The sequence below is a fragment of the Streptomyces sp. NPDC015661 genome, from assembly GCF_043077765.1.
GTDB lineage: Bacteria > Actinomycetota > Actinomycetes > Streptomycetales > Streptomycetaceae > Streptomyces.
The window spans coordinates 218,166-273,334 of the sequence record NZ_JBIBST010000002.1 but is presented as its reverse complement, the minus strand read 5'-3'; the positions used below and the strand labels follow the sequence as shown (position 1 = coordinate 273,334).

The window sequence follows — 55,169 nt, the reverse complement described above, 5'->3', positions numbered from 1 at the left end:
CGACACCTCGGCCTGCACCCGGCCGTCGGACAGCTGCTAGTAGCGGGCGTTCGCCGTGCGCTTCCCGGTCAGTTCCGCGATGCGCTTGGGCTTTTGCCGCGGCTTTACCCTTCGACAGGTTCTCCCGGCTCGGCAGGGCCGGAGTCCCTCCGGTCGACGGCTCGACCGGTTTCGCCGGCTCGACGTCATCGTCCGAGAACCAACTCGAGAGGGCCTCGGCAATACCCCTGTCCCGTCGTCTTCTTTCGAAACCGGTGCCGCATAAGCGACTTGTGGGAGCGTGGTCCCGGCTATCGCCGAGACCGCGAGGCAGGCTATCGCCCGCCCGTATCCCACTTTCACGCCATTCTCTTCATCGGAACCCCTCCCGCGCTTGGCGAATGGGCGCGCCGACGCGCCGGCGCGGGTGCTCCGTCGACGGTCACGGCGGATCTGGCCTCCACCGGAGCGCCTCAAGGCATGCCAAACCAGGCCAACTTCCGTTCGAGGAAAGGCCTCGCCAGAGGTGAGTGATCGTGGCGGGTGGATTCTCCACACAGAGTTGAGGGTCCGTCAACTGTGCACGCATATAGGGTATTTTCCTTGCCCGGGCGATGGTGATCAGGGTCGTCATGTCCGACTTTTCCGCTGCCTGGCATTCGTTGAATCCGATGATGTATAACCCGGGTGATTTTCCATCGACAGAGAGCACCGCCATGCCAACGGCCGAGCTGCCGGGAAGACCAGATGAATCCGAAACCCCGGATGTCACAAGGGTTTCCGGGTGCCTCAACGCCGCGTTCACTCAAGGGGTGGCTACGAGGCGCTCGGTGAGGCGCGCCCGACATCTCGTACCGCAGGACCGAACGCGCCATCGCCACCGGGGCCTTCGGCCGGACCACGTGCGGCAGTGAACTCCCCATCCTCGAATCATCCCCAGCCCCTGAAGGAGCCCAGTGACCCCGCACCCCTTCCGTTTCCGCCGTACGGCCAGGATCGTGGCGGCCACCGCCGTCACCCTTGCGACCCTCGGTCTCACCTCCCCGGTGGCGCCGGCGGCGCAGATTCCGGCCGGAGTGCGGAGCATCGCGCTGCACGGTGCCGACCCCGCCCAGCGCGCGCTGTCCGCTCGGACGACCACGCCGTTCAGCATGCTCGGCGTCACCTGGGCCGACCCGCGCGCTGAGCTCGGCGGAACGGCTCAGGTCCGTACCCGCGACAGCGTCACCGGTGTCTGGTCCGGCTGGCATGAGCTCGAACTCGACGTGCGTACGCCCGAGGTGGGGACCGCCGCCGAAACCGGCAGGGTGCGTGCCGGAACCCAGCCGCTGTGGACCGGGCCGTCCGACGGTGTCCAGGTCCGGGTGACCGGGCAACACGGAAAGCTGTCGAAGCTGCCCGACGGGCTGCGGGTGGAGCTGGTGGACCCGGAGGCGGCCGCGGCCTCGGCCACGCCGTACGCCGCCACAACCGCTACGACGACGGCCACGGCCACAGCGAGCACGGCTCCGCAGCCCGCTGTTGTCCCGCGTTCCGGCTGGAATGCCGACGAGTCGCTGGTGAAGGACCCGCCGACGTACACCACAGACACCAAGGTGGTGTTCGCCCACCACACTGCGGGCACCAACGACTACACCTGCGACCAGTCCCCGGACATCATCCGCGCGATCTTCCTGTACCACGTGCAGAGCCAGGGCTGGAACGACATCGGCTACCAGTTCCTCGTCGACAAGTGCGGCACCGTCTTCGAGGGGCGCGCGGGCGGCATCGACAAGCCGGTCCTTGGCGCGCAGACCTATGGCTTCAACACGGACACCACCGGTGTTGCCGTCCTCGGCAACTACAACGACGCGATCTCCTCGCAGCCCGTGCTCGACGCGGTGGCTGGGGTCGCTGCCTGGAAGCTCGGCCTGTACGGCTACGACGCCGCCGGCACCGTCGTCCTCGCCGCGGCCGCCGACAACGGCAAGTACACCAAGGGTCAGAGGGTCACCCTGAACCGGATCTCGGGCCACCGCGACGGGTACCCGACCGAGTGCCCCGGCAACCATCTGTATGCCGATCTGTCCGTCATCCGCACACTCGCCTCGGCGGCGCAGACGGGCTGACCTCGCCCGCTGCCGGTATCGGGCTGCTGGTCACCGCCACACCGGCTCAGGCCGCCGAATACACGGTCAGCAGCAACTGCGATGTTCCGTGGATCACCTGTTCCGAAGGCGACCTCTGGCTGCTGGACGCTTGACCCGCCTTCTGGCCCGGAAATGCTCCGGACAGCTGGTCAGGGCTGGGGTGCCAGTGGGACCGATCGGGAGTGAGAGTGCATTTCGACGGGTGATCCAGGGGCATGCCGAGAGGGGCGCCTGACGCAGGTTTCACCTGGTCAGGCGCCCCATGCCCTGCCCTGCCTCTAGAGTGGCTCGATCACTGTTTGCAAACGGGCTCCGGGCCTCTCAGGGGCGAGCCTGGAGCGGATCACGGGCTGATCGAGGAGGAAGGCGACCAGGGCCTGCCCGATGGACCGGGCGCTGCGGTTCGTCCCTGCTGACACAGTCGGGGGCGGTACGGGTCGTGTGGGTCCTGCGCGCGGTCCGGAAGCAGACGCCTGCGCCATCCGGGGTAGGAGCGGACGAACAAGGCGTCGCCGTCGCGCACGACCCAGACGGACCGGGCCGCGCGGGGTGTGCCGTCGCCGTCGAGCGATGCCGTCGCCGGCTCCCTGTTCCGTTCGATGCGGCCGAGTTCGTCGGTGGTCGAGTCGGGCAGGGCCTGCTTCCTTCGGGGTGGGGTCGGGCAGGGCCTGCTTCCTTCGGGGCGGGGTCGGGCAGGGCCTGCTTCCTTCGGGGCGGGGTCGGGCGAGTCGGTCTGTCACCAGGCGTATGCCTCGGGGGCTTCGCCGCCGGGGCCGGGCCAGATCTCGTCCAGCTTGGCGAGGGTGTCTTCGCCCAGGGTGACGTCGAGGGCGCCCAGATTCCTGGTGAGCTGGTCGACGGTGCGGGGGCCGACGATCGTGGCGCTGAGCACGGGGTTGTGCAGGAGCCAGGCCAGGGCCACGTTGGCGGGCTGCTCGCCGATGTCGGCGCACAGCTTCTCGTACGCCTCCAGCTGCGGCCGGTACTTCTCGACGGTCTGCTGCATGTGCGGGGAGGTGCGCCGGCCGCCCTCGATCTTCTGCAGGACGCCACCGAGCAGGCCGCCGCCCAGCGGGCTCCACGGCATGAGGCCCATGCCGTAGTACCGCAGCGCCGGGATCACCTCCAGCTCTATCGTGCGGGCCGTCAGGTTGTAGAGGCTCTGCTCGGAGACCAGGCCCATGAAATGGCGGGCGGTGGCGGCGTTCTGGGCGGTGGCGATCTGCCAGCCGGCGAAGTTGCTGCTGCCCATGTAGGTGACCTTGCCCTCGCGGACCAGCTGTTCCGTCGCCTGCCAGATCTCCTCCCACGGAGTCGACCGGTCGATGTGGTGCATCTGGTAGAGGTCGATGTGGTCCGTGCCGAGTCGGCCCAGGCTGGCCTCGGCGGCGCGGCGGATCTTGTACGCGGAGAGGTACTTGTCGTTCGGGCCGGGGCCCATCGGCTGGTACAGCTTGGTCGCCAGGACGATCTTGTCGCGCCGGCCGCCGCCCTGGGCGAGCCAGCGGCCGATGATCTCCTCGGAGACGCCGAAGCCCTGCTCCATGTCGGGGGTCTGCGGGCCGCCGTAGACGTCGGCGGTGTCGAACAGGTTCACGCCCGCGTGGACCGCCGCGTCCATGATCCTGAAGCTCTCGGCTTCATCGGTCGCGTCGCCGAAGTTCATCGTGCCGAGCGCGACACGGCCGACCCGCAGACCGCTCCGGCCGAGATGTGCGTATTTCACGTCTGCTTGTTCCTTCTTCAAGTGCACCGAGTTCGCTTCGCTCGGATGGCGAGGCACGGGTGGTTCAAGCGCCCGTCGCCACGCGGTCGCGCGGCGAGTCCGGAGCGGCGGCCCGTGCCACGATCCGGGTGCCGGGGCGGATCGTGACGGCGTAGACGACCCCCGCGAGGCCGGCCGCGGCGACCGCGACCATGCCGAGGGGGACGGCTGTGCCGGCGCCTCCGAGGCCGACGAGCGGGGCGGCGATGCCGCCGAAGGCGAACTGGGCGAGGCCGAGGAGGGACGACGCCGTACCGGCGATGTCGGGATAGCCCGCCAGGGCGAGGGCGGTGGCCGGCGGCGTCGTCGTGGCCGCACCGCTCACCAGGACGAACAGGGACGCCAGCATGGCGGGCAGCGGAAGCTGGGCGAGCGCGGTGAGGAGCACGCCTGCCGCACCGGCCAGGGACAGGGTGAGTCCGATCGCCAGGGTGCCCTTCTCCGACCAGCGGCTGGAGAGGCGGCCGGCGGCGAAGCCGAAGGCCATGAAGCCGAGGGAGTTGAGGCCGAACGCGAACGAGTAGCCCTGCGGGGAGAGCCCGTAGATGCCCTGGAGGACGTACGTGGCGCCGCTGAGGTAGGCGAAGAGCGCGGCGTACACGAAGCCGATGACGAGGACGGAGCCGAGGAAGACCCGGTCGGAAAGCAGTCGGCGGAAGTCGCGCCGGGTCTGCCGGACGTCTCCGGAGGTGCGGTCCCGCCGGGGCAGCGTCTCGCGGAAGACGACCAGGACGGCGAGGAGGATGGCCGCGCCGGCGGCGGCGAGGAAGAGGAAGAGGCCGCGCCAGTCGGTGACGGCGGCGAGCTGCCCGCCGAGCACGGGACCGATGATCGCGGCGAGCCCGCCGATCACGGTCAGCCGGCTGTAGTAGCGCACGAGCTTGGCGCCGGAGTGGAGGTCGCGGCCCGCGGCCTGGGCGATCACGATGCCGACCGCGCCGGCGAGCCCCTGGAGGAACCGGGCGGCGATCAGCGTCTCGACGCTGGGGCTGAGGGCGCACAGCACCGCGGTGACGATGTACGCGGCGACACCGACCAGCAGCGGGCGGCGACGGCCGAGCCGGTCCGACAGTGGCCCAGCCACGACCTGACCGAGAGCGAGACCCAGCAGACAGGCGGTGACGGTCAGCTGCGCGGTCGAGGTCGCCGCGCCCAGGTCACCGGTCAGCGCGGGCAGGACCGGGAGGTACAGGTCCATCGAGATCGGCCCGAACACGGTCAGCAGCGCGAGGACGACGGCCAGGGCGCGTCCGACCGGCCGCTCGCGCGACGCGTCCGGGATCACAGGGGTGCTCACAGGACTCCCATCCGAGAGAACGATCCAGGGGAAGGCGGGGCACTGCGGTGCCCCGACACGGCGGGCGATCCGCCCGCACTCAAGAAGACCGCATTCCGTTCGGGGTAGGGAGTTTCCGTCGAGGGGTGTACCGGCAGTGCACCGGTCAGAGGGCGGTGCCGGTTTCCTCGGCCAGGGCGTCGAGGAGTCGGTCCTGGAACTGCTCGTCGTGGACGGCGGGATGAGGTTCCGTCAGCTGACGGTGGTACCAGTAGCCGCCGGTGGTCAGTGCCTCCGGATCGTCGGCGACGGCGAGCCACTCCTGCGTGCGGTGCCCGAGTTCGAGGTCGTCAGGGGCATGCGGTCCACCCATGCGAGTCGGGACCCAGCCCGGATCCACGGCGTTGCTCGGCACGCCTGGTCGCAGCCGCGCCACCGCGGCGGCCAGAGCCGTCACGTACAGCTTGCTGTCGGCGTACGACCCCGGGCTCGTGCCCTGCCAGTCGACTCCGGTGAGCCGGGGGCGCCCGTCGTAATGGGAGCCGCTGCTCAGGTACACCAGTCGGCGGGGGTCGGGCAGCAGGGCCGTGAGCAGGTAGGGGGCGATGACGTTGACCGGCATGACGGCCGGTCCGCGCCACACCCCGGCGTTGTGGATGACGGCGTCGAGCCGCCCGAAGCTGATCACTTCGCCCGCGATGCGGCGGACGGCGTCGCGGTCGGTGAAGTCTCCGACGACCAGCTCCGCGCCCTGGTCGAGAAGCGGCTGGAGGACACGTGCACGACGTGCGTCGCGGGAGTGGACGACGACGGTGTGCCCTTGGGCCGAGAGCGTCTCGGCCGCGGCCCGGCCGAGTCCGTCCGTGGACCCGGTGATCAGGATCCGGCTCATGCCCGAAGGCCATTCCCGCGCGCGCTCGGCTCGGTCTGCTCGCTCTGCTCGGTGGCGGCCCAGGAGGCGAGCAGCCGCACGCCCTCTTCGGAGGGGGAGCCGGGCTCAGCGGTGTAGATGGTGAGGGTCAGGCCCGGATCGGCGGCCATCTCCAGGCCCTCGAAAGCGAGGGTGAGCTCCCCGACTACCGGATGGTGGAACCGCTTCGTCCCGGTGCCGTGGTGACGCACGTTGTGGGCGCCCCAGCGGGTGCGGAACTCCTCACTGCGGGTGGACAGCTCGCCCACCAGGTCGTGCAAGCCCTTGTCGTACGGATTCCGGCCTGCCTCCGTACGCAGGATCGCCACCGCCACATCGGCGGCGGCGTCCCAGGCGGGGTAGAACCGCCGGGAGGCGGAGTCGAGGAAGTTGAAGCGGGCGAGGTTCGCCTGATTGTCGGGCGAGGCGTAGATGTCGCTGTAGAAGGCGCGAGCGAGCCTGTTGGCCGCGAGGAGGTCCATGCGGCCGTTGCGTACGAAAGCGGGCCCTGCAGTGATCGCGTCCAGAGTCCACTGAAGGCTGCGATGCGGCTTCCACGAGCGAGCCGCCTTGCGTCGTGGCCGGGTGAGGGCGTCGGAGCCGTCGGCGGCCTGGGCCAGGTGGAGGAGGTGGGCGCGTTCGGCGTCGTCGAGCTGGAGGGCACGGGCGACGGCTTCGAGGACGGCCGGGGAGACGCCCGCGAGGTTGCCGCGTTCGAGCTTCGCGTAGTACTCGACGCTCATGTCGGCCAGGGCGGCGACCTCGCTGCGCCGCAGCCCGGGGACGCGGCGCCGGGAGCCGCCGGGCAGTCCGGTCTGCTCGGGGGTGATCTTCGCGCGGCGCGAGGTGAGGAACTCGCGGACCTCTTCACGATTGTCCATGTCTTCGACGGTACGGCCTCGCCGCCGCCAAAGGGGTGTACGGCCGGTACACCCCTCACTGGTGACTCGCTGCCCGTGTGAAACAGCGGTTTCCTGAACGGCGTGGCGCTGTGCGCTCGCCCGCTCGAACAGGGGCGCGACACGGCGCCTCCCCCCCGGCTTTGCAGGGCAGCGGTCCCCGCACGGGCCGGGGCGAACCATCCGCCCTCGCTGCCGGTGGACCCGACCACCGGCGCCCTCGCACCCCAAGGGAACCCCTCATGCGCGGAGCAGTGATCCACGCCCCCGGCGACGTCCGTTTCGAGACCCTGGACGACCCGAAGATCGTCCAGCCGACCGACGCCGTCATCCGGACGGCCGTCACCTGTGTGTGCGGCTCCGACCTGTGGCCCTGGCGCGGCCTGGACGAGACCGGCGACCCCCACCCCATGGGCCACGAGTACGTCGGATTCGTCGAGGAGACCGGCGGCGAGGTCACCGGCCTCACCCCCGGCCAGTTCGTCGTGGGCTCCTTCGCCACCTCCGACAACACGTGCGCCAACTGCGCCAACGGCTTCCAGTCGAACTGCTTGAACCGTGAGTTCATGGGGACCTGTCAGGCCGAGTACGTCCGCATCCCGAACGCCCAGGGCACCCTCGTCCCTCTCGACGAGACGCCGGACGAGTCGCTGTGGCCGAGCCTGCTGGCCCTGTCGGACGTCATGGGCACCGGCTGGTGGGCCGCCGACGCCGCCGAGGTCCGGCCGGGCTCCACGGCCGTGGTTGTCGGCGACGGCGCCGTCGGCCTCAGCGGCGTGATCGCGGCCAAGGAGATGGGTGCCGAGCGCATCATCGCCATGAGCCGCCACGACTCGCGGCAGAAGCTGGCCCTCGCCTTCGGTGCCACCGACATCGTCACTGAGCGCGGCGAGGAGGGCGTCGCCCGGATCAAGGAGATGACCGGCGGCATCGGCGCCGACTCCGTACTGGAGTGCGTCGGTACGGCCCAGGCCATGAGCCAGGCCCTCCGCTCGGCCCGCCCCGGCGGCAACGTCGGCTTCGTCGGTGTCCCGCACGACGTCTCCGTCGACGGCGAGGAGCTGTTCTACTCCCACGTCGGCCTGCGTGGCGGCCCCGCCCCCGTCCGCCGCTACCTCCCCGACCTCATCGACCGCGTCCTCACCGGCCGCATCGACCCCGGCAGGGTTTTCGACCTCACCCTGCCCCTCGCCCAGGTCGCCGACGGCTACCGGGCCATGGACGAGCGCCGCGCCATCAAGGCCCTGCTCAAGCCCTGAACCCGGCCCATGCCGACACTGCCGTGGCCGGCCCCTCAAAGGGACCGGCCACGGCACCCCGTCGCGCGCATCCTTTCGCGAAGGACCCACCGTGACCACGTTCGCCCTCGTCGGAGCGGGCCCCGGCCTCGGCCTGGCCACCGCCCGCCGCTTCGGCACCGCCGGCCACCGCGTCGCCCTCATCTCACGCAAGGCCCAGCACCAGGACAACCTGGTCGCCGAGCCGGCCAGGGACGGGATCCACGCCCGTGGCTTCACCGCCGACGCCCTCGACCCGGCCTCCCTCACCGAGGCGCTGAAGGAGGCCGCCGACACCCTGGGGCCCATTGAGGTCCTCCAGTACAGCCCGGTGCCCCGCTCCGACTTCATGAGGCCGGTACTCGACACCGGCGCCCACGACCTGGACGCGGCTCTCGCCTTCTCGGTCAAGGGCCCCGTCACCTGCGTGCAGGGCGTCCTGCCAGGCATGCGCGCCCTGGGCCGCGGCACCGTACCTTTCGTCAACGGTGCCAGCGCTGTACGGCCCCAACCCGAGCGCGCGGGCACCTCCATGGCCTGCGCCGCCGAAGGCGCGTACGCACAGATGCTCCACGATGTTCTCGTCCCCGAGAACATCCACGTCGCCCAGCTCGTCGTCCCCGGAGCGGTCCAGCCCGACTCCGAGCGCAGCAGCCCCGCCATCCTGGCGGAACGCCTATATCCCTCCACACCGAACGCAGCGGCTTCCGGCACTACGCCGCGCCCCTGACCGACCGAACCGGGTCTCCGCCATGCCCCGTGCCACTGCCCTCCGCACCACTGCCCGTGCCCTGCCCGCCGCCGCACTGCTCGTAGCCCTGACGGCCTGCACCACTTCTTCTCCGGACAGGCCCGCGGCCGGCGCATCTCCTGATCAGCCGACGGCGTCGAGCAGCGCGCCTCCCACCGATCCGTCCGACGGGAACACCACCATGAACATCCGCCTGACCATCGACGGCCACGCCGTCGACGCCACCCTGAACGACAGCACCACCGCACGCGACCTCGTGTCCCTGCTGCCGCTCACCCTGGACGTGGAGGACTTCCACCAGACCGAGCGGATCGGATACCCGCCCCGCAAGCTGGACACCACCGGAGCGCCGGACGCCTCCCACCCCAAGGCCGGCGACCTCGCCTACTACGCGCCCTGGGGAAACCTCGCCCTGTTCCACCGCGACGGCGAGCACTCCCCGAACCTGGTCATTCTCGGCCGCCTCAGCGACCCCAGCGACACCGACCGGCTCGCCACCGCCGAACGCATCCGCATAGAGGCTCGCTCCTGACCGGACACCAGCCATCAGTGCTCTCGTCAGGTTCGGCCCGCAGGCGCGAGCGCGTTGCGGCGGGCCCAGCTTCGTGCGACCCACGCCTCAACCGCAGCCAATCCCTCGACCTGGCCTTCCTCGTCGCCCGGATGTACCGGAACCAGTAGGCGGCCGGCCGTTGACGTCGGCGCGTCCTCGCCCGTTCCCCCTGTCAGCGGGAGCGGGCGAGGACTTCGTGCTCAGCCCTGGCGGAGGCGCCGGTCGGCCAGCTCGGCGAACAGCGCCGTCCCGACGGGAAGCGCGCCGTCGTCGAAGACCGCGTGCGGGGAGTGGTTGTAGGGCGCGTCGGCAGCGGAGGCCAGTGGCTGGGCGCCCACCAGGAACTGGGCGCCCGGCACGCGGGCGAGGATCCGTGAGAAGTCCTCCGATCCCATGGCCGGCGTGGGCAGGTGCAGGAAAGAGCCGGGGCCGTGGATCGCGTCCGCCACCTCCTCGCCGAGGTCGACGGCCTCCGGTGTGCAGACCACTGCCGGGTACACGGTGTCGACGAGCACGTCGGCGGTGAGCCCGTGCGCCGAGGCCATGCCCGCGCACAGTTTCCGGGCCCGGTCCAGGATGGCCGCCATTCCCGCCTCGGAGGTCGCGCGCACCGTGGCGCCGAAGGTCGCCTCGGCCGGGATCACGTTGGTGCGGGTTCCCGCGTGGAAGGTGCCGACCGTGACCACGACCGGGTCGAACACGTTCGCAGTCCGGGTGACGAGGGTCTGGAGGGTGGTGACCATCTCGGCCGCGACCGGCACGGGATCCGCGGCCTGGTGCGGGGCGGAGCCGTGACCACCCCTGCCCCGGACGGTGACGTGCAGGTCGGCGCTCCCGGCCATGGTGGTGCCGGCCCGGCCCCCGATCGCGCCCACCGGGGCCCCGCTCGACACGACGTGGAGGGAGTAGGCGGCGACCGGCGGCGTATCGCCGGCTTCCAGGACGCCTTCCTCGATCATCAGGCGGGCACCGTCCTCGCCCTCCTCCCCGGGCTGGAACATGAAGACCACGGTCCCGGGCAGTTCGTCCTGGCGGGCGGAGAGCAGTCGTGCCGCGCCGGCGAGCATCGCGGTGTGCTGGTCGTGGCCGCAGGCGTGCATGACCCCGTCGATCCGCGACGCGTAGGGGACGTCCGCCAGTTCACGCACGGGAAGGGCGTCCATGTCGCCGCGGAGCAGAACCACGGGGCCGGGCCGCCCGCCGCGCAGGACGGCCACGACGGACGTCAGCCGCTTGCCTGTCGTGAGCTCCAGGGGGAGTCCGTCGAGGGCCGTGAGGACCTTGGCCTGGGTGAGGGGGAGGTGCAGGCCGAGTTCAGGTTCGCGGTGCAGTGAGTGCCGCAGCTCGACGAGCTCGGTGGACATCGACTCGGCCTGCTGCAGGTAGCTCGGCATGTGTCTCCTCTTCGGGGGTCGTGGGTTCTGGCGGCGGACAAGGGATCCGCCGCCAGCGGGGCGGGCGCTACTGGTGCGCGGTCAGCGCGGCACTGGCCAGCAGCGTTCGGGTGTACGGGTGCGAAGGACGCTCGTAGATGTCGCGTGTCGGGCCCTGCTCGATCACGCTGCCGTGCCGGAGCACCACGACCTCGTCGCAGACGTGGCGGACGACGGCGAGGTCGTGCGAGATGAAGAGCATCGTCAGGCCCAGCCGGTCACGCAGAGCGGCGAGCAGGTTGAGGACCTCGGCCTGGACCGAGGCGTCCAGGGCAGAGGTGATCTCGTCTGCGATCACCATCGCCGGCTCCGCCGCCAGTGCCCGCGCGATGGCGATGCGCTGCCGCTGTCCGCCGGAGAACTCGTGCGGCAGACGCCCGGCCGCGGATGGGTCCAGCGCCACCGTCTCCAGCCAGCGGGCCACGGCACTGGAGTGCTTGCGTACATCAGCACGGACCGGGTCGATGGCCTCGGCGATCGAACGACCGATGGTCAGCCGTGGGTCGAGCGAGGCGTACGGATCCTGCGAGATGAGCTGGACGGAGCGTCGGACCGCCGCGGCGTGGCCCCTGCGCAGTGCGGCGAGGTCGCGGCCGTCGAGCCGCACGGTCCCGCCGGTCGCCCGGACCAGGCCGAGGGCGGCCTTGGCGAGCGTCGACTTGCCCGATCCGGACTCGCCGACCAGGCCGACGGTACGCCGTTCCGGTACGCCCACGCTGACCGCGTCCAGCACGGTCCTGGTTGCGGCCCCGTGGCCGAACGATACCGTCAGGTTGTCGAACTCCATTTTCATGAGGCGTCCTTCCTCACCACGGCGTGGCACGCGACGCCGTCCAGCAGCCGGGGCCGGTCCGTGTGGCAGATGTCGAGCGCCTCCGCGCAGCGCGGGGCGAAGGAACACCCGGCGGGTCTCGCGTGTGGCACGGGCGGCCGACCGGGGATGGTGGCGAGCGGCCCGGACCCGTCCGCGCCCATCGGCTTCGGCGTCGCCGCCAGGAGGGCCCTGCTGTAGGGGTGCCGTGCGCGCCCGGCGGTCAGGGCCGCGGCGGAAAGTTCCTCCACCACGCGGCCGGAGTACATGACCAGTACGCGCGTGCACAGTGCGCCGACCACACCGATGTCGTGCGAGATGAACAGCGTCGCCAGACCGCGTTCGATGGTGACCTCGTTGAGCAGGCTCACCACCTCGGCCTGCACCGTGACGTCCAGGGCGGTCGTCGGCTCGTCGGCGATCAGCAGGTGCGGTTCGGTGAGCAGCGCGGCGGCGATCATGGCGCGCTGCCGCATGCCGCCGGACAGCTGGTGCGGATACTGCCGGACCACCGTTTCCGGAGCCCTGATGTGGACGCGTTCCAGGGCCGCCACCGCCCTGCTCCGGGCCGCGGTGGCCGGTACCTTCCCGTGGACCCGGATCGTCTCCGTCAGCTGACCTCCCATCCGCAGGGCCGGGTTGAAGGACGAGGAAGTGTCCTGGAAGACCACGCCGATCCCGGTGGCTAGCAGGGTGGCCGGAACGTCGGCGCCGATCAGGTCCACCGCGGGGCCGCCGGACTCCGGGGACAGGTCGAGCCGTGACGCCTCGGCGTGCAGTGTGGTGGGCAGCAGCCGTGCGACGGCCATGGCGGTGAGGCTCTTTCCGGAGCCGGACTCGCCGACCAGCCCGAGCCGTTCGCCGCGGCCGATCGTGAAGCTCACTCCGTCGACGAGCATCGTGCCGTCCTCGCTCTGGACGGTCAGTCCGTCCACGTGGAGCACCGCGTCGTCGGCGTCCGGTGCTGCTGTCGCCTCCGTGCGGGAGAGCTCGCGCGACGCCACCGTGTGCGCATGGCCGTCCGCAGGCGTCGCGACGGGGTGCGGCCGCTTCGAGCGTGCCTTTCGCGAACGGCTCCCCGCGCTGGAGTGCGGATCGACGAGGGCCGCCAGCCCGTCGCCGACCAGCCCGGCCAGCACCCCGGTCAGCGTGATCGCCGCGGCTGGTCCCAGGGCCTCGACGGGGTTGGTGTAGACCGACTTCAGCCCCGTGCCCAGCAGCGCGCCCCAGTCGTAGTCGGGGGGCTGCACGCCGAGTCCCAGGAAGGAGAGTGCCGACAGAGCGGTCAAGGACTGCGCGAATGCCACGGACAGCAGGACCAGGAGCGGTCCGGAGATGTTCGGCAGCAGATGCCGCGTCAGCACCCGCCATGGTGGGACGCCCAGCAGCCGCGCCGTGGCGACGTAGTCCCGCCCCGCGACCGACGCCGCGAGGTTGGCGGTCAGCCGTGCGAAGGACGGCGAGCCACCGATGCCGATGGCGCACACGGCGCCGACCGGGCCGGCGTCGGCCACGGCGGCCACCACGAGGGCGAGGATCAGGGCGGGGTAGGACACCGCGACGTCGATCACCCGCAGGCCGGCCCGGCGCAGCCCCGGCCCGGAGACCCACACGGCACTGCCCAGCAGCACCCCGAGGAGAGAGGCCAGGGCGGCCGCGGCCAGCGACATCTCCAGCGTCAGCCGGGTCGCCACCATCGTCCGCGCGAAGAGGTCGCGGCCCAGCGCGTCCGTACCCAGCCAGTGCGCGGAGCTCATGGCTGCCCGCGAGGGGCCGGCGCCCAGTTCCTCGGCTTCACCGTCCCACACGAGCGGGGCGACGGCCGCCAGGAGCGCGATCGCGGCCATGCCGCCGACGCCGATCCGCAGTGAGGTGTTCCAGCGCTTCACGACTCACCTCCACCGGTGATCAGGGTTCGGGGGTCCAGCACTCCCAGCAGTACGTCCACGAGCAGGTTGAGGACGGCGGCGAGGAGGCCGAGGGTCAGCACGCATCCCTGGACCACCGGGTAGTCGCGGGCGAGGATCGCGTCCACGACGCGGCTCCCGATCCCGGGCCAGGCGAACACGGACTCGACCACGACGGTTCCGCCGAGCAGCCCGGCCAGGATCAGCCCGCCGAGGGTCAGCGTCGAGGTCAGGAGGTTCGGCAGCGCGTGTCGCGCGTACATCCGAAGTGGCGGCAGACGACGGGCACGCGCGGTCCGCATGTAGTCCTGGGCCAGTACCGTGGCCGTCTCACGGTGCACGATCCGGGCGATGGCGCAGGTCCCGGGTACGGCCAGGGCCGCGATGGGCATGACCAGCGAGCCCGGCGTCGCCGCCCCGGCTGCCGGGAGCCATCCGAGCCCGATGCCGAAGAGCACCACGAGCAGCGTGCCGAGCACGTACTCCGGCACGGCCCCGCCGAGTCCGGTCAGCATGCTGAACCCGGTGTCGGCGCGCCCGCTGGAACGCACGGCGGTGATCATCCCGAGCGGAACCGCGATCAGCAGGGAAAGAAGGACGGCGCCGACGGCGAGCTCGGCGGTGAACGGAAGCCGCGTCGCGACGATGTCGAGCACGCTCTCCTTGGTCTGGAACGACGTCCCCAGGTCGCCGCGCAGCAGGCCTGTGACGTAGTCGACGAGTTGTCCGAGCAGCGGCTGGTCCAGGCCGAGCTGATGCCGGGTGGCGACGAGCGCCTCGGGACTGGCATCCGGGCCCGCGACGACGCGGGCCGGGTCGCCCGGGATCAGCTGGACCATCGCGAAGGTGGCGGTCACCAGTACCGCGGCCACGACGAGCAGCCCGCCGAGCCGCCGCAGGAGGAACACTCCCCACGGGCCGGGCGCGGTCAACACCCGGGCGAGCCGACGTCTTCCCGGGGCGGGGGCCGGGACCGGCGCGGGTGCGGGGATGGACGGTTGGGTGGCCATCAGCCGTCGATCCGGAGGGAGCCGGCGTCCATCATGCCGTCGGGCGCGGCGACGGCGATGCCCTTGCGTGAGACGTAGGAGACGTTGACCGTCGACAGCGGCACGATGTCGTGCGCCGCGAGCAGGGCGCGCTGCGCGTCGGTCCACGCGGCGCACTTGGCCTTCGGGTCGACCGTTTCCAGTGCCTCGGCGAAGCCGCTCAGGAACGCGGGGTTGTCCACCGCGCCGAAGTTGCGTCCGGCCGGGGGCTCCGCGCCGGTGAAGTAGGCCGCCCCGTAGGTGAGGCTGCCGGAGATGTAGGCGAACACGTTGACGTCCCACTCGCCCTTGTTCCCCAGCGTGTTGGTGGCCCACGTGGCGTTGTCCAGGTTGCTCAGGGTGACGTCGGCGCCCGCCGCCTTCAGCGCGGCCTGCACGTAGTCGTTGCCAGCGCCGCCCGCCACGGCGTTGGGACCGGTCACCTTGATCCGTACGCCGGTGAGCGCCGCCTCGGCGGCAGCGGGATCGGGTGCGGTGAGCACCGAGGCGTCGGTGTTCGCGCACGGTGCCGACGGGTCCACGTAGCTCGCCATCAGCCGGCCCTTGCCGCCGAAGACCTTGTCGAACGCGGCGGGGTCGAGGGCCTGGGCGATCGCCTTGCGAACGGCCGGATCCGAACCCGGGTGTCCGGGCCGCTCGTTGAACGTGACGAAAAAGCGGATCAGCGGCACGGCCAGGGTCGTGTACTTCGCCTGGTCCGTGAAGCGCGCGGCGTCGGGGCCGGTGAGCGGGGCGAAGTCCAGCTGGCCGGTCTGGAGCTGGTTGGCGATCGTGGACTCGTTGTTCACGACGGAGAAGCGCAGGGTACGGGCCGGGGCGCCGGGCGGCTGCTGGGCGTAGGTGGGGAAGGACTTGAAGTCCGGGCGAAGGTCGAGGCCGTAGGCCGCCCCGCGCTGTACGTCGGCGAGCGTGTAGGCGCCGGTGCCCGCGCCGGGCACGTCACCGGCCGCGAGGGCCTTGAGGTCGGCAAGCCCGGGAGAGCAGACGATGCCGGTCTGGACGCTGGACAGCGCCGGCAGCAGGTCGGACCACGGCTGGGCGACGGTGACCGTGATCGTGCGCGCGGCGTCGTCGGCGGCGAACGTCGGCTTGCCCTCGGGCCCGAACACGATCGCGGAAGCCGTCGAGCCGGTGGCCGGATCGGCGTAGCGCCTCAGTGACGCGGCCGCCTGGGACGCGGTCAGGGACTTGCCGTCCGAGCAGGTCGCGTCGGCGCGCAGGGTCAGCGTGACCACGGTCGGTGCCTGGGTCCAGCTCTCGGCCAGCGCCGGCAGGACCTTGCCGTCGGAGTCGCGGGCGACCAGGGTCTGGTACCGCAATTGCGCCAGGATGTCGTCCGAGGCGCCGGTGGCCTTCGCGGGGTCGAAGGTGGTGACGTCCGAGGTGAGAGCGGCGCGGATGGTGCCGCTTCCGGGCGCGTCCCCGGCCGGGGAGCCCGTCGCGGAACCTGTGGAGGTGGTACATGCGGAGGCAGTCGCGGCGACCGCGGCGGCCACCAGGAAAGTCCATTTCTTGGGCATTGCTCGGCTCCTGGGTAGAAAGTTGCAGGTCGGGGGTGCGTGTGGGGACCGCACTGGAGAGCGGTGGGGGGCACCGACTTGCGGCACAGACTGGGAGGGCGACCGGCTAGGCTCCCCGAAATGCACGAAACCGCAGTTTGGGAGGTTCGGGATGCGCGAAACTGACGCACTCGATGAACTGGATCTGGAGCTGATCACGGCGCTTCAGCTGTCCCCACGAGCTCCTTGGGCCCAGCTGGCCGGGCCGCTCGGGGTCGATGCGGCCACACTGTCCAGGCGCTGGGCCCGGCTGCGTGACGGCGGCCACGCCTGGATCTCCTGCTACCTCGGACCTTCGCAGATCGACTTCGTCTCGGTCGCCCTGATCGAGCTCGACTGCGTTCCGGCGCTGCGCGAGGAACTGGCCGCACGCATCGCGCGGCACCCGTTCGCGTTCAGCGTCGAGATCATCGCGGGCGGATGCGATCTGCTGCTGACGGTGTGCGTCCACAGCCCGGTCGCGCTGGCGGAGTACGTGTTGCTGCTCGACCGGCTGCCGGGGATCGTCGCGAGCCGGGTGCACCCGGTGCAGCGGATGTACCGGGAGGGAAGCCAGTGGCAGTTCGACGCGCTCAGTCGCGAGCAGCGCCGCGGTCTGTCCGGCCCGAGCGGGACGGGCGACGGCACGGAGCTCGACCCCGGTGAGCGGCGGCTGATGCTGGCCCTGGGCGAGGACGGTCGCGCGTCGTACAGGGACCTGGCCGCCATGACCGGCCAGGGCGAGCGGACGGTGCGCCGCATGCTCTCCGCGATGCTGGCCGGAGGCCGGGCGGTGCTGCGGTGCGACGTCGCTCTTCCCGCGGCTGGCTGGCAGGACGGCGCGTCGGTCCTGATGTCGGTGCCGCCGGCGCAGCTGGCCGCCGCCGCGGAGGTGGTGGCCGCGCACCGGATGACACGACTCTCCGCGACCGTGGCCTCAGAGGCGAACCTGGCCGCCGCCGTGTGGTTCCACCGGTTGTCGGACCTGACCGGGTACGAGGCGGACCTGGCCGCACGCATCCCGGGACTCCGGGTCCTGCGGCGAGCGGTGACCCTCCGCACCGTCAAGCGGACGGGCCGGCTCATCAGCGCGCGGGGAAGTGCCCGCGGACACGTCGCCATGGACGTGTGGGCCGTCGTCGAGCCGGAAGAGGCCGACGGCTCCGCCACGGCCTGACGGATTCGTGCGTCAGCCGGGCCGGAAGCGCCGGTTTCATGCGGAGTGCAGGGAGTGCGGCTGCCCTGTACGTACGGTCGGGGCCCTGACCCGGGTGGATCCCGCCCCAGAGCCGATCAGACCTGGTCGGGCCCCCGAACACCCGACACCGCCAACCCCCGTGCAAGGAAGGCCACCGACTGTGGCAAGCATGCGTACCCGCACCCAGGAACCGAGCGATCAGCCGGACGCGGATCTGATCCTCCTCGGCTGCGTGATCACGATGAACCGGGCACAGCCCGAAGCCGAGGCGCTGGCCGTACGATCCGGCCGGATCACCGCCGTCGGTTCACGCGACGAGGTCCTCGGCACCCAGGCCGGGCCGGACACCCGGATCGTCGATTACGGTGACGCCGCGGTGCTGCCGGGATTCGTAGAGGCGCACGGGCACTTCGTACAGGATGCCGTCATGAGCGCGCCCCCCTTCGTCGGCATCCGGCCCAGCGAGGCGCCGGACGCGGAGGCAGTCATCGAGATCATCACTCGGACCGTCGCCGAACGCGGCGCTCAGGGAGCGGTGTTCGTCGGATGGGACCGGATGTCCCGGCCTGGACTGCCCGAACCGACCCTGGCGTGGATGGACGGGATGTCCCCCGACCACCCGATGGCCCTTCTGCACACCAGCTCACACACCGTGTGGTTCAACTCCGCTGCCGCCGCCCTGGCAGGGATCGGCGACGACACCCCCGACCCGGTCGGCGGCCACTTCGGGCGTACAGCCGACGGCCGTCTCGACGGCTCGGCGGAGGAGGAGCCCGCCGTCCTGGCGATCGTCGCACCGATCTTCCTGCCGCTTCTGCCCGAGCACCTTCCCGCCGCGCTCAGGGCAGGCGCGGGGCGCGCCAACCGCGCCGGGGTGACCGCCATGAGCGAAATGGGCATGTTCCCCTTCCTGCTGCAGCCGTTGATGGACGTAGCCGACGCGGGAGCACTCAGCCTGCGCGTGCGCTGCTACGAGCCCGCACGTCCCGACACGCACTCCACCGTGAGCCCGTTCCACGGCAACGACATGGTGCGACAGATCGGGATCAAGCTGTGGGCTGACGGCAGCGCGCTCGTGGGCACCATCGCCACCACCTTCGCCTACTGCGACACGCACGAGCTGCACGAACTCGGACTTCCCGCAGGTCGGACCGTGCCGCCGACCTACGACGCCGAGCAGATCCGGGAGATCACCGAGGGCTACTTGGACCAGGGCTGGCAGATCGCCTGCCACGCCATCGGCGACGCGGCGATCGACGTGGTCCTCGATGCCTGGGACCAGGCGCTCCGGCGCCCCGGTGTGCGCGCAGACCACCGCCTCAGAATCGAGCACGCCTCCAGCATGCGCCCGGATCAGTTCCGCCGGGCGGCGGCCCTCGGCGTCACCGTGTCACTCTTCCCGACGTCGCTCCACTTCTGGGGCGACTCCATGGCCGACCACCTGTTCGGCCGCGACGTGGTCGACCGGTGGATGGCGGCCCGCACCGCCGTGGACGCGGGGATACGCATCTCCCTGCACAACGACACACCGGTGACACCGCTCGAACCGCTGCGCAGCGTCGGAATGGCCGTCACCCGCCGCACCGCCGAGAGCGGCCGGACCTTGGGCGCCGACCTGGCCCTCACCCCCGACGAGGCGCTGCGCGCGGTCACGATCGACGCCGCCTGGCAACTGTTCGCCGAGGACGTCATCGGCTCGCTCGAGGTCGGCAAGTACGCCGATGTGGCGGTACTTCAGGCAGACCCGCGCACGGTCGACCCGGAGAAGATCGCCGACCTGGCGGTCCTGGCCACCTACCTGGAGGGCCGGCGCGTCCACGCGGTCTCGGACGCAGCCTCCCGGCCACAGTCGTAGCCCGGGGCGGACACCCGGTCCGCCCGCCGGGCGACCGGTGCCCGCCCCCACCGACGACACGACATCCGTTGGACCCGACACGAGGACGTTCACGTGCATCTGACCGCCATGCTGGAACGAGCCGCACGACTCGCGCCCGACAAGGAGGCGCTCGTCACCGACGACCAGGCGATCGCCTATGGGCGCCTGCTGGACCTGTCACGTCGCGCGGCACAGGTCTTCATCGACGCCGGCCTGCGCCCGGGCGACCGCGTGGCGGTGATGACGTTCAACACGCCCGGTTTCGTCATCGCCGCCTTCGGGGCCTGGTTCGCGGGAGGCGTGCTGGTACCGGTCAATCACAAGTTCACGACGACCGAGACCCGCTACGCGATGGAGCACAGCGGCGCCGTCCTCGGTGTCGTGGCCGCCGACCTGGCCGCCACGGCCACCGCGGCGAGCCCCGCGGCGACCTGGCTGACCACCGAGCGGGCCGTCGCCGGACTGGCCGACTTCGACGCGCTCACCGCCGCGACCGACCCGGTGCCGGCCCCGGTGACCCAGGACGACGCGACGCCGGCCGAGATCCTTTACACCTCGGGCACGACCAGCTCCCCCAAGGGCTGCGTGCACACCCACCGCACGCTCTCCGCCATCGGCCCGCTGATCACCAGTGCCCTCGGGTTCACCAGTGAGGAGCGGTTCCTGCTCTCCATGCCGATCTGGCACGCCGCCCCGTTGAACGACTGGCTGCTGACCATGGTCTTCCTCGGCGCCACCACGGTTCTACAACGCAGCCACGACGCCGTCGGTTTCCTGCACGCGGCCGCACGCCACCGGGCCACAGCCTTCTTCGGCGCCCCGATCGCCTACCTCGCCCCGATCCAACTCGAACGCGCCGGCAAGCTGTCCCTTGCCGACTTCGACCTCTCCACCGTCACCAAGTGGCTGTACGGTGGCGCGCCGATGGGCCGCGAGGCAGCGCAGGCTGTCATCCGCTCCTACCGCACCGACCAGTTCTTCCAGGTCTACGGCATGAGCGAGATGGGACCCATCGGAACGGCACTGCACCCGCACGAACAGCTCCGCAAAGCAGGCTCCGTCGGCCGTGGCGGAATCCCCGGTGTCGACCTGAGGGTAGTCAAGTCCGACGGCCAGGACGCCGAATCGGGCGAGACGGGCGAGATCTGGCTGCGCGCGGAGACGCGCATGACGGAGTATCTCGACAACCCCACGGCAACCTCCGAGGCCTTCTCCGGGCCCTGGTTCCGCACCGGCGATCTCGCCCGCGTCGACGAGGACGGCTACCTCTTCATCGTGGACCGACTCAAGGACGTGATCATCGTGGGCGGGGAGAACGTGCACTCCCAGGAGGTCGAAGAAGCACTGCGCGGTCACCCCCGCATTGCCGACGTCGCCATCGTCGGCCGACCCCATCCCGAGTGGGGCGAGACCGTCGTCGCCGTCTGTGTGAGCACCGATCGAACGGACATCCCGGTTGAGGAACTCAGGGAGTACCTGAGCGAAAAGCTAGCCCGCTACAAGCTCCCCCGCATGGCAGTCACCGTTCCAGCCCTCCCCCGCAACCCCTCCGGCAAGCTGACCAAACACGACATCCGCACGTGGCTCACGGAGTCAGGACCCACCACCGTCAGCTGAGCATCTTCAGCGTTGCCTCTCCAGGGTGAGGACGGCCTTGGCGATGACGCTCATGCGGTTGGGGCTGATGTGGGATCTGCCGGAAATCTGCCAGGGCTTCAGTCGCGCCATGGCGCGTTCGACTGGGGCTCTGGCCTGGGCCAGGGCGCGGTTCACGGTGCGCTGGGTGGGGGTGACGGCCGCGGGGTGCTTGGCGTACGAGGGGCAGTGCGGGTGCAGGCCGCGCTGCCTGCGCAGCGGCGGGTCCGGCCGGCCGTCCCGTCGGTTGTCGCCTGCCCCACCCCGGGCGGGAGTCTAGTCCGTGAATGGTCCGCGAGGCGCGACTGAGTGGCACCCTTCCGCACCTAACGTGATGAATCTGTCGGTGGGTGACTCTTCGGGACTGGCTTCGGGAAAATAGTCCCCTTCGGGGAGCTCGACTTGGCGGTCGGTCTAGAAGAACCCAATCGCTTTCGGGGAATAGCTGCAAAAGAGGTTCTTCGTCTGCTGGTAGTGGTCCAGCATCATCTTGTGCGTCTCACGGCCCACGCCCGACTGCTTGCAGGCGCCGAAGGCCGCGTGTGCGGAGTTTGACGTAACTCCGTAGGGGTGACAGGAGGCCGACCAGGCATGATGACGAAAACGCAATGGCTCGAACACTGGCTGCAACAAGCCCCTGTGCTTGACGTGGCGGTCCTGGAGCGGATCGCAGACCACGTCCTGTCAGGCAGCGGAGGCCGCGCGTGATGACCGGTCGCCCTGTCTGCCGAAGATGCGCCTCGGCAGAGAAGGCTGGGCCTCGCGCGGGTTACCGCTCCAGAGCACGATGGCGGACGCGATGGTCTGCCGGGGCGGGCTGCAGGGCTACCTCCAGACCGGCCGGCGCGGCCTCTTCCCGACCTACGAGACCTTCGCCTCCATCGTCGACAGCATGGTCAACCAGTACGCGAAGTGACTGAAGATGTCCGCGGAGGTGCCGTAGAGGTCACCGGCCAGGAGTTTGACGTACCTGCTCACCGGCGAGGGCTGGCGCCAAGAGCGCGATGGCTACAGCCGCCGAGGCCCCGGCTTCATCGACAACCTGCTGACCAAGCACCCGTCGGTGACCGGTGTTCACCTTCCGCCCGACGCCAACACCTTGCTCGCCGTCATGGACCGGCTCCTCGACGAGACCTGCAAGGTCAACGTGGTGGTGTCCGGGAAACACGAGGCCGCCCAATGGCGTGGTGTTCGGGAAACACGAGGCCGCCCAATGGCTCGACCTGGCCGAAGCCCGTGCCCATTGCACTGTCGGCGCCTCCGGGTGGCCCTGGGCCTCCCGCACCGCGGCACCGAACCCGAACTCGTCCTCACCTGCGTCGGCGGCATCCCCACGGTGGATACCCTGGCTGCCGCCCAGCTCCTGAACCGCGACCTGCCCGACGCGGCGATCCGTGTCGTCAACATCGTCGACCTGTGCGCGCTCACCCCGCGAGAGCGCCACCCGCACGGCATACCCGACGATCGTCCCCTGTCGGCACCTTCCGTGTGCCAGACCACCTGCCCCCGACCGGACTTCTATGCCTGGCCACCTCGCTCCAGGCCATAGCACCCGCCCGGCCCCCGGATAGTCGTGCCTCCAGGGCCCTGAGGCCGGGGCCCACCCGCCGGGTTTGTGCCCGATGAGCGGGGGCACGCGCCCATCGTGCGGGTTCGAGGACTCGCAGTCCGGTCAGGGACCTTTCGCCCTGAGCGGCGCCGTGAGCGGCGCGAGGTACGGGGATGAGGCTTCGCGCACGGCGCGCGAGTCCGTGTCGGCAGCGGAAACCCGAGCGATCGGGAATGGCCATGAAGTCCCGACTCCCCAGCACAGAACCCTGTACTCAGCCCTCCACGGAGCGGCTGCGCCTCTTGGCGGGGTCTATCTCAACGACCATCTCGCAGCCGCCGGACGCGGAGAGCCTTGTATCACGAGAAGTGCGAGGAGGCGCTCTATGAAAGGCATGGAGCACAAGCGTCAGAAGCCCGGCACGGGACGGGAGGAACAGGTGCGGGACTACCCGGGTCCTGACCACCCAGAAACCCCTGAGGCCGACCCCTCCTCAGGCAGGTCTGCCGAGGAAACACGGAGGCTGAAGGGGGCCGAGGCCCACGAGCAAGACGACGGGCGGTGAATGCCTCAGCCGGACGGTCACGGCTGTCATTTCGTTCACTGCGACGCCAGACCGGCGTGAGAGGGCAGAGCGCCGTCCTTTCCGGGCGGGCCTCTGCCGACCGCGGGCTCCTGCCGGCCCGGGGGCCCGCGCAAGGCCGAGCGCTCCTTGCTCCACTCGCCGCGGATGTGCGCGGCGAGCCGGTCTTCCAGGAGGACGGTGGCGGCGCAGCCGAACGCGACGTCCGCCACTCCGGTTCGTCGGCGAGGAGCCCGCCGATGACCTCGCGCTGTACGACCTGTGCGTGGACGGCGTCGGCTTCTACTTCTACGTGCTCGGCGTAGAAGTGCTCGGCTGCCGGGTGCACCGCACCTGCGCATGGCCCTCGCCGGCCGCCGCGATCCGGGCGACGAGGTGACCTCCACGCACGCGAAGTCTCCGACCAGTACCCGCGGAGGGCGCGGTGGAGACCCAGGAGGGACATCGGGTTGACGGCGGCGAGCAGGGGCGCCGGGGCATGGTCCAGGCAGCGGACGTACGTGGTGTCGAGGCCGGGGGCGCGCATGAGGTCGGCGAAGAGGCGGGCGTGGCCGGATCTGAATTCGTCGTATTCCATGGCGACCATCGCGGCCTTGGCCCGGCCGCTGAGCCGGGGGATCACCCAGGCAGGCGTGCGGGTCGGCTTCCTTCAAGGAGCGCAGGGCCGCGTACTCGCGCAGCTGCCACAGCTCGCGGCAGGTAGGGGGGCGAGCTGGAGGTCCTCGCCCGACGGCTCCGCAGGGCGCCCGTCAGGCCCGCGACAGCGGCTCGCGTCCCTCGACCAGCGCGGGAGCGGTCGGGGCCACGGGGGCCGGGTGGGCGGATACGGTCATGGCTCGTTCCTGTCCTCGGGTGCCGGGGTCGTGCGTGCGCGGGGGCGGTGGCTGGTGTCGCACCAGGGGTACGTACGGCTGCGGCGGCAGGTGCAGACGGCGACCATGAAGCGGTCCGACCGTGTGGTCGTGCCGTCGTCCAGGGCGGTCTCTACCGGGCCTTCGACCAGGACCGGCCGGAGCGTTCTACGGCCACACACGGGGTGCGGGTTCAGGCGCGAAAGCCTCGGGCGCCGGCAAGGGCGCCGTCCGTCGTGCCCACCCGTTCCGCCCCAGCGGAACGACTGCCCACAACGGGGGGTGCTCTAGCCCTCCGCGCCGGCAGGTGCGCCGGGAGCGGGGGGTCCGTCCGACCGGCTCCTGCGGAGCGCCGCCCCGCTCAGCTGTACCGGGCACGGACGATCACCAGTTCCTCCTGCTCGTCGCCGTCCTCAGCCAGGCCTTGCTCCTGAAGCCAGGTCCTGCGTGAGCGCAGGACCGGCCCCCAGGGCACCGAGACTCGTTCGGTGACCTGCGCAGACATTCCGTTCCGGGACAGCCGCTCAAGGGTCTCCTGCGCCCCGCACATCCCTGAGTGGACCATCAGGAGGACGCCTCCAGGCCGCAGCAGGTTCGGGGCGGCCGCGCAGATCCGATCGATGACGGCTCGCCCGTTCCTCCCGGCGTCCCAGGCGCGTCGGCACCCCCGGGTGGGGAGCCGGGCGTCGGGGCAGGGGACGTAGGGCGGGTTGGCCAGGATCAGGTCGAAGCGGTGCCCCCGGGTCCGGGTGGCGAAATCGCCGTGAAGGATGCGCAGCCGCAGGCGATGGCGCCATCCGTTCAGCCGGGCGGCCAGCACGGCGGGCCACGCGATGTCGACCGCTGTGACCACGGCGCCTCTGGCCGCCGCTCGCAGCGCGAGCGCGCCGGTACCGGTTCCGATCTCGACGACCTCGCAACCTGGGCGCAGGGGCTCGCGGGCCAGGGCACCGGCGAGCAGCAGGGTGTCGGCCTGGGGCCGGTACACGCCCGGAAGGGCGATCAGGCGCGGCATGGGGCCGGTGTGTATCAGGGCAGTGTTCGGCACGGGCTGCCTCCCGGTCTGTCGTGAAGGGTCGTGGGCGCTTCCGGGGGTCTGCGTCGTCGGGCGTCTGCCATGACGCGCGTCGGGCCCGGGCGGCGGGGCCCTGATCGGACGGTCGGGCGCCGGGGTCATTGCGGGCCGCCGCGCGTCCGGTGCCGTACCAGAACGCGGCGACGAGCAGCATCACGACGACCACGCCGACGAGGATCAGGAAGAAGGGCGGGAAAGCGGAGGCCGCGATGCGGCCTGAGGCGATCATGCGCTGCGCCTACCCGCGATCCCGTAGTTTGCACATTCGCCCCGGACGCCACCGTTTTCCGTCCCGGGCCCAGTCCGCCAGGCGAGTTCATCCCGAAGCAGTGGGTAGGCGCGGCATGCAGATGCCCTGAGTCCTGCGGGTGGGGACCACCCGGGCTCCGTTCCCGGCCGAGGAGGAGAGACGATGACCACCAGCCACGCCGACGGGAACCCGGAACGGGGCGCAGGCCAGGTGGGAAGGGCTCGGCCGCTGACCGAGATCCCGGCCGAGCCGGCGCAGCCGCTTCCGCCCAAGGCTGACCAGAGCGGTCCGGAAACCGTGGGTCCGACCGGGCAGGACACCGGGGCGGACCCGGCACGCAGGCCCCAGGGCGTTGCGTACCTGACGACGGCGCAGGGGGTGCGGCCGTGCGACACCGACCTCTCCCCGAAGGCCTGAGCGCGCGGTCCCGTCCTGATTCAGGACCACCACCTGCGCGAGAAGATCACGCACTTCGATCACGAGCGGATCCCGGAGAGGGTGGTGCACGCCCGGGGCGCCGCCGCCCACGGCGTCTTCCAGGGATACGGAACCGCCCGCGAGGTCTGCAGGGCCGCGTTCCTGGCCACGGACGTGGAGACACCCGTCTTCGTCCGCTTCTCCACGGTGCTCGGCTCCGGCGGTTCGGCGGACACGGTGCGCGACACCCGCGGGTTCGCGACCAGGTTCCACACGGGCGAACGCGCTACGACCTGGTCGGGAACAACATCCCGGTCTTCTTCATCCAGGACGCCGTCAGGTTCCCCGACGTCGTCCACGCCGCCAAACCGCACCCGGACCAGGAAATCCCCCAGGAACAGAGTGCCCACGACACCTTCTGGGACTTCGTCTCCCTGCACACCGAGGCCACCCACCATGCGCTGTGGACCATGTCCGACCGCGGCATCCCCCGTTCCTACCGGATGACGGAGGGCTCCGGCGTCCACATCTTCCGCCTGGTCAACGCCGCCGGCGAGACCATGCTGGTGACGTTCCACCGGAAGCCGAAGCTGGGCGTGCACTCGCTGGTCTGGGAGGAGGCCCAGCTCTTCTGTGGCATGGACCCCGACTTCCACCGGCGTGACCTCTACGACGCCATCGAGGCGGGCGCCTACCCGCATGGGGAACTGGGCATCCAGGTCTTCCCCGACACCCCGGACCAGACGTTCGAGGGGATCGACCTCCTCGACCCCACCAAGATCGTGCCCGAGGAGCGCTCCCCTGTTCACCCCATCGGCCTCATGTCCCTGAACGCCAACACCGACAACCACTTCGCGGAGACCGAGCAGGTCGCCTTCCACCCCGGCCACCTCGTGCCGGGCATCGACGTCACCGACGCCCCGCTGCTCGCCTGCCGCGTCTTCTCCTACCTCGACACGCAGATCAGCCGACTCGGCGGCCCGAACTTCGGGCAGCTCCCGGTCAACAGGCCGCACGCCCCCGTCCACGACATGCTCCGCGACGGCATGCACCAGACCGCCGTGCACACGGGCTTGGCGCCGTACCGCCTCAACAGCATCGACCCGCAGCTGTGCGCGCAGGTCGCCGCCGGCCTCGGCCTGCCGGCTCCCGAAGCCTCGCCGGAGCCTCCGCACCGGGCGACGACGCGCACGGCGCCCGCGACGCGAAGGCCGTCGCGGCCACGGAGGGGCCCGACCCACGGGTACTTCTGCCGCTCACCGAGGCGTACCGGCACGGCAAGGCCGTCGGCGGCTGGAACGACGCCCCGGAGCTCTTGGCAGCAGCCGGCATCGCCCCGGAAGGACCCGGTCTCCTCGCGAGTGAGGAGGCCGCGACGGCGGTGGAAGCGACGGTGGCAGCCCTGGCCGTCCACCGTGCCCGGCACCGGCTCCCGTCCACTCTGAACCGCCGACACACGAATACACGACCGAGGAGGCGTGATGAAAGCAGTGACCTGGCAGGGCCGCCGCAAGATCGAAGTGGCGACTGTCCCGGATCCACAGATCGTCGATCCCACGGACGCCGTGATCGAAGTGACGACGACGGGCCTGTGCGGATCGGACCTCCATCTGTACGAGGTGCTGGGACCGTTCCTGGACGCGGGGGACATCCTGGGACACGAGCCGATGGGCGTCGTCGCCGAAGTGGGCCCCGAGGTCCGGGAGCTGAAGGTCGGCGACCGGGTCGTCGTACCGTTCAACGTGTCCTGCGGGACCTGCTTCATGTGCGAACGGGGACTGCACTCGCAGTGCGAGACGACCCAGGTCCACGAGCACGGCAGCGGCGCCAGCCTGTTCGGATACACCAAGCTCTACGGGCAAGTCCCCGGTGGGCAGGCCGAGTACCTCCGCGTCCCGTTCGCGGACACCCTTCCGATACCCGTCCCCGACGGTCCGCCTGACGAACGCTTCGTATACCTGTCGGACGTCCTGCCGACCGCCTGGCAGGCCGTCGTCTACGCCGACGTCCCGCCCGGCGGCAGCGTCGCGGTGCTGGGCCTCGGACCCGTCGGCGACATGTGCACCCGCATCGCCGCCCATCGCGGGCCCGGCAAGGTGATCGGCATCGATCTGGTGCCCGAACGGCTCGCCCGCGCCGCGGGCCATGGCGTCCAGGTCTTCGACCTCGATGAGTACGGAGATCAGCTCGTCGACGCGGTCCGCAGCACGACCGGCGGCCGCGGCCCGGACGCCGTCATCGACGCCGTCGGCATGGAGGCCCACGGCAGCATCGGGGTCCGGGCCGCACAGACCGCGACCGGCCTGCTCCCGGATACCCTGGCCTCCACACTGATGAAGAAGGCCGGCGTCGATAGCCTGAGCGCCCTGAAGCTCGCCATCGAGCTCGTACGCCGCGGCGGGACCATCTCCCTGTCCGGCGTCTACGGCGGAGCCGCCGACCCGCTCCCGCTGCTCACGATGTTCGACAAGCAGATCCAGCTGCGCATGGGCCAGGCAAACGTCCACCGATGGGTCGATGACCTGCTTCCCCTGCTGACCGACGAAGACCCACTCGGTGTCGAAGGATTCGCCACCCACCGCCTGCCGCTGGACGACGCTCCACAGGCGTACGCGGACTTCCAGAAGAAGCGGGACAACATGGTGAAGGTCCTGTTCCGCCCTTGACGGCTGAACAGGTCACGGCGCGTCTCCGCCTTCCGCCCTGCTGCGCCGGCCGGCGGTGACACGGAGGACGCACACATCGGCCCGTCGTTCGCCCGGCGCTGCGAGGGTGGTCACCAGGCCGTCCAGGTCGAGGTGCGTCGCGGGATCGGCAGTGACCGCGAGGGCGAGGCGCGAGAGGCTCTCGCCGAGGTCCTCGCCCGGCCTTTCGATCAGGCCGTCCGTATAGAGGAAGAGCGCGTCGCCCTCGCGCAGGGTGATGGCGGCTTCGGCGTACCGGGCGTCGTGGGTGGCGCCCAGGAGGACGCCCTCTGGCGGATCCAGGTAGCGGGCTCGGCCGTCACGGGCGAGGAGCGGCGGGAGGTGGCCGGCCCCGGCCCAGGTGAGAGTGCGGGTGCCGGGTTGGTAGCGGGCCATGATCACGGTGGCGGTGGTTGCCGTGACGCTGTCGCCGGAGTGCAGGAGCAGGATGTTCAGCCGGGCGAGGATTTCGATCAGCGGGGTACCGGTGACGGCCATGCCCTTGGCGGTGAACCGTAGCTGTGCCATGGTGCCGACGGAATTCATGCCGTGGCCGGCGACGTCCCCGACCACCAGGAAGAGACTCCCGTCGGGGAGCTCGATGGCGCTGTACCAGTCGCCCCCGACGTTCAGGCCTTGCTGGGCGGGCTGGTAGACGACGTCGATCAGCAGGTCGGTGACGCGCAGTGACTGCTCCGGCAGGGGCAGCAGAGCGTGTCTCAGCCGGGTCGCGAAGTCGCGTTCCGCGTTGAGCTGGGTGCGGTGTGCTGCGGCGGCGAGCTGACGCTCGAGGAGTTCTTGTTCGATGTTCCTCGTGGCGGTGAGGTCCTGGAAGAAGCCGTGGACCTCGACCGTGTTGCCTTCCGCGTCGCGCTCGGCCTCCGCGACGATCCTCAAGTGCCGCACGCCGGCCTCGGTGAGGATGCGGAAGGCATGGTCGATGGGCCGGCCGTCACCGAGGAGTCTCTGTACGCTCGCGCCCAGAGCCGGAAGGTCGTCGGCGGGCACGTGCTGCGGGAGTTCTTCCAGCGTCATCGGGCCCTTGTCCGGGGCGCGGTCGAAGATCGTGTAGACCTGTTCGGACCAGGTGATCGTGTTGGTGACCAGGTCCCAGTCGGCCCAGCCCAAGTTGGCCAGTCGCTGCACGATCCTGTTGCGACGCTGTTCTCGTTCCCCAGGGCCGAGCCGCTGCCACGTCACGACCAGCCGTCCGCCCGAGGGCGCCGCACGCACCTGGAAGCGGGACAGGTGGGGTATCCCGGCGACGATCTCTTCGTACTCGAAGGGAGCGCCGGTCCACACGGTGCCCGTCTCCAGCGCGCTGCGGTAGCCGTCCCACAGTTCTGTGCCCAGCACCGTCGGGTACGCCTCGAGCACGCGCAGTCCGACCAGTTCCTTGCTCGTACGTCCCGCGATGTCGACGGCCTCAGGAGAAGCGGCGTCGATGCGATAGTCCTCCACTTTCCCGTCGCGCCCGCGTATGGGAGTGAGCACCGTGACCGACCCGGAAAGTGCCTCCAGGAACTCCTGCGCCATCGGCAGCTTCGGCCGACGTCGCCGCGCCGGAGCGCGCCGCTTCGTCCGCCGCTGCAGTGGTTCGACGTCGCCCAATGGAGACGGCGGCGCGGAGGAGGAGCGCCCGTTGAGGTACCGGGCGGAGGAGAATTCTTCCGCGCCATCCCGCTCCGAAGCGTGGCGTGGGGCAAGATCGTCCAGGAGCGCTGCCGAAAGGCGATCGAGCGTGAGCCGGGCTTCGTCGGGGAGAGATCGGCGGCCCGCTCGGGCGCGTCTGGCCAGCTCCTCCCCGGCTTCTTCGGCGCTCGACCGGTGGGTGATCATGAGCACGCCTTTGGCCTGCTCGATCACCGCTGAGGCCGCGACGGTGTCCTGCATACGGGTGAGCTCAGCGCTCAGCCGAGCCACGACCTTCGCCAGCGTACGCAGCTCATCACCTGATGTGGAATCCTGCGGTTCCTGCACCACATAAGGAGCATGGCACGATCTCCGTGCCGAAAGCATGTACTCGGGCACTGCCGTGAACCGGGTACCAGTCCGAGGGTTTCAGGCCACAGCATTCGTGCCTGCCAGGATTCCGGTCTGGCGAAACCGGAATTATAGATCGCACAATTCACATGTGGAGCCGGTTGAGCCTCGGACCAGCTGGACCTTCGTCACGAACCACGCCCGGATCCTCGCCATGCTTCTTGGACATCCGGAGTCGCGGCCGCGGGACGTGGCTGCGAACTGTCGGATCACCGAACGCGCCGCCCAGGCCATCGTCGCGGACCTGGAAGCTGGCTGGGTACCCCACTCGGGTACGCAACGGCCGCCGCAATCACTACGAGGTCATGCCTGGCACGCTCTTCCGTCCTCCGGCCGAGCGGCAGTACAGGGTTGCGGATCTCCTGCAGCTGCTGGTCGATCTGGAACCACGTGCCGAGGCGGCGGACCGCCACCCCCCTGCGGATGGTGATCGTCATGAGAGCGAACAGCACGGCTGATCCGCAAACCGCGGATGGGCCCTTGGCTCGGCCATCTACCACAGCGGTCGGCACGTTGGATGCGAAGGAGGATGCGATCAGCATCCGCCCGTCGCTGAGCCGCTTGGCCCGCAGGTGCGTACTTCCCGGGATGGACGCCGCAGCCACGCAAGGGCGAGGCCCGGGTCGCGGGATTGCAGCATGGCCGGCCGGGCAGGCGCCGCATAGTCGGCGGGAAGCCGACGGGTACCGACATGGCGACAGGGCGGAACCGTCGTGAGCATGGTGAAGGAAACCATCGACATCGACGTTCCTGTGAGCAGCGTTTACAACCACTGGACGCAGTGGAGTTCCCGCGCTTCATGGAAGGCGTGGAGGAAGTGCGGCAGACAGACAACGGGCATGGTCACTGGAAGACCAAGGCGGCAGGTGCCGAGCTTGAGTTCGACACGGAGATCGTGAACCAGGCGCCAGACGAGCGGATCGCGTGGCGGTTGGTGACCGGGGACGTGGACCGGAAGGGCGTCGTCACCTTCCAGCAACTGGACGACCTGCACGTCCGGGTCAGCCTGGCCAACAGGGACGATGATGCAGCGGTTGCCCGCGCCCGCGCCCGCGACCCGTTCCGGCGGCCGCTGGGCGGGCGGTGGGTCAACAGTGAACCTCCCCGCCCCGCAGGCTTCGCAGCACACACGGCCCGACGAGGTGGCCGAGGCCATCCCTTCCCTTGCGGCGACGACGTGGACTGAAGAGAAACTCCTCCCCGCGCTCCGGCACCTGTGACGCGAGCGGGGACCGAATGCTCAGGACCTGGCCCGGACAGACACGGCCGGCCCTTGGTCATGGCAGGGCGAACGGGCTCTGGTCGAGGTGTGCCAGGAGCTCGGCCGGGTCCCGGTAGACAGCCCGCGCGCCGGCCCGTTCCAGGTCGGGGCGCGGGATGCCGCCGCAGAGCAGGCCTACACAGGTGACGCCTGCGCGAACGCCCGCCTTCATGTCCCAGACCGTGTCGCCGACGAAGACGGCGCCGGACGCAGGGGCGTCGGCGAGGCCGAGGGCGTGGTGGACCGGGTCGGGTGCGGGCTTGCCCTCGCTCATGTCGTCGGAGCTGGCCGTGGCGGTGATGGCGTCGTCGGCGTCGATGGCCCGGCGGAGCGCATCCAGCTCGTGGTCCTGCGCGGATGTCACGAGCACCACCCGCCAGTCCCGTCGTAGCAGCTCGCGCAACAGCTCGGCTGCCGAGTCCAGCGGTGCCAGCCGGTCGAACCAGGTGCCGTAGAGGGTGTCGTGCGCCGCGCTCAAGGAGTCGTCCTCGTCCTTGTCGCGGCCGCCGCCCAGGAGGTGCTCGAGCAGGTCTTCGCCGGGCAGGCCGATCGCGCGGTGGATGTCGTGCATCGTCACGTTGTGGCCGGCCTGTCGCAGGGCCTCCCACCAGCAGGTGATATGGAGGTGATTGGTGTCGGCGAGGGTGCCGTCCACGTCGAAGAGCGCGGCCCGGTTCATGCCTGCCCCGACCGGGATCCGTGGCCGATTGCACGCTTGGGTTCGGCCTCGTCCATCGAAGAACGACCGTGCAGGTTACGGCGCTTGGCCTCCGCGTACAGCTGCTCGTAGGTCGGGCCCTGCGATCCGCTGTGGGAGCGCTGCCCGCCGCGCTTGGACGAAGAGGCGTCTTGCGTCGAGCTCCTGCTCGCCGTCTTGGACTCGCCCGATCGGGCCCCCGTGTTCACGGTGCGCGCCGCGGTCTCCTTCGCACGCATGGTGCTTCCGCCACGCTGCTCCGCGCTCTCCTTGATGTGTTCGTACCGGCGTTCACGCTTCGGGCTGGATCCGCGGGGCATGATCACTCCTCGGTCGGAGATGCTGGGCAGCCGGCCGACTCCACGATCAGACCGTGCGAGGGCCCGGTGGGGCCGTGGGGCCATCCGGACGATCGTGCGGTCCGTGAGAGCGGCCTTGCCCAGCGCCTACCCGTGACGTCTGCGGACACTCCTCGCGGCGGGACGTGCGTTGGGGGTGCCATACACGTCATGGCGCCGACCGCTGCTTCCTGCCGGTCGGTTCGACTCGGCTCCTCGCGGCTGGGCCGTCGCATGCCCGCTGCTGGGAGCGCGTCATGCAGATCGGGTCAGCGGCGGCCGGTTCGTAGGAGGTCCAACACGGCGCGTTCGACGGCCCCGTGGGTGGCTGGCTCGCCGAACAGGCTGCCTGCACCCAGTTCGCCGAGGGCGGGAGCGATGGTGCGGCCGTCCTCGTACAGCTCCATGACGCGAGGGTCGATGTACGACGCCCGGCACACGGCGGGCGTGTTCCCCAGGTAGCCGCTCACCTCGCGGACGGCGCGTGCCACCACCCGGCCGCGCCGGGCGCGGGAGGCGCCGGACGTCCCCTCGGAGACGGCCAGGGCGACCGCCGTCAGCACGGTGGCGTACCAGGTCCTGAAGTCCTTCGCGGTCACCTCGACCCCCGCGAGTTCGCGCAGGTAGTCGTTCAGGTCCTCGGCGCGCACCTCGTGCCACGCCCTGTGCTCCCAGTACGCGAACAGTCTCCGCCCGGGATCCTTGCGCCGGAGCAGTGCCCTGACCACTGCGTGTGCCCCTTCGTCCACGAGGGTGCGGCTGAAGGTCTTCCCGGACTTGGCGGGGAAGTGGAGGTGGATCTCGCCGCTGCGGCATTCGGCGTGCTCCCGCAGCAGCGTGGTAAGGCCGAAGCTCCCGTTGTCGCGGGCGTAGCGTTCTCCTCCGATCCGCAGGAAGCCCAGGTCCAGGAGCCGGGTAAGGCAGGCCAGGACGCGGACGCGGGTCAGCCCGCGTCCGGTGAGGTCGTGGGTGACCCGCTCGCGCAGCCGCGGTAGGGCCCGGGCCACGTCCCGGACGTGCTCGTGCTTGGCGGCGTCCTGCCGTTCGCGGAAAGCCGGGTGGTAGAGGTACTGGCGCCGCCCGGCGTCGTCCGTTCCCACCGCCTGGATGTGCCCGTTCGGCCACGGGCAGAGCCAGACGTCCCGCCAGGCCGGGGGGACCACCAGGGCGCGGATCCGTTCCCGGTCTTCGTCGGGCAGCGGGGTGCCGTCCGCGTCGAGGTAGCGGAACCCTCGGCCGTGGGGCACCCGGCGCCAGCCCGGCGCGTGGAGGTCGCTCGTACGCAGCCGCACGGCGGCCGTCAGTCCGTATCAGGGTGGGCTTGCGTACGCAGCGCCCACGCCTGTCCCGAACAGTCGTATGGCAGGGGAGGGAACCGGTGTCCGCGGACATCGGTGCTCTTGCTCCAGAGGTGTTCCTTGCCGCAGTCGCAGGCGTAGATGCCGCTCTGCGGCACGACCTCGCCAGGCTTCCAGTGCGTTGTCTCATTCATGCCGGGCGGCTACCCGGCTCGCCCGGGCACACGCCCCGACGCCTTCACTTGGCTGTGCGATGCGCGCACCCCGCCGGGAGGGCCGGATGCGGCCCCCGGCGCAGAATGAGGGCCAGGACCGCACCCCGCACCGAACTCCAACCCGGCGCGGGAGAGGCGAGACGGTCGCAGCCATGGCGTCGGGCTCCGGGACGGCTGTGGGACCTCGCTGCACGACGCGGGCGTTCCGAGCCATGGCCCGCCCCAGCCCGCATCAGGTCGGAGCGGCCGATCCGGCGGGCGGGGTCGCACCCGCCGGGGCGGGCAGGTGCCCGGCACGGCGGGAGGCGACGACATGGGTCGGACGGCACTCATCGTGATCGACATGCTCGACACCTACGAGCACGGAGACGCCGAGGTGCTGGTGCGGTCCGTCCGTAGAGTCTCCCGGGCGTGGAGGCGCTACTCGAACGGGCGCGGGCATCCCGTGCACCGATCGTCTACGTGAACGACAACTTCGGCCCGAGCGGCGAGATCGCCCTCGAAGACGCTCACTCAGGATGACCGTGGCCCGGACGGTGTCAGCCGGCCGGGGGAGCGGCTCGTTCGACGAGGGTGAGGGCGGCTGCGGCGGTCTTGAACTGCGGCTGTTTGGAGACGGGATCCCAGAGGGTGGCGATCACTTCGTTCGCGGCACGCCCAGGTGACCCCGGGGCGGGGGCCTTAAGGGCCGGAGTGTCCCAGTAGCCGTAGTGGAAGGGGACGAACAGGACGCCCGGGCGTACGGAGCCGATGCGCAGGCGGCCGCGCAGGGCCCCACACCGGGTGGTGACGTCGACGAGGTCGCCCTCCGCCAGTGCGAGGCGAGCGGCGTCGGCGTCCGCGATCTCCACCCATACGCCCGGGGCCGCGTCCGCGAGCTCGGGCACCCGGCCCGTCTTCGTGCGGGTGTGGAAGTGGTAGAGGGTGCGCCCCGTGGTCAGCTGGAAGGGGTGGTCCTCGTCCGGCCACTCCTTTGGCGGGACGTAGGGGGCGGGCCTGACGAGCGCCTTCCCGTCCGGGTTCATCGACCGGTACGCCTTCTCGCCCAGCGGTTCGCCGGTCACCAGGTCCTTGCCGTACGTCTCGCACAGGTCCGGGTGCGCCCAGTCCACGCCGTCCGGGTAGAGGCGGTCCGTGCCGTCGGGGGCGTCCGCGGTGCACGGCCACTGGATGCCGCTCGGGCCGCGGAGCCTGTCGTAGCTGAGGCCGGTGTAGTCGCAGGGGCGTCCGGCGCTGCACCGCTTCCACGCCTCGAACGCCTCCTCCGGGCCGCTCCACTGGACCAGCGGACGGCCGTCCTTGTCCTCGAAGCCCATGCGGGCCGCGTAGTCGAGGAAGATGTCGAGGTCCGGGCGGGCTTCGCCGGGCGGATCGACGGCCTTCTCCGACAGGTGGACGGTGCGGTCGGCATTGGTGAAGGTGCCCGTCTTCTCACCCCAGGTCGCCGCGGGCAGCACCACGTCGGCGAACTGTGCCGTCTCGGTCAGGAACAGGTCCTGGACGACCGTGAACAAGTCTTCCCGGGAGAGGATGGAGCGGATCCGTGCCAGCTCCGGCAGGGACACGGCCGGGTTGGTCGCGCTGATCCACAGCATCCTTAGCGCGCCCTCCTCCGCCAGTTTGAAGATCTTCATGGCGTGCGTGGGCGGGGCGTCATGGGGGATGGCCGACGGCTCCACGTTCCACACGCGCGCGAGGTCGGCGACGTGGGACTCGTTCTGCCAGTTCCGGAAGCCCGGCAGGTCCCCGTTGGCACCGCATTCGCGGGTGTTCTCGGCGGTGGGCTGGCCGTTCATCTGGAGCACGCCCGCCCCGGGGCGGCCGAGCATGCCGCGGATCAAATGCAGGTTGTTGACCTGGAACGGCCGCGGCGGTCGCCTGGTTTGCCTGGTAGAACCCCTGCAGCACGGTGGACAGCAGCCGGTCGGCGGTGCCGAGCAGCTCGGCGGCCTCCTCGATCGAGGCCGCCGGCACGTCGCAGATGGCGGCGGCCCATTGAGGCGTGCACGGTTCGACTTGCTTGCGCAGGGACTCGAATCCGACCGTGCGCCGGGTGATGTAGCCGGTGTCGGTCCATCCGTGCCGGATGACCTCGTGCAGCAGGGAGTTGAGCAGGGCTACGTTGGTGCCGAGGCGGGGTGCCAGGTGCACTGTCGCCCGGCGCGCCACCGGGGTGAGCCGCGGGTCGACGCACAGGAGACGGGGCGGGTCGTCCCCTTCCAGCCGATCCAGGATCCGCATCCACTGGACCACCTGTGTCTCGGCGATGTTGTGTCCGAACAGGGCGATCGCATCCGCGTGGTCGATGTCCTCGTACGAGCCGGGCTGGCCGTCGCTGCCGAAGGACTCCTTGAGGGCCTCGGCCGCCGTCGCCGTGCACAGGCGGGTGTTGCCGTCCAGGTGAGGGGTGCCGATCCCGGCCCGGGCGAGAACCGTGAGCGTGTAGTACTCCTCCAGGAAGAGCTGCCCGGAGGTATAGAACGCGAGCGCCTCCGGCCCACAGGAACCGATGAGCTCCCGCGACCGGGCGACGATGCGCTCCATCGCCGTGGACCAGTCGCTCTCGACGAGACGTCCGCCCTCGCGGACGAGGGGCCGGGTCAGCCGGTCCTCGGAGCCGTTCGCCTGCCACGCGTACAGGTCCTTCGGCTCCAGCCGGCCCCGGTTGACGCGGTCACCGGCCCTGCCCCGGACCCCGACGATCCGCCCGTTTCGGACGGCGATGTCCATCGCGTCCCCGTCGGAATGCAGGAGCGACGCCGCCCGCACCCACGTTTCGACGTCACCCTCTGCCACCCCCTCTGCCAGACAGGTGTCTGTGCGTACGGGCCACTGCCCTCCTCGCCCATAAGGGGTGCGGAGTCCCCACGGATGGGCGATCCGTTCGCCGGACAAGCGCATCAGATTTCGCTTCACAGCCGCTCCTCTGTGCCCGCGCCTTGCCACCGAACGCCTGACGCCTGATGAGAGGCGCCTACCCGGAGCGCACCATCTGACACGGCTGGCGCCGAGCAGGCGTGCCCCGGGCCGAACGGGGCAGGCGCTACAAGTGGGAGCCTCAACGCGCCCCAACGCACCTTCCCGCGCCCGTCGCCGTTCGGGAGGAGAACCACGAGGGCCGCGTCCACACCGCCGCGTAGCGACCCCGTGACCGTCGTGCGGCCGCTCGGCACGCCCGTACCGCTGGGCTTCCTGGCGCCGGCGGGGGGAGCCTTCGTCGCCGCCGGCCACGACCATGGCCGTCCTGGCCTGCAGCTGGCTGGTCCAGGGAGTCCTGCTGAGCACCGGGCCCGTACCTGGTACGCGGCACGTCCTCGGCCTATTCCTTCTGGTCACTGCCGCGAGCCTGCTCGTACCCGTCACCGCTGTCGGTACCGGAAAAATCGTGGCCACCGCTGTCATCGCCTGCGCGGCGCTGCGGCTGGGCACGGCCGGGCTGCGCGAGCTGACGGGGGCGCCGGGCTGGGAGGATGCGGCCGGTGTCATCGGGCTCGACCTGACAGCGGCCGCCCTGTACGCGGCCGCCGCCTTCGCCCTGGAGGACACCCGGCACCGCCCCGTCCTCCCAGTGGGACGTCCCGGGAACCGTTCGGAGGCGGTCCGCCGGGGAACCGAGCCAGGGGAACGTCCAGAATTGTGATCGACGCCGGCCCATGCCGGAGGCACCGATGCGGTGCCAGCCGTTCGGCGGCGCGGATGCGGGGCGGCCGGGCGATCGCCATGCACCCGTTCGCTGACAACACCCTCGCCCTCCTGACCCGCGGCTATGCCTGGGCTCGCGAACTTCGCCGGCGGCACGACGACGGCAGCGCCGGCCCGACCCGGCTGATGGGTCGGCTGGCCTTGCTGCTGCACGGCCCGGACGCGGTCGACTTCTTCTACGACGAACGCCACGTCCCGCGGCACAGCGCGCTGCCCGGCCCGGTCCTGGACACACTCTTCGGCAGGGGTGCCGTCCACACCTTGGAGGGGGAGGCGCACCGAGTCCGCAAGGAACTCTTCACGTCCCACCTCATGACACCCGACGGCGCGGAAGCCCTCGGCCGGCTGGCCCGGGAACACTGGCTGCGCACGGCCGACGGACTGCGTCGGCGCCGTGCGTCCTGTTCGACGAGAGGGCCGTCGCCCTCGCCGCGGCGGCCGGCGAGTGGAGCGGGATGCCCTGGGCGCCCGGGGCCGACGTCCGCCGGCTGGCCAAGGACTGCGTGGCCATGGTCGACGGATTCGCCACCCCCGGCACCCGCCACTGGAAGGCCCGCCTCGCCCGGAGCCGTCAGGAACGCGCCCTCGCCCGGACCGTCGAAGACGTTTGGAGCCATGGCACAGTCGTCCTTGAGTACGGTAACCGGCCGACTGCGCTGGAAGCGGTGGCCGCGCACACGGATGCGGACGGCAGCCTCCTCGACCTGCACACGGCCGCGGTGGAGCTCCTCAACGTCCTCCGCTCCACCGCGGCCACCACCTGGTTCGCCACCTTCGCCGCACCCGCGCTCCACCGCTTCCCAGTAGTCCGCGAAGAACTCCGCAACGGCGACGGTGCATACGCGAGGGCCTTCGCCCACGAGGTGCGGCGCGGCTACCTGTTCGCGCCCTTCGTCGGTGGCCTTGCCGCCCGCGACCTGAGATTCGACGCACCGAAGCTGCCCGAGGGCACCCGGGTGCTCCTCGACGTATCCGGTCACCACCGCGACCCGGAGCTCTGGCCCGAGCCGCAGCGCTTCGAGCCGCGCCGGTTCCTCGGCCGGGAGCCCGACGCCGGCGCGCCCATCGCCCAGGGCGGAGCCAACGCCCACACCGGCCACCGCTGTCCCGGCGACGACGTCACCACCCACATCCTGGCCACCCTGGCCCGAGAGCTGGCGGACCTCGAGCTCGACATGCCGTGCAGGACCTGCGCATCCCTGAGACGGGACGCGCGTGGCTTCTGCCCGCGCAACGGCCGGACACCCGGAAACCGGCGGGGTGAAGGACACCAAGCCGCAGCTCCACCACCACCGTATTGGTCTCCCGCGTCTCCTTCATGGGCCGGAGGACCTCAATGGCCCCTTCGGAGAGGGACACACGACTGCTCACAGGAATCTCGCCTCATTTCGTGGTCGCCACCCCGGCTTCAGCGAAGCGGGCCCCACCAGGGTTGCGGTGCGCGGACCCGCATGATGTGTCCGCGGGGGAGAGGGGCTTCGCCCCGGCCTCCAGGCGAGTGACGGTGACGTTCGCCGCGGTGTGTGCCGGGCGGCGGCGGAGGGCACCGTGCGAGGGTGCTTGGGTCTCTTCCAGCCCCGCCCGTCAGGAGTCGCCCAGGTGCTCGAACGTAAACAGCTCAAAGGCCGCACGCAGGTCACCTTCGTCCTCCCCGCCGGCAGCCCGGACGGACCGGTGAGCGTGGTGGGCGACTTCAACCACTGGAACCCCGCCACGCACCCTCTCCAGGTACGCGGCGACGGAACGCGCGCGGCCACGGTCGTCCTGCCCGCGCACAGCGCCCACTCCTTCCGCTACCTCGCGGCCGGCGACTACTGGTTCGACGACGACCAGGCCGACGGCCACGACGGCACCAACAGCCGCGTCAACACCTGACGAGGAGCACCGCATGGACGCGATCGTGCTGCTGCGCGAGGACCACAAGACCGTCGAGAAACTGTTCAAGCGCTTCGAGAAGACCTCCGACGACGACACGGCCGAACGCCGCCGGATCGCCGACGAGGTGGTCGAGGAGCTGACCGTCCACGCCTGGATCGAGGAGAAGTTCTTCTACCCGGCCGCCCGCGAGGCGGCACCGGAGACGACCGACCACATCCTGGAGAGCATCGAGGAGCACCACGCGGTGGTGTGGATGCTGTCGGAAATCAAGGACATGGACCCGGGCGACGAGCGGTTCAAGGCGAAGATGACCGTGCTCATGGAGCAGGTCCGCCACCACGTCGAGGAGGAGGAACAGGACTGGTTCCCCGAGGTCCGCAAGGCGATGGGCCGCAACCGGCTCACGGAACTGGGCGGCGAGCTGGAGTCCGGGAAGAAGCGGGCACCGCGCGATCCGCTGGCCGTACCCAGCGCCGACTCGAAGTGACCCGATCTCGGCACCGGCCGGCCGGGCGCCCCTGGTGCGGGCTGCTCCTGGCGGCCGCGGTGGCGCTCGGAGCGACGGGGTGCGGGGGCCCGGCGCCGCGGCAGGACGCCGCGGCCGCGGCGGCAGCCGCCTTCGAGGCCGCCGCGGCGGCCGACGACCACGTTCGGGCCTGCGCGCTGTTGGCTCCGGAGACACGTCAGCAGTTGGAGCAGAACGCGCAGAAGACGTGTCCCGCCGCGTTCGCGTCGCAGGAGCTGCCTACGACGCGCGGGATTCGGGAGGTCGAGGCGTACGGGAGGCAGGCGATGGTGCGGATGGAGGGCGACACACTGTTCCTGTCGCTGTTCACCGCCGGCTGGAAGGTGATGGCCGCCGGCTGCACACCGCGCCCCGACCAGCCCTACAACTGCCTGATCAAGGGGGCGTGAGGCGTGCGGACCCTGTTCGTCACCACCCTGGTGGTCATCCTCGGCGGGCTCGGCTACTTCATCACCATCGGGGTGCTCCAGCGATGAACGACAGCCGCGAACCGCGCAGGGGATTCTGGCGGGAGAACAGCCTCACCCTTGCCTTCGGCACCGCCTTCCTGGTGGTGCTCGTCTGCCAGGCCATCGCCGGGCACGCCGAGTTCAACGAACAGATGACGGTCGAAGGCCTCCAGCCGCTCGGCTTCGGCGAATACCTGATGTCCTCGGACTTCGCCGTGGACGTCACCGAGAACTGGCAGTCGGAGTTCCTCCAGTTCTCCCTCTACATCTTCGGCACCGTCTACCTCGTCCAGCAGGGCTCCCCGGAGTCCAAGAAGGTCCACCAAGCCGGCGCCGAAAGCGAGCAGGAGCAACGCATGGGTGACCACGCGCGCCCGGACTCGCCGCGCTGGGCGGGCACCAAGGACTGGCGCCAGACCCTCTACGCTCGCTCCCTCGGCACCGTCATGGGCACGCTGTTCGTCCTGTCCTGGCTGGCCCAGTCCATCACCGGCACCGCCGCCTACAACGATCAGCAGCTCCGCCAACTCGAAGATCCCGTCAGCTGGGCCGGCTACGTGGTCACCCCCGACTTCTGGAACCGCACCCTGCAGAACTGGCAGTCCGAACTCCTCGCCGTCGCCGCCATGGTCGTCCTTTCCATCTACCTCCGCCAGCGAGGCTCCCCGGAGTCCAAACCGGTCGGCGCCGCCCACACCGCAACCGGCGTCGAAGGCTGACCGCGAACCGGTAGGTGGAGTCACCGGACAGCGGCAGATCTGGCAGCGGGCTCCTCCAGGCCTCCGGCTTCGACGGCATTGGCTGCCAGGCATCCTCCTCCGTCGGTCTGCCGGGTCAGTGGGCGGCGGCCCCGAACTCGGCGTGCTGGCTGCGCAAGGCGTAGTCGGGCTCCGTCCGGGGTTGCGCGCCGATCCAGCGTCGCCGCAGCTCGGCGCGCGCTGCCGCCTTCAGGTCCCGGAATTCAGCGTCGCTGAGCGGGTCCTGGCCCACCTCCGTCGTGTTGTCGTGGTTCCCACGCATCCGCGTCGCCTCCGTCCGGTCATGGTCCTGCTCCGGCGACTGCCCGCTGTGGCAGGCCCGAATCCCAGCGATCCGCGGCCCGCCCCCGGCGCCCGACGAGCGCCCGGGGATCCGCGCGTGTCGGACGCGGTTCAAGCCCGGAAGGGGTGGGCAGTCGCGCGGTACCGACGCAGGCGACGCGATGGGTGGTGTGGGTGATGTCTGCTTCCCCGAACGAGGACGTCCCGCTGGTGCGGTGCGCGAAGGACGACGGAGAGGGACGACCCAGGCTCGGACGGGCCCGCTCGGATGTGCCGCGCATCCGACCGTTGCCGGAGGGGCCGCTGCTCGTCGAGGGTCCTGCGGAGATCGTTATGCCGGACGGGAGAGTGATCCGTTGTGAGCGGCCCGTGATGGCCCTCTGCACCTGCCGGCGGAGCCTGCAGGCTCCGTTCTGCGACACGAGCCACCGCCCGCGCGTGCGCCGCCGCTCCGGCCGTACGACCGGGGAGGCGGAGAGGTCATGACGCTGCTCCTGGCGGCCCCCGCCACGGAACCCGAGGCGCCCGAGGCGCGCGGCGAGGTCTCCCGCGCCGTACGGGACCGGCTCCTCGGCAGCGGTCCCGCGTGTCTGCCCCGGGGCGGCGAGATCGCGCGCTGCTCCCCTTACGGCGAGGACCTCCAGCTGGCCCTCCACCTCTGCTACGAGCTCCACTATCGGGGCTTCGTGGGGGTGCCCGACACCCTGGAGTGGGACCCCGGCCTGCTCGGTGTGCGGGCTCTCCTGGAGCACCGCTTCGAGAATGCGCTGCGCCACGACTGCCGGCATCGTCCGGACGTCGACGAAGCATTGACGGCCCTGCTCGTCGAGCCGGGCGACGGCTCCGGCGTCTCGCACTTCCTGATGTCCCGGGGCGAGCTGTGGCACCTGCGGGAGTACGCGGCGCTTCGCTCCGTTCATCAGCTGCGCGAGGCCGATCCGCACCTGTGGGTCGTTCCCCGGCTGCGCGGGCGCGCCAAGGCGGTGATGATGGCGGTCGAGTACGACGAGTACGGCGCCGGGCGGGCGGAGCGGATGCACTCCCGGCTGTACGCGGACCTCATGGTCGACCTGGGTCTCGACGCCTCGTACGGAGGCTGTACGGACGCCGCCGGTGCTGAGCTCCTGGCCGTATCGAACCTGATGTCGCTGTTCGGCCTGCACAGGAGACTGCGCGGGGCGCTCGTGGGGCACTTCGCCGTGGTGGAGACGACCTCGCCGCCGGCCGCCTCCCGCATCGCCGCGGCCATGCGCCGGGCCGGGGCCGGACCCGCCGCCGAGCGGTACTTCGAGGAGCACGTCGAGGCCGACGCCGTCCACGAGCAGCTGGTGCGCCGCGAGGTCGTGGGCGGTCTCCTTGAGGACGAGCCCGCGCTCGCTCCCGAGGTCGCCTTCGGCATCGCCGCGACCTGCCTCCTGGAGGACCGGCTGGCCGGCCACGTGGTGAACGCCTGGACGCGCGACGAGAGCGCCCTGCGCACGCCCCTGCCGCCGCTCTCCGGGGACGAATGGTGAGGGCCCGGCAGGCCGATGAGACGTGCGCCTCACGAACCACGGCGGCCCCGGTGCGGGTGGGCGTCGGGACGTCCGTTCGCCCTGGTCGGCAGCGTCGTCGCGTACGCGCACGGCATCCCCGTCCGGCTCCGGCGCGACACGGACTTCGCGCTCCTGCGCGAGGACGCCGACGCCGTCATGGAGTCGCTGCGGGAGCGCGGCGTGCGGATCTTCGAGCCGCCCGAGGACTGGCTCGTGAAGCTCCGCGTGGGTGGGGAGGAGATCGATCTGATCTTCTCCCTGGCCGGACGGCCGGTCACGGCCGAGCTCCTCGATCGTGCTCACACGCTGCCGGTGGATTCCGTTCACATGCCGGTGCTCGCCCCGGCCGACCTCATGACCTGGCGTCTCCTCGCGCTCGCCGAGCACCAGTGCGACTTCGGCCCCCTGTTGCCGATGGCACGGGGGTGCGCGAGCGGATCGAGTGGGAGCGGGTGTGCGAGGCCGTGGTGGGAGCTCCCATGGGTGAGGCCTTCCTGTGGATGCTCGACCGGCTGGACGTCCTGCCTCGACAGCCCCGCTCCTGACAGGGCGTCTGTTCTCGGCCTGATGCCGGGAGTCGTCAGGGCTTCTCCGTGAAGAGCGGGGCGGCCCCCGTCATCTCCAGAAGGCGGGCCATCTGAGGACTTGCGGCGTTGATGATCAGGACGCGATGTTCCTCCAGGGCCCAGCGGCGGGCACGGAGCAGGACATTCAGGCCAGTGGAGTCACAGAACGTCACCTGGGACAGGTCAAGTGTCACCACCCCGCCCGGGATGCACTCCTCCAGAGCGCGCAGGAGGGCCGTTCTCAGGTAGGTGGCACTGGTGATGTCGAGCTCACCGCGGACGGTGGCGGCCGTGCCGCCGGAGATCGCTCTCAGGGAAACGCTTATCTCACCGTCGCCCTCGTTCTCCGGGCGAGAGGCGGGGTCAGGAGCCTCGGAGAAGTGAGTCATCACGCCTCCCGCAAGATGAGACCTTTTAGTGGAAATTATCCGGCTACAGCGATTACACGTCAATGATTACCTGAAATCCGTTTCATGTGATTGCCCGGGGGACGTGCCCAGGTACACCATGGCTCTATGAGGGAAACCGGAGGTACTCGCACGGAGTGGACTTTCCTTACCAGTCACGCCCGAGTCCTGCTGACGATCTCGCGCGATCCCGGTGTACGCCTCCGCGACATCGCGTCGATCTGCGGCGTCACCGAGCGCACGGTACAGGCGATCATTACCGATCTCCAAGAGGCGGGTTGTCTCACGCGCAGCCGCGCGGGCGACGGACGCCGCAACCGCTACGCCATCGTCCGGGGTTCCCGCTTCCGTCACCCCGCCGAGGCCGGCCAGATCGCCGGCCTCCTCGCGCTTCTCGCCGCCCCGCCCGGCGCGGTCGAAAGCCGTGATGACGAGTGATCCGGGACCGGAAACCTCCGGCCGACGTCAGGACACCCTGTCGCCGCGACAGGGGCTCGCAGAGGTATGGAGAGGACCGCAGGGGCACAGGCCCGACATCACACAGGAGGTGCGTCATGGCCACCGGTGCCGCCCGCCCGGGCTACCCGACCGCAGGCACGGAACGTGCTCGGAGAGTGGTCCGCGTGAGCGGCGAAATGGACTTCGAGCACGCGGAAGAACTGCGCGCATCGCTTGCGGCGGCCCTGGACGGGGCTCCCGACGGCTCGGACATCGTCATCGACCTGCGGAACTCGTCCTTCTGTGACTCCTCAGGGCTCAATGTGCTGCTGTCGGTCAGACTGCAGGCGCTGAAGCGGGGCGTCCACCTCGTCCTGGCGGCGCCCAGCCATCAGATGGTCAGGTTGCTGGAATTCACCAGGTCCGAAGGGCTGTTCACCTACAACCCCGTCGCGACGGACTGAGCCTCCGACGGCCCGAGCGACTGGAGTGGCGTTCAGGCAGGGCGTACGAGTTCGAGGCCGCCTGACGCTGCGCCGACCCACAGTGCCGCGTCGACATGTCAAGTTTCGACGGGAAACTTCCCTCTTGCTGTTTTTCTGCTTCCGGTCCGGGAAGGCGCCGAACGACGCAGCCGCCTCGTGTCGGGCGGTCCCGATGCCCGATGCGTCAGCACACGCCGCGTCCATTCGTCCTCCGCGGTCCGTCCCTTCGGCCGGGCCACCGTTTCGACGGGAGTTGGTGACATGCCTTCCGACCACCAGCGTTTCCGGTCCCCCTTCCCGGACGCGGATCGCCTGCTCCGTATCTACCTCAACGACCACTACGCGGGCTCGTCCGCCGGCGACGCACTCGTCCGCCGCATGGCCCGGGTGCACGACCGGGGCCCCACAGGACCTCGCCTGCGGGCGCTGGCCGAGGAGATCGCCGAGGACCGCGAGAGCCTGGTGGGGATCATGACCGCGCTCGGCGTTCCCGTGATGCGCGCGCGTGCGCTGGTCATGCGATGCGCCGAGAAGGTCGGCCGGGCCAAGCTCAACGGCCGGCTGGTCTCGCGCTCACCACTGAGCGACCTGCTCGAACTGGAGTCGCTCCGCCTGGGTGTGGAGGGCAAGCTGGCCCTCTGGCGGTCCCTGAGCGAGATCGCCCGCGGCGACACCCGGATCGACGCCGAGGCGGTCCACCACCTGGCCGACCGCGCCGAGCGTCAGATTGATCAGCTGGAGGATCTGCGGCTCGCCGCGGTGGCCATGGCCCTCGCACCCGGCGCGCGGCCGACGCCTCACCGGCCGGTCGACGCCGGCCGGCAACGGTCGCACCGCCCGCGCGTCAAGGTCAGGTGGGTGTCATGAAGGTCGTGGTGACGGGAGCGACCGGCAACGCGGGGACGAGCGTGGTGCACGCACTGGCCGCGGAGCCGACGGTGACGGACGTGCTGGGCCTCGCCCGTCGCACACCGGACCTGAAGGTCCGTGGAGTGCGGTGGGAGGCGGCGGACATCGATCCGGGAGGGGCCGCCCTCGACCGGCTGTTCACGGGGGCGGACGCCCTGGTGCACCTCGCCTGGAAGTTCCAGCCCACCCATGACCCGGTGGAGACCTGGCGCACCAATGTCCTGGGCGGGATCCGCGTCTTCGAGGCCTGTGCCCGGGCCGGGATCCACATCCTGGTGCACGCCTCCTCGGTGGGCGCCTACTCGCCGGGTCCCTCCGACGGCCGGCCCGTCGACGAGTCCTGGCCCACCCACGGATGGCCCGGCGCCGCTTACACCCGGGAGAAGGCCTATCTGGAGCGGTACCTCGACGGATACCAACTGGCCCACCCGGACATGCGAGTGGTACGGATGCGGCCGGGCTTCCTCTTCAAGGCCACGTCGGCGTCCGAACAGCGCCGTATCGTCGCGGGCCCGCTGCTTCCTGGTCGGCTCCTACGGCCCGGCCTGCTCCCGGTACTGCCCTCGGTCACGGGGCTCCGCTTCCAGGCCCTGCACACCGACGACGCGGCCGACGCGTACCGGCGGGCCCTGGTGCGCCCCGTCCGCGGTCCCTTCAACCTGGTCGCGGACCCCGTGCTGGACACCGCGGCCGTGGCACGGCTGCTGGACGCCCGGACCGTGCCACTGCCCGCACCGGCGGTCCGCGCCGCTCTCGTCGCGGCCTGGCAGCTGCACCTGGTCCCTGCCGCACCCGGGCTGCTCGACGCCGTCCTGCGGCTGCCCCTCCTCGACGCGGGCCGGGCCCGCGAGGAACTCGGCTGGACTCCTGCCCGCACGGCCACGGAAGCGGTCACGGCCTTCCTCGAAGGCCTCCGCGACGACACGGGCCTGAGCACCCCGCCGCTGGTGGGGGTGGTGGGCGACGTAACGCTGTCGCGGCGACGGCGAGTCCGACGCTCGTGACAGCCCTGGGAGCCTCCAGGGCTTCCGAGCGGCCAGTGACCGGGCGGTCCGGGCGATGTGAGCGCGGGAGATGCCGCAGGCGACGAGGAGTTCCTCCGGCGCCGACCAGTTCGCGACACTCCCGCGATCAGCGCCACGGTCGAGATCGGCGTTGGCGTCGGCGATCCTGACCTCCAGGGTCGGCACGTGTTCCGAGGGCCGGGGCGTGCCAGCACACCGTGCGGCGGTCGAGCAGCGTTCCGTCGCTGGCGAGCCGGGAGACGAGCGCGAGGTACCGGGCCTCGTCGAGGACCGGGGTCGGGTCGACGGTCGGCCACGCGCGTGCTCGACGGCCCGCCAGCTCTGGAAGCCGGTGTCGCGCCGTCCGCTGGAGGGCGAGTTCCCCGCGAGTGCCTGCAGCACCGGCAGCCAGGGCCGCATGTGTCTGGGCGAGCGCCCGAGCACGTTCACGGCCGAAAGCCGGATCCGGGGTGCTGACGGAACGGTCGGACCCATGCGGTCGTGGGAGCGAACGGAGCGTACGGGCGCGAAGTCGCATACAGGAACCCGGTGCGGGCAGTCGCACGTGAGGAGACGCGACCGGCGAACCCCCGGTCCTCGGATGTTCCGATGTTCCGACGAGCCTCAAGGAGGCCTGACCATGAGCAAGGTGGAGCAGACGATCGACGTGGACGTACCGCTGAGGAGTGCGTACGACCAGTGGACGCAGTTCGAGGAGTTCCCGCGCTTCATGGAGGGCGTCGAGCACGTACGGCAGATCGACGACCGGCACTGCCACTGGCGGACCAAGGTCGCCGGTGTCCGGCGCGAGTTCGACACCGAGATCGTCGACCAGCTTCCCGACCAGCGCATCGCGTGGCGCACGACGGGAGGTGACGTACGGCAGAGGGGCGTCGTCAGCTTCCAGCCCCTGGACGAGGGACACACCCGGGTGCGGCTGGCGATGGACGTGGAGCCCGACGGCGTGGCGCAGAAGGCCGCTGACGTGCTGGGCGTGCTCGACCGCCAGGTCAAGGGCGATCTCAAGCGCTTCAAGGGGTACATCGAGGGGCACGCAGACGCGACCGGTGGCTGGCGCGGCCGGATCCGCCCCGAGGACGCCGACGCGGGTCCCGGAGCGCCCCTGCGGAGCCCCGACAAGGGGCCCGACACGATGAGGGAGGCGCCGGGTCCGGTGGAGACGCCCGGACCGAGGGGCCCCGACCGGGAGACACAGGAGTGGTCCCTGCCGCCCGACGACGAGCCCGGCATGCGCTGACCGATGCCCTGTCTCCGTGCTCCAGAGCAGGTGGCCGACTCCTCGGAGCCGGCCACCTCTTGCCCGTTTCGGACACCCCTGACGCGGCAAGTCGCCGGTCATGACACACATCGGGTACACCATGATGACCGAGCAGGCGGGACCCCGTGAGTTGGTCGGACACGTGGTCGAGGCGGAACGGGCCGGATTCGACTTCTCCGTGATCTCGGACCACTCCTTTCCCTGGCTGTCCTCCCAGGGGCACGCCCCGTACGCCTGGAGCGTGCTGGGAGCGGCGGCGCAGGCCACCACCCGGATTCCGCTGATGACGTACGTGACCTGCCCGACCTTCCGCTACCACCCCGTGGTGGTCGCCCAGAAGGCCGCGACCGTCCAACTCCTCTCCGAAGGCCGGTTCCGGCTCGGCCTCGGGTCGGGCGAGAACCTCAACGAGCACGTCATCGGCCGGGGGTGGCCCTCGGCACGGGTCCGCCTGGCCATGCTGGACGAAGCCGCCGAGATCATCCGCGCTCTGTTCACCGGCGAGTACGTGACACGGCACGGCCGTCACTTCCAGGTCGACGGCGCCAGGCTGTGGGACGTGCCCGACACCCCGCCACCCCTCGGCATCGCCGTCTCCGGACCCCGCTCCTGCGCAGTCGCCGGACGGCACGCCGACCTGCTGATCACCACGCAGCCGGACCGCGGACTCCTCGACGCGTTCGACGCACAGGGTGGCGCGGGGAAGCCCCGCATGGGGCAGCTTCCCCTCTGCTACGACACCGACCGGAACGCCGCCGTAGCACGCGCGCACGGCCAGTTCCGGTGGGCGTCGGGCGGCTGGCGCGTCAACGCCGAGCTTGCGCTCCCGACGAGCTTCGCCCAGGCCTCCGCACACACCCGGCCGGAGGACGTGGCGAAGACCATCCCCTGCGGGGACGACGTGGACGCCGTGGTGGAGGCGGCTCGCCGCTTCGTCGACGCGGGGTTCACCGACCTCGCACTCGTCCAGGTCGGAGGCGACCACCAGGCGCCGTTCCTGCGCTGGGCGGAGACGACCCTGCTGCCCGCCCTCCGCGACCTGTAGGAGGTCCCGACATGGACCGCGCCGCACTCTTCGACATCGACGGAACCCTCGTCGACACCGGCTGCCCACACCTCGCCGTCTGGTGGGAGGCCTTCGGGCACCGCACCTCCGGAGCGGGACCCGCCGAGCCCAGGGGGACGTCATGACCGCGACGCGACGCCTGACCGAGCGGGACGCGGCCGCGACGAGACCCCCGACCGAGGCCGAGAGCCGCACCGTGGAGGACGAGGCTCACCCCTCTCGTGTGTTCCACCCACCGGAGGGCGCCCGGGAGCGGGTCAACAGACGCTGGCAGGAGGTCCTCCAGGAGACGCGGGTCGCCCAGACCGGCGTACAGATCCTTTTCGGCTTCCTGCTGAGCCTCGCCTTCACCGTCCGCTTCCGTGAGCTCGGCGGATTCGACCGCGGACTGTACGTCGTCACCGTCGTCCTTGCGGCCACCTCGACGGCCGCCCTGATCGCGCCGGTCTCCCTCCACCGCTGCCTCTCCGGGCTGCGGCTGAAGGAGGAGGTCGTGATCGCCGCCGGGCGGCTGATGGTCTGCGGGATGGTGCTGCTCGCCCTGACGGTCGCCTGCACGCTCCTGCTCATCCTGAACGTGGTCCTCGGAGGGGTCCTGGCGGCCGGGATCGTCGTCGTCGGCGTGATGCTCTGGTTCGTCCTCTGCTGGTACGTCACGCCCTATCGCCTGCGGCGCAGGGCGCTGTCACGGATCCGGCACGGAGGCACCCGATGAACGGCGACGGAAACGAGTACCGGACCGCCCGCTTCAGGGACCGGCTCGCCCGCGAGGACGTGGCCGAACTCGGCGTGCACGTCGAGGTCCGCGGCGAAGCGGTCCTCCTCACCGGCACCCTCCCCACGGCATCGGCCTCCTCCACGCCCGCACCGGTGCACTCGACCTCGCCCGGATCGGGCTGCGTCCGGATGCCCACCCCACAGACCTGCTGACTGTCGTCGCGTTCGCCCTGGTCTGCACGGCTCTGCTGGCCAAGGCCGCCGCCGTACCGTTCCACTTCTGGCTGCCCGACGCCCACGCGGTGGCGCCGACCCCGGTGTGCATGCTGATTCCGGCGTCATGGTGAAGCTCGGCGTCTACGGCGTCGCGCGCGTGTACTGGACCGGCTTCTCCGGCACCGGCGGCATCCCGCCCCACGCCTTCTTTCCTGGTCGGCGCCCTGGCACTGGCCGGACTCCCACCGTTCGGCACGGGCCTCGGCAAAGCGCTCGGCAAGGAGGCCGCCGGGCACGCCCTCACCTGGCTGCTGCCCGCCGTGTTCGTCGTCGACTCTGCCGTCACCGGGGCCGCCGCGCTCCGCGCCGGCCTGCGCGTCTTCTACGGCACAGGCACCGCATCTCATGGCCGCCCGGGCGAGGGGGAGACCACGGGCGAGGGGGAGGAACCCGAGGTCCGTGCCCCGCAGCGCACACCGTCGCTCCCCACGACCGTCGTCCCGGCTCTCCTCCTCGCCCTGGCGCTGCTCATCGGGCTGCCTTCCTGCCGTGGCCACCACCCTCGCCCACCGAGCGGAGGTCTTCACCACGCCCGCCCGCCATGCCGAAGCGGTCCCCACCGGGCCGGGCGCACCGCCGCGGGCCGAGGCGACCCCGACGGCCGGGTGGACCAGCGCCGGGAGTCCTCCTCGGTTTGCTGTCCGATCTCCTCGCGCTGGTCCTCGCGACCGCGGCGGTGCTCCACCGAGGCCCCGCGCTGTCCCTCGGCCATCCCGTCGTCCGTGCGATCCGGGCGCTGCGCCGACTGCACTCCTGCCACCTCGGCGACTACCTCGTCTGGCTCACCGTCGACCTTGCCGCCCTGTGCCTCGCGCTCGTAACGGGACAAGAGCATGATTCGTCACGAATTATGCGGGTAGCGGGATCAATAGTCCGCTCTGGAGGTGACAGGGATGGCCACAGGGAAGAAGGCCAGGAACATGGGTAAGACCGCCAAGGGGAAGGCGAAGGAGGTCACCGGCAAGGCCGTCGGCAACGAGAGTCTGGAGGCGAAGGGCCGCGCCGAGCAGGCGGTCGGCGACGCGAAGCAGGCCGCCCAGAAGGCGAAGGACGCGGTCAAGCACTGACGGACGGCAGCGGAGAAGGCCGACGACGAGAACGGTCGGCCTTCTCCGTTGCCGCCTTTGGGTGAGGGAGACGGTGGCCCGGGGTGGGCGTCTGTGGCCGTGCGCAAGCACGGCCACGAACGGTGCGGTCCTCCGGTGGACCTCAACGCCGGCGCCCTGCGGGACTGGGCTCCTCGTCCTCAAAGGCGTCGTCCTCGTACTCCTCGTACCCCTCTTCTTCCACGGGCCCCTCCTCCTGGTCCTCCTCCGGGTCCTCGTCCTCCTCCCACGCGTCCTCGTCCGGTTCTCTGTCGTCTTCACCCTCGCCCTCGTCTTCACGCTCGTCTTCGCCCTCCCCTTCGGCTTCCAGGGCTTCCTCGTGAGTGACGACGACTTCGCCGTCCTCGATCTGCCCGCGCCATCCGTCCGGTTCCTCGTTCGAGAGGGAGACGAAGCGGTCGAAGTTCTTCAGGTCCAGACGCATGCGCCGACCCTGCGCCCGCCAGAGGTTTCCGGTCTTCTCGAAGAGCCCGGCAGGGTAGTACTCCACAACCAGGAGGATCCGAGTGAGGGAGGGGGCGAGCTCGTGGAAGCTCACGCATCCGCGTGTGGTCCCCTTGGCTCCCTCCGAGGTCCAAACGATCCTGTCGTCGGGTATCTGCTCCTGGACGGTCGCCTTCCAGCTCCGGGTGGACGGGCCGACCTTGACCTTCCAGTCGGAGTCCGTGTCCTGCCCTTGAGAGACGCTTCGCACACCCTTGGCGAAACTGCTGAAGTTCTCGTACTGCGTCCAGTGATCGTAGGCGGTGCGTAGCGGCACGCCGACGTCGATGGTCTCGACGATGTTCATGGACTTGCCGCCGCTCTTGCGGTTCTTCTTCTTGCCGCCGAGCAGTCCGGACCCCACGTCCTTGACCTTGTCCTTGAGCCCGTCGAGCGTCTGGCCGACCATGGCCTTCACCGGGGAGTCGCCCTGGAGCAGTCGGCCGCCGAGATCCCCGAGTCGCCCGCCGTTCTCGGCGACGTCGTAGAGGCCTTCGGTCAGATCGCCCAGCTTGTCCACGGCCTTGTCCGCGAGATGGTCGGCCTGACCGGCCAGATACGCGGAGGCCTCGTCCATCAGCCGATCGAACCCGGTCTGGCCGCCGCCGGCCGCACGGTTGGTGGCCATGGTTCACCTCCCAGCAGTGGACTTGCGGCGGGCCGCCGTCGTGGCGCTGGTCTTCTTCGCCGCGGGTTTGGACGCAGGCGCGCGCCCCGTACTCTTCTTGGTCGCCGTCTTCTTCGCGGCCGGCTTCGACGCTGTCTTCTTGGCCGCTGTCTTCTTGGCCGGGGTGCTGCGCCGCGTCCCGCTCGTGGAGCGCTTCGGTGTCGTTCCAGCGCTCGACGTCTTCTTCGCCGGAGCTGTCTTCTTCGTGGGAGCGGCCTTCTTGGCGGGAGCCGTCTTCTTACTGGGAGCGGCTCTTCTGGTGGAAGCGGCCTTCTTGGCGGGAGCGGCCTTCTGCGCCGGGGTCGCCTTCCTTGCAGGGGTGGTCTTACGGGCCGAGGCCTGGCGCGGCGCCGTCTTGGACGAAGACGCGGGGGCGGATCGGCGCGCGGTTCGACGGCGAGCCGGTGGTTCGTCCTCCTCCCCTCGCTCCTCCTCTTCCTCCGGTTCCTCCTCGGCCGTGGGCTCCTCGAACTCGAGTTCCTCTTCTTCCTCGGGTTCTTCTTCCTCGGGCTCCTCGTCCTCGTCTTCGTACGGCTCCTCTTCGTAGCCGTCCTCGGTGTCGTCGTAGTCCTCCGCGTCCGCGTCGTCCCCGTACCCCCGTTCCAGAGCGAGCGTGCGTTCGTGCAGGGAGTCGGCGAGCCCGGCCATTCGTCGGTTCGCGGTGGCCACGAGAGCCTTGCGTCCGGCATCGAGTGCCTCACCCTTGATCTGCTCGCCGAGTTCGGCCACCTGCGGCATCTCACTGAGCTTCTTCAGGCCCTGCGTCGCGAGCTCGCGCGGGTCGAGGCCGAGGCGGCGGCCCGCTGCGTACGTGATCAGGGAAAAGGCCAGACGACCCTTTTTCATCCGCCCCAGTAGGTAGCCCCCGGCGACTGCGGTCGCCAAGGCGATCTTGGTCGTGTCCTCCATGAGTCTTTCCCTTCGCCTGGTGCCCGGGTGACCGCCAGTCCGCGCCACGTCGGGCACAGGGATGCAGGGCGGTGGAACCGCTCGCGCTGTCACTACGTGACTGCTCTGCTCGCTGCCGGATATGCATGGAATCGGAGAAAAGAGAAGTCCAAGACTGATCAAGCTGTTTCGGTTGCATGTCGATGGGTAGCCGCACGGGTCAGTTCGCCAGGGGAGCAGGCACATGGCCTCACCAGAGCAAGGCCGCAGCCGCCGTCCTCCGACAGAGGAGGGGCAGGACCGAGAGGTCACCGCCCGAAAGGCCGCGGTTCGCAAGAAGCCCGCGCGCAAGGCACCGGCGCGGCGCAAGGTCACCAGTGCCGCGGCGGCGATGCGGTCCGCGGTGGAACAGATCGCGGAACTGCTGGGACGAGTCCCCGAGTCGGTCTCGTCCCTCCGACCGGTCGAGGACGGCTGGGAGGCTGTGGTGGAGGTCCTCGAACTGGAGCGGATCCCCGACACCACCAGCATCCTCGCCAGCTACAAGATCACCGTGGATGCGGAAGGTGAGTTGATCTCGTACGAGCGAACCAGGAGATACAGCCGGGGCATGATCGACCGGCCGACCTGACTCGGCCGGGCTCTTGAAGGGAAGCGGCCATGACCGTGGTGCCGCAAGGTGGAAGCACTCTCAGCAGAAATGCCGGGGGAGGCAGCAGCAATCTCTACGACGTCCTGGAGTTGATTCTGGACCGCGGTCTGGTGATCGACGTCTTCGTGCGTGTCTCCCTGGTGGGCATCGAGATCCTCAAGATCGACGCACGGATCGTCGTCGCCAGTGTCGACACCTACCTGCGCTTCGCCGAAGCCTGCAATCGTCTCGACCTCGAAGCCGGCAGGAAGGCTCCCACCCAGTTGACCGACGTCGTCGGCGACGCGGTCGAGAGCGGGGCTCGCGGCAAGTCCAAGGGCGCCATCGGCGGTGTCATGGACGCGGTGACGCAGTCACTCACCGGCAGCTCCGATGACGAGGAAGAGCAGGAAGAGCAGGAAGAGCCGGAAGAGCAGGAAGAGCCGGAAGAGGAAGAAGTTCCCCGCCGTCGTCGACCCGTCCGGCGTACCGCCCGCCGAGAGAGGGAGTAGAAGATGCCGCTCTACGTGTACTCCATCACCGGCGAGGCGCACCCGTGCCGCTTGGACGGGCTGACGGGCGTCGGAAGTGAACCCGCACCGGTGCGCGCCATTACCGCTGGGCGATTGCGGGCGGTCGTCTCGGACGTCGAGGAGGAGATCCGGCCCAGACGCCGGGATCTGGCAGCCCACCAGGAAGTGCAGGACAGACTCATGGCCGACGGAACGGTGCTCCCGCTCCAGTTCGGCTACGTCGCGCCTGACGACGAAGAAGTCACGCAGGTGCTCCTGGAACGTGCGGACGGGTATCTGGCGGCGTTGGAACGCGTGCGGAGCTGCGCCGAGTACCACCTGAAGGTGTCCCAGGACG

Annotated in this window: 49 protein-coding genes and 10 pseudogenes (2 of these 59 cut by a window edge); 35 read left to right on the top strand and 24 right to left on the bottom strand. The window is 70.5% G+C overall.

Features of this window, described 5'->3' with window-relative positions; genetic code table 11:
* Positions 1-6, bottom strand: the 5' portion of a protein-coding gene (locus ACF07V_RS05850) for a hypothetical protein (protein WP_392151642.1). Its footprint begins 117 nt before the window's first position; 6 of the gene's 123 nt are visible here — the first part of the coding sequence; its start codon is at positions 4-6; its stop codon lies off the left edge, out of view.
* Positions 7-935: 929 nt separating this feature from the next.
* Between ACF07V_RS05850 and ACF07V_RS05845 the strand changes: the two genes are divergently transcribed.
* A complete protein-coding gene (locus tag ACF07V_RS05845) occupies positions 936-2,087 on the top strand; it encodes a peptidoglycan recognition protein (protein ID WP_392151641.1) in 1,152 nt (383 codons plus the stop codon).
* Between the two features lie 757 nt (positions 2,088-2,844).
* Here the strand turns inward: ACF07V_RS05845 and ACF07V_RS05840 are convergent.
* The 4 genes from ACF07V_RS05840 to ACF07V_RS05825 all read right to left on the bottom strand — a co-directional run bounded on the left by ACF07V_RS05840 (position 2,845) and on the right by ACF07V_RS05825 (position 6,940).
* Positions 2,845-3,834, bottom strand: coding sequence for an aldo/keto reductase (locus tag ACF07V_RS05840; protein ID WP_392151640.1), 990 nt, complete (start codon positions 3,832-3,834; stop codon positions 2,845-2,847).
* 64 nt (positions 3,835-3,898) lie between these two features.
* A complete protein-coding gene (locus ACF07V_RS05835; RefSeq protein WP_392151639.1) occupies positions 3,899-5,170 on the bottom strand; it encodes a multidrug effflux MFS transporter in 1,272 nt (423 codons plus the stop codon).
* 145 nt (positions 5,171-5,315) lie between these two features.
* Positions 5,316-6,041 (bottom strand): SDR family NAD(P)-dependent oxidoreductase, encoded by a 726-nt coding sequence (locus ACF07V_RS05830; RefSeq protein ID WP_392151638.1) that lies wholly within the window; start codon positions 6,039-6,041, stop codon positions 5,316-5,318.
* Positions 6,038-6,940 carry a helix-turn-helix transcriptional regulator gene (locus ACF07V_RS05825; RefSeq protein WP_392151637.1) on the bottom strand — a complete coding sequence of 301 codons (903 nt, stop codon included), beginning with the start codon at positions 6,938-6,940 and terminating at the stop codon, positions 6,038-6,040. Before ACF07V_RS05825 ends, ACF07V_RS05830 begins: the two co-directional genes overlap by 4 nt.
* 260 nt (positions 6,941-7,200) lie before the next feature.
* On the opposite strand from ACF07V_RS05825, the gene ACF07V_RS05820 reads away from it, so the two are divergent.
* The 3 genes and pseudogenes from ACF07V_RS05820 to ACF07V_RS05810 all read left to right on the top strand — a co-directional run bounded on the left by ACF07V_RS05820 (position 7,201) and on the right by ACF07V_RS05810 (position 9,518).
* Positions 7,201-8,217: a zinc-dependent alcohol dehydrogenase family protein gene (locus ACF07V_RS05820; RefSeq protein WP_392151636.1), complete on the top strand. Its 1,017-nt coding sequence runs from the start codon at positions 7,201-7,203 to the stop codon at positions 8,215-8,217.
* Between the two features lie 91 nt (positions 8,218-8,308).
* Positions 8,309-8,964, top strand: a pseudogene (locus tag ACF07V_RS05815) (SDR family NAD(P)-dependent oxidoreductase); the annotation flags it as partial.
* Between the two features lie 203 nt (positions 8,965-9,167).
* On the top strand, positions 9,168-9,518 hold the full coding sequence (locus ACF07V_RS05810) for a cyclophilin-like fold protein (protein ID WP_392151635.1): 351 nt from the start codon (positions 9,168-9,170) through the stop codon (positions 9,516-9,518).
* Positions 9,519-9,739: 221 nt separating this feature from the next.
* On the opposite strand, the gene ACF07V_RS05805 is transcribed toward ACF07V_RS05810, so the two are convergent.
* The 5 genes from ACF07V_RS05805 to ACF07V_RS05785 form a co-directional block, all read right to left on the bottom strand.
* Complete coding sequence (locus ACF07V_RS05805; RefSeq protein WP_392151634.1) at positions 9,740-10,933, bottom strand: M20 family metallopeptidase; 1,194 nt, start codon at positions 10,931-10,933, stop codon at positions 9,740-9,742.
* A 67-nt stretch (positions 10,934-11,000) separates the two neighbouring features.
* Positions 11,001-11,759 carry an ABC transporter ATP-binding protein gene (locus ACF07V_RS05800; protein ID WP_392151633.1) on the bottom strand — a complete coding sequence of 253 codons (759 nt, stop codon included), beginning with the start codon at positions 11,757-11,759 and terminating at the stop codon, positions 11,001-11,003.
* 2 nt (positions 11,760-11,761) lie between these two features.
* Positions 11,762-13,672, bottom strand: coding sequence for a dipeptide/oligopeptide/nickel ABC transporter permease/ATP-binding protein (locus ACF07V_RS05795; protein ID WP_392151632.1), 1,911 nt, complete (start codon positions 13,670-13,672; stop codon positions 11,762-11,764).
* Positions 13,669-14,700, bottom strand: coding sequence for an ABC transporter permease (locus ACF07V_RS05790; protein WP_392151631.1), 1,032 nt, complete (start codon positions 14,698-14,700; stop codon positions 13,669-13,671). Before ACF07V_RS05790 ends, ACF07V_RS05795 begins: the two co-directional genes overlap by 4 nt.
* The gene (locus tag ACF07V_RS05785; protein WP_392151630.1) at positions 14,700-16,259 is read right to left on the bottom strand and encodes an ABC transporter substrate-binding protein; all 1,560 of its coding nucleotides are present in this window, start codon (positions 16,257-16,259) and stop codon (positions 14,700-14,702) included. The genes ACF07V_RS05790 and ACF07V_RS05785 overlap by 1 nt, the downstream gene beginning before the upstream one ends.
* Before the next feature lie 151 nt (positions 16,260-16,410).
* Here ACF07V_RS05785 and ACF07V_RS05780 point away from each other — a divergent pair, with 151 nt between their 5' ends.
* From ACF07V_RS05780 to ACF07V_RS05770, 3 genes are all read left to right on the top strand, one after another.
* Positions 16,411-17,454, top strand: a complete 1,044-nt coding sequence (locus ACF07V_RS05780) for an AsnC family transcriptional regulator (protein ID WP_392151629.1) — start codon at positions 16,411-16,413, stop codon at positions 17,452-17,454.
* 190 nt (positions 17,455-17,644) lie between these two features.
* Entirely contained in the window at positions 17,645-19,330 is a 1,686-nt protein-coding gene (locus ACF07V_RS05775) for an amidohydrolase (protein ID WP_392151628.1), read from the top strand.
* Positions 19,331-19,423: 93 nt separating this feature from the next.
* Positions 19,424-20,968 carry a class I adenylate-forming enzyme family protein gene (locus tag ACF07V_RS05770; protein ID WP_392151627.1) on the top strand — a complete coding sequence of 515 codons (1,545 nt, stop codon included), beginning with the start codon at positions 19,424-19,426 and terminating at the stop codon, positions 20,966-20,968.
* Between the two features lie 6 nt (positions 20,969-20,974).
* Here ACF07V_RS05770 and ACF07V_RS05765 read toward each other — a convergent pair.
* Positions 20,975-21,145: pseudogene (locus ACF07V_RS05765) on the bottom strand (transposase family protein); the annotation flags it as partial.
* Between the two features lie 574 nt (positions 21,146-21,719).
* Here ACF07V_RS05765 and ACF07V_RS05760 point away from each other — a divergent pair.
* A pseudogene (locus ACF07V_RS05760) lies at positions 21,720-22,100 on the top strand (phosphoketolase); the annotation flags it as partial.
* Positions 22,057-22,535, top strand: a pseudogene (locus ACF07V_RS05755) (hypothetical protein). The pseudogenes ACF07V_RS05760 and ACF07V_RS05755, both read left to right, overlap by 44 nt.
* A 600-nt stretch (positions 22,536-23,135) precedes the next feature.
* Here the strand turns inward: ACF07V_RS05755 and ACF07V_RS05750 are convergent.
* The 3 genes and pseudogenes from ACF07V_RS05750 to ACF07V_RS05740 form a co-directional block, all read right to left on the bottom strand.
* A pseudogene (locus ACF07V_RS05750) lies at positions 23,136-23,810 on the bottom strand (iron-containing redox enzyme family protein); the annotation flags it as partial.
* A gap of 137 nt (positions 23,811-23,947) precedes the next feature.
* Positions 23,948-24,151 (bottom strand): CDGSH iron-sulfur domain-containing protein, encoded by a 204-nt coding sequence (locus tag ACF07V_RS05745; protein ID WP_392151626.1) that lies wholly within the window; start codon positions 24,149-24,151, stop codon positions 23,948-23,950.
* Positions 24,152-24,330: 179 nt separating this feature from the next.
* Positions 24,331-24,984 carry a HemK2/MTQ2 family protein methyltransferase gene (locus ACF07V_RS05740; protein ID WP_392152356.1) on the bottom strand — a complete coding sequence of 218 codons (654 nt, stop codon included), beginning with the start codon at positions 24,982-24,984 and terminating at the stop codon, positions 24,331-24,333.
* Positions 24,985-25,456: 472 nt separating this feature from the next.
* Between ACF07V_RS05740 and ACF07V_RS05735 the strand changes: the two are divergent.
* Both ACF07V_RS05735 and ACF07V_RS05730 read left to right on the top strand, forming a co-directional pair.
* Positions 25,457-27,155 (top strand): annotated as a pseudogene (locus ACF07V_RS05735) (catalase); the annotation flags it as partial.
* 37 nt (positions 27,156-27,192) lie between these two features.
* Complete coding sequence (locus ACF07V_RS05730) at positions 27,193-28,377, top strand: zinc-dependent alcohol dehydrogenase (protein ID WP_392151625.1); 1,185 nt, start codon at positions 27,193-27,195, stop codon at positions 28,375-28,377.
* Between the two features lie 12 nt (positions 28,378-28,389).
* On the opposite strand, the gene ACF07V_RS05725 is transcribed toward ACF07V_RS05730, so the two are convergent.
* A complete protein-coding gene (locus ACF07V_RS05725) occupies positions 28,390-30,378 on the bottom strand; it encodes a SpoIIE family protein phosphatase (RefSeq protein ID WP_392151624.1) in 1,989 nt (662 codons plus the stop codon).
* 841 nt (positions 30,379-31,219) lie between these two features.
* Here ACF07V_RS05725 and ACF07V_RS05720 point away from each other — a divergent pair.
* Positions 31,220-31,624 carry an SRPBCC family protein gene (locus tag ACF07V_RS05720; protein WP_392151623.1) on the top strand — a complete coding sequence of 135 codons (405 nt, stop codon included), beginning with the start codon at positions 31,220-31,222 and terminating at the stop codon, positions 31,622-31,624.
* Between the two features lie 91 nt (positions 31,625-31,715).
* Here ACF07V_RS05720 and ACF07V_RS05715 read toward each other — a convergent pair whose 3' ends face one another.
* From ACF07V_RS05715 to ACF07V_RS05700, 4 genes and pseudogenes are all read right to left on the bottom strand, one after another.
* A complete protein-coding gene (locus ACF07V_RS05715) occupies positions 31,716-32,378 on the bottom strand; it encodes an HAD family hydrolase (protein ID WP_392151622.1) in 663 nt (220 codons plus the stop codon).
* A complete protein-coding gene (locus tag ACF07V_RS05710) occupies positions 32,375-32,716 on the bottom strand; it encodes a plasmid stabilization protein (RefSeq protein ID WP_392151621.1) in 342 nt (113 codons plus the stop codon). The genes ACF07V_RS05715 and ACF07V_RS05710 overlap by 4 nt, the downstream gene beginning before the upstream one ends.
* A gap of 287 nt (positions 32,717-33,003) precedes the next feature.
* Complete coding sequence (locus tag ACF07V_RS05705; RefSeq protein ID WP_392151620.1) at positions 33,004-34,026, bottom strand: DNA topoisomerase IB; 1,023 nt, start codon at positions 34,024-34,026, stop codon at positions 33,004-33,006.
* A gap of 760 nt (positions 34,027-34,786) precedes the next feature.
* Positions 34,787-37,148 (bottom strand): annotated as a pseudogene (locus ACF07V_RS05700) (molybdopterin oxidoreductase family protein).
* A 484-nt stretch (positions 37,149-37,632) separates the two neighbouring features.
* Here ACF07V_RS05700 and ACF07V_RS05695 point away from each other — a divergent pair.
* From ACF07V_RS05695 to ACF07V_RS05670, 6 genes are all read left to right on the top strand, one after another.
* Entirely contained in the window at positions 37,633-37,887 is a 255-nt protein-coding gene (locus ACF07V_RS05695; RefSeq protein ID WP_392151619.1) for a hypothetical protein, read from the top strand.
* Positions 37,888-38,404: 517 nt separating this feature from the next.
* Positions 38,405-39,451, top strand: coding sequence for a cytochrome P450 (locus tag ACF07V_RS05690; protein ID WP_392151618.1), 1,047 nt, complete (start codon positions 38,405-38,407; stop codon positions 39,449-39,451).
* Between the two features lie 97 nt (positions 39,452-39,548).
* Positions 39,549-39,824 carry an isoamylase early set domain-containing protein gene (locus tag ACF07V_RS05685; protein WP_392151617.1) on the top strand — a complete coding sequence of 92 codons (276 nt, stop codon included), beginning with the start codon at positions 39,549-39,551 and terminating at the stop codon, positions 39,822-39,824.
* A gap of 13 nt (positions 39,825-39,837) precedes the next feature.
* The gene (locus tag ACF07V_RS05680) at positions 39,838-40,314 is read left to right on the top strand and encodes a hemerythrin domain-containing protein (protein ID WP_392151616.1); all 477 of its coding nucleotides are present in this window, start codon (positions 39,838-39,840) and stop codon (positions 40,312-40,314) included.
* The gene (locus ACF07V_RS05675) at positions 40,311-40,742 is read left to right on the top strand and encodes a hypothetical protein (protein ID WP_392151615.1); all 432 of its coding nucleotides are present in this window, start codon (positions 40,311-40,313) and stop codon (positions 40,740-40,742) included. The genes ACF07V_RS05680 and ACF07V_RS05675 overlap by 4 nt, the downstream gene beginning before the upstream one ends.
* 83 nt (positions 40,743-40,825) lie before the next feature.
* Positions 40,826-41,521, top strand: a complete 696-nt coding sequence (locus ACF07V_RS05670; protein ID WP_392151614.1) for a DUF6766 family protein — start codon at positions 40,826-40,828, stop codon at positions 41,519-41,521.
* A gap of 115 nt (positions 41,522-41,636) precedes the next feature.
* Here ACF07V_RS05670 and ACF07V_RS05665 read toward each other — a convergent pair whose 3' ends face one another.
* Positions 41,637-41,822, bottom strand: a complete 186-nt coding sequence (locus ACF07V_RS05665; protein WP_392151613.1) for a hypothetical protein — start codon at positions 41,820-41,822, stop codon at positions 41,637-41,639.
* A gap of 197 nt (positions 41,823-42,019) precedes the next feature.
* On the opposite strand from ACF07V_RS05665, the gene ACF07V_RS05660 reads away from it, so the two are divergent.
* Genes ACF07V_RS05660 through ACF07V_RS05650 form a run of 3 tightly spaced genes read left to right on the top strand, consistent with a single transcriptional unit; the run spans position 42,020 to position 43,974 of the window.
* Complete coding sequence (locus ACF07V_RS05660; RefSeq protein WP_392151612.1) at positions 42,020-42,328, top strand: CDGSH iron-sulfur domain-containing protein; 309 nt, start codon at positions 42,020-42,022, stop codon at positions 42,326-42,328.
* Positions 42,325-43,356 carry an iron-containing redox enzyme family protein gene (locus ACF07V_RS05655; protein ID WP_392151611.1) on the top strand — a complete coding sequence of 344 codons (1,032 nt, stop codon included), beginning with the start codon at positions 42,325-42,327 and terminating at the stop codon, positions 43,354-43,356. The genes ACF07V_RS05660 and ACF07V_RS05655 overlap by 4 nt, the downstream gene beginning before the upstream one ends.
* Before the next feature lie 15 nt (positions 43,357-43,371).
* Positions 43,372-43,974: a hypothetical protein gene (locus ACF07V_RS05650; protein WP_392151610.1), complete on the top strand. Its 603-nt coding sequence runs from the start codon at positions 43,372-43,374 to the stop codon at positions 43,972-43,974.
* Here the strand turns inward: ACF07V_RS05650 and ACF07V_RS05645 are convergent.
* Positions 43,958-44,332 carry an STAS domain-containing protein gene (locus ACF07V_RS05645; RefSeq protein ID WP_392151609.1) on the bottom strand — a complete coding sequence of 125 codons (375 nt, stop codon included), beginning with the start codon at positions 44,330-44,332 and terminating at the stop codon, positions 43,958-43,960. The genes ACF07V_RS05650 and ACF07V_RS05645 overlap by 17 nt on opposite strands.
* 126 nt (positions 44,333-44,458) lie before the next feature.
* Here ACF07V_RS05645 and ACF07V_RS05640 point away from each other — a divergent pair, with 126 nt between their 5' ends.
* The 4 genes from ACF07V_RS05640 (at position 44,459) to ACF07V_RS05625 (ending at position 47,186) form a co-directional block, all read left to right on the top strand.
* Positions 44,459-44,788 (top strand): MarR family transcriptional regulator, encoded by a 330-nt coding sequence (locus tag ACF07V_RS05640; RefSeq protein WP_392151608.1) that lies wholly within the window; start codon positions 44,459-44,461, stop codon positions 44,786-44,788.
* 116 nt (positions 44,789-44,904) lie between these two features.
* On the top strand, positions 44,905-45,252 hold the full coding sequence (locus ACF07V_RS05635; RefSeq protein WP_392151607.1) for an STAS domain-containing protein: 348 nt from the start codon (positions 44,905-44,907) through the stop codon (positions 45,250-45,252).
* A gap of 282 nt (positions 45,253-45,534) precedes the next feature.
* Entirely contained in the window at positions 45,535-46,140 is a 606-nt protein-coding gene (locus tag ACF07V_RS05630) for a hypothetical protein (protein WP_392151606.1), read from the top strand.
* Positions 46,137-47,186, top strand: a complete 1,050-nt coding sequence (locus ACF07V_RS05625; RefSeq protein ID WP_392151605.1) for an NAD-dependent epimerase/dehydratase family protein — start codon at positions 46,137-46,139, stop codon at positions 47,184-47,186. Before ACF07V_RS05630 ends, ACF07V_RS05625 begins: the two co-directional genes overlap by 4 nt.
* A 210-nt stretch (positions 47,187-47,396) precedes the next feature.
* On the opposite strand, the pseudogene ACF07V_RS05620 reads toward ACF07V_RS05625, so the two are convergent.
* Positions 47,397-47,606 (bottom strand): annotated as a pseudogene (locus ACF07V_RS05620) (glutamate-cysteine ligase family protein); the annotation flags it as partial.
* 220 nt (positions 47,607-47,826) lie between these two features.
* Here ACF07V_RS05620 and ACF07V_RS05615 point away from each other — a divergent pair.
* The 7 genes and pseudogenes from ACF07V_RS05615 to ACF07V_RS05585 form a co-directional block, all read left to right on the top strand.
* Positions 47,827-48,297, top strand: a pseudogene (locus tag ACF07V_RS05615) (SRPBCC family protein); the annotation flags it as partial.
* Positions 48,298-48,544: 247 nt separating this feature from the next.
* A complete protein-coding gene (locus ACF07V_RS05610) occupies positions 48,545-49,510 on the top strand; it encodes a TIGR03557 family F420-dependent LLM class oxidoreductase (RefSeq protein WP_392151604.1) in 966 nt (321 codons plus the stop codon).
* Positions 49,511-49,521: 11 nt separating this feature from the next.
* Positions 49,522-49,614: pseudogene (locus tag ACF07V_RS05605) on the top strand (HAD family hydrolase); the annotation flags it as partial.
* A 38-nt stretch (positions 49,615-49,652) separates the two neighbouring features.
* Positions 49,653-50,246: a DUF6328 family protein gene (locus tag ACF07V_RS05600; RefSeq protein WP_392151603.1), complete on the top strand. Its 594-nt coding sequence runs from the start codon at positions 49,653-49,655 to the stop codon at positions 50,244-50,246.
* Positions 50,243-50,461 carry a hypothetical protein gene (locus ACF07V_RS05595; RefSeq protein ID WP_392151602.1) on the top strand — a complete coding sequence of 73 codons (219 nt, stop codon included), beginning with the start codon at positions 50,243-50,245 and terminating at the stop codon, positions 50,459-50,461. The genes ACF07V_RS05600 and ACF07V_RS05595 overlap by 4 nt, the downstream gene beginning before the upstream one ends.
* Complete coding sequence (locus ACF07V_RS05590) at positions 50,377-50,595, top strand: proton-conducting transporter membrane subunit (protein WP_392152355.1); 219 nt, start codon at positions 50,377-50,379, stop codon at positions 50,593-50,595. Before ACF07V_RS05595 ends, ACF07V_RS05590 begins: the two co-directional genes overlap by 85 nt.
* An 822-nt stretch (positions 50,596-51,417) precedes the next feature.
* Positions 51,418-51,591 (top strand): CsbD family protein, encoded by a 174-nt coding sequence (locus ACF07V_RS05585; RefSeq protein ID WP_392151601.1) that lies wholly within the window; start codon positions 51,418-51,420, stop codon positions 51,589-51,591.
* 142 nt (positions 51,592-51,733) lie between these two features.
* Here ACF07V_RS05585 and ACF07V_RS05580 read toward each other — a convergent pair whose 3' ends face one another.
* Both ACF07V_RS05580 and ACF07V_RS05575 read right to left on the bottom strand, forming a co-directional pair.
* Positions 51,734-52,741 carry an SRPBCC family protein gene (locus tag ACF07V_RS05580; protein ID WP_392151600.1) on the bottom strand — a complete coding sequence of 336 codons (1,008 nt, stop codon included), beginning with the start codon at positions 52,739-52,741 and terminating at the stop codon, positions 51,734-51,736.
* A 3-nt stretch (positions 52,742-52,744) separates the two neighbouring features.
* Complete coding sequence (locus tag ACF07V_RS05575; protein WP_392151599.1) at positions 52,745-53,689, bottom strand: histone protein; 945 nt, start codon at positions 53,687-53,689, stop codon at positions 52,745-52,747.
* A gap of 223 nt (positions 53,690-53,912) precedes the next feature.
* Here ACF07V_RS05575 and ACF07V_RS05570 point away from each other — a divergent pair, with 223 nt between their 5' ends.
* The 3 genes in view from ACF07V_RS05570 to ACF07V_RS05560 are tightly spaced (at most 29 nt apart) and all read left to right on the top strand, a layout consistent with a single transcriptional unit that may run on beyond the window.
* Entirely contained in the window at positions 53,913-54,299 is a 387-nt protein-coding gene (locus ACF07V_RS05570) for a gas vesicle protein (protein ID WP_392151598.1), read from the top strand.
* A gap of 29 nt (positions 54,300-54,328) precedes the next feature.
* The gene (locus ACF07V_RS05565; protein WP_392151597.1) at positions 54,329-54,811 is read left to right on the top strand and encodes a gas vesicle structural protein GvpA; all 483 of its coding nucleotides are present in this window, start codon (positions 54,329-54,331) and stop codon (positions 54,809-54,811) included.
* A gap of 3 nt (positions 54,812-54,814) precedes the next feature.
* Positions 54,815-55,169, top strand: partial view of a GvpL/GvpF family gas vesicle protein gene (locus ACF07V_RS05560; protein WP_392151596.1) — the start only. The gene runs 356 nt beyond the window's last position; 355 of the gene's 711 nt are visible here — the first part of the coding sequence; its start codon is at positions 54,815-54,817; its stop codon lies off the right edge, out of view.

Bases quoted from the DNA above. Each gene is read 5' to 3' on its own strand.
- ACF07V_RS05625 (WP_392151605.1), top strand. From the start codon at position 46,137: ATGAAGGTCGTGGTGACGGGAGCGACCGGCAACGCGGGGACGAGCGTG.
- ACF07V_RS05665 (WP_392151613.1), bottom strand. From the start codon at position 41,822: ATGCGTGGGAACCACGACAACACGACGGAGGTGGGCCAGGACCCGCTC.
- ACF07V_RS05650 (WP_392151610.1), top strand. From the start codon at position 43,372: ATGAGACGTGCGCCTCACGAACCACGGCGGCCCCGGTGCGGGTGGGCG.
- ACF07V_RS05565 (WP_392151597.1), top strand. From the start codon at position 54,329: ATGACCGTGGTGCCGCAAGGTGGAAGCACTCTCAGCAGAAATGCCGGG.
- ACF07V_RS05820 (WP_392151636.1), top strand. From the start codon at position 7,201: ATGCGCGGAGCAGTGATCCACGCCCCCGGCGACGTCCGTTTCGAGACC.
- ACF07V_RS05680 (WP_392151616.1), top strand. From the start codon at position 39,838: ATGGACGCGATCGTGCTGCTGCGCGAGGACCACAAGACCGTCGAGAAA.
- ACF07V_RS05785 (WP_392151630.1), bottom strand. From the start codon at position 16,259: ATGCCCAAGAAATGGACTTTCCTGGTGGCCGCCGCGGTCGCCGCGACT.
- ACF07V_RS05805 (WP_392151634.1), bottom strand. From the start codon at position 10,933: ATGCCGAGCTACCTGCAGCAGGCCGAGTCGATGTCCACCGAGCTCGTC.
- ACF07V_RS05790 (WP_392151631.1), bottom strand. From the start codon at position 14,700: ATGGCCACCCAACCGTCCATCCCCGCACCCGCGCCGGTCCCGGCCCCC.
- ACF07V_RS05655 (WP_392151611.1), top strand. From the start codon at position 42,325: ATGACGCTGCTCCTGGCGGCCCCCGCCACGGAACCCGAGGCGCCCGAG.
- ACF07V_RS05730 (WP_392151625.1), top strand. From the start codon at position 27,193: ATGAAAGCAGTGACCTGGCAGGGCCGCCGCAAGATCGAAGTGGCGACT.
- ACF07V_RS05690 (WP_392151618.1), top strand. From the start codon at position 38,405: ATGCCCTGGGCGCCCGGGGCCGACGTCCGCCGGCTGGCCAAGGACTGC.
- ACF07V_RS05645 (WP_392151609.1), bottom strand. From the start codon at position 44,332: ATGACTCACTTCTCCGAGGCTCCTGACCCCGCCTCTCGCCCGGAGAAC.
- ACF07V_RS05570 (WP_392151598.1), top strand. From the start codon at position 53,913: ATGGCCTCACCAGAGCAAGGCCGCAGCCGCCGTCCTCCGACAGAGGAG.
- ACF07V_RS05670 (WP_392151614.1), top strand. From the start codon at position 40,826: ATGAACGACAGCCGCGAACCGCGCAGGGGATTCTGGCGGGAGAACAGC.
- ACF07V_RS05585 (WP_392151601.1), top strand. From the start codon at position 51,418: ATGGCCACAGGGAAGAAGGCCAGGAACATGGGTAAGACCGCCAAGGGG.
- ACF07V_RS05740 (WP_392152356.1), bottom strand. From the start codon at position 24,984: ATGCCGCGCCTGATCGCCCTTCCGGGCGTGTACCGGCCCCAGGCCGAC.
- ACF07V_RS05800 (WP_392151633.1), bottom strand. From the start codon at position 11,759: ATGGAGTTCGACAACCTGACGGTATCGTTCGGCCACGGGGCCGCAACC.
- ACF07V_RS05775 (WP_392151628.1), top strand. From the start codon at position 17,645: ATGCGTACCCGCACCCAGGAACCGAGCGATCAGCCGGACGCGGATCTG.
- ACF07V_RS05710 (WP_392151621.1), bottom strand. From the start codon at position 32,716: ATGCCCCGCGGATCCAGCCCGAAGCGTGAACGCCGGTACGAACACATC.
- ACF07V_RS05825 (WP_392151637.1), bottom strand. From the start codon at position 6,940: ATGGACAATCGTGAAGAGGTCCGCGAGTTCCTCACCTCGCGCCGCGCG.
- ACF07V_RS05810 (WP_392151635.1), top strand. From the start codon at position 9,168: ATGAACATCCGCCTGACCATCGACGGCCACGCCGTCGACGCCACCCTG.
- ACF07V_RS05575 (WP_392151599.1), bottom strand. From the start codon at position 53,689: ATGGAGGACACGACCAAGATCGCCTTGGCGACCGCAGTCGCCGGGGGC.
- ACF07V_RS05600 (WP_392151603.1), top strand. From the start codon at position 49,653: ATGACCGCGACGCGACGCCTGACCGAGCGGGACGCGGCCGCGACGAGA.
- ACF07V_RS05640 (WP_392151608.1), top strand. From the start codon at position 44,459: ATGAGGGAAACCGGAGGTACTCGCACGGAGTGGACTTTCCTTACCAGT.
- ACF07V_RS05580 (WP_392151600.1), bottom strand. From the start codon at position 52,741: ATGGCCACCAACCGTGCGGCCGGCGGCGGCCAGACCGGGTTCGATCGG.
- ACF07V_RS05635 (WP_392151607.1), top strand. From the start codon at position 44,905: ATGGCCACCGGTGCCGCCCGCCCGGGCTACCCGACCGCAGGCACGGAA.
- ACF07V_RS05830 (WP_392151638.1), bottom strand. From the start codon at position 6,041: ATGAGCCGGATCCTGATCACCGGGTCCACGGACGGACTCGGCCGGGCC.
- ACF07V_RS05780 (WP_392151629.1), top strand. From the start codon at position 16,411: ATGCGCGAAACTGACGCACTCGATGAACTGGATCTGGAGCTGATCACG.
- ACF07V_RS05715 (WP_392151622.1), bottom strand. From the start codon at position 32,378: ATGAACCGGGCCGCGCTCTTCGACGTGGACGGCACCCTCGCCGACACC.
- ACF07V_RS05610 (WP_392151604.1), top strand. From the start codon at position 48,545: ATGACACACATCGGGTACACCATGATGACCGAGCAGGCGGGACCCCGT.
- ACF07V_RS05660 (WP_392151612.1), top strand. From the start codon at position 42,020: ATGTCTGCTTCCCCGAACGAGGACGTCCCGCTGGTGCGGTGCGCGAAG.
- ACF07V_RS05595 (WP_392151602.1), top strand. From the start codon at position 50,243: ATGAACGGCGACGGAAACGAGTACCGGACCGCCCGCTTCAGGGACCGG.
- ACF07V_RS05630 (WP_392151606.1), top strand. From the start codon at position 45,535: ATGCCTTCCGACCACCAGCGTTTCCGGTCCCCCTTCCCGGACGCGGAT.